Genomic DNA, 57,671 nt, shown 5'->3' with positions numbered 1-57,671 from the left:
CAGCGGCCAGCAGTTGTTTCGAGGCGATAGTCGCTGGTAGTTCCGGATAGCCAAGATGCTCTCGCCCGGCAGCAATAGCGCCGGATGTCACAATGACAATCCGATGACCTGCGCTATGCAGTTGCGCGCACTGGCGCACCAGTTCGACAATACGGGCACGATTCAGGCGGCGGGTGCCGCCGGTTAAAACACTGGTCCCCAGTTTTACCACCAGCGTCTGGTGATGATTCATAATTTTTTTGCCATTTATAAGAGTAGTAATATTAAATTAACGTTGTAACAGGACTCAGCCCACTTGCCAATGCGTTATTTTTCGCAACAGAGAATAAATTATTATCATTCATGCCGCATATCTTTTTCTGGCGCATGCGCCCTGTCGGCTGGAGATTATTGATCGTTAAATTTTTGCCGCCGTACAGTACCACGGCCAAATGTATATCATTGCCGAATACGGCGTAATCTGACTGATTATACCCACGCCAGAAAACCGGGAGAGCTGTTATTCTCAGAAAACACATCGATGATAAATCGAGGATAAATGACCAACAGGCGGCTTTTTTAGCTTATGGTAAGCAGGCACATAAAACCCACCTTATTCGTCAATCCGTCGCTGGCAGAATATTTTTACGGGGTATCCGGTGAGTTTGCTTTTTCTGTGGGCTCGGTCATCGCGAGACGATTTTCCAGTTGACTCATACGCTGTTCCAGTAAAGCCAGTTTTTCGCGGGTGCGCAGCAACACTTCAGTCTGCACATCAAACTCTTCACGGCTGACCAAATCCAGGCGGGTTAACTGGCTCTGAAGTATCTGACGGATCTTTTTCTCCATATCCTCACCAAAATCACGAAGACTTTTTGGGATAGATTCATGGATCTGGCGGGCGAGTTGCTCGATTTTTTTCGGGTCAATCATCATTACCTCTTACTTCAGCGCACAGTGATCAGTTAAGTGTAGTACCGATGATAATACCTTAATCAGAAATGTTTGTCGTTTTCTCATCCTGTGACGAAGAGATAAAATACACGCTGAAAGAGACATTGCCGGGTTTGTGCAATCGCGTTATAGTGACAACGTTTATTCTCAGGGCGGGGTGTAATTCCCCACCGGCGGTAAATCAATGAGATATCAATCGGCAATAATATTGCCGATATCGCGTTGAAAGCCCGCAAGCGCTTTTTGCGCCAGCAAAAAGGTCAGCAGATCCGGTGTGATCCCGGAGCCGACGGTAATAGTCCGGATGGGAGAGAGTAACAGCTCAGCCGGGTATTGATCCGCTCGCGTTAACTTCTGCCGCTTAACCGGCACTCCTAAGACTGCCCTGATTCTGGTAACCATAATTTTACTGAGGCTTTTTACCATGAATCAGTCGCTTTTTTCCACATTCGGTACTGCTTTTGAACGTGTACAACGTGCCTGCGATGCGCTGCGCGAAGGGCGTGGCGTGATAGTCCTTGATGATGAAAACCGCGAAAATGAAGGTGATATGGTTTTTGCGGCCGAAAATATGACCGTCGAACAGATGGCGCTGACCATTCGTCACGGCAGTGGCATTGTGTGTTTGTGCCTGACCGACCAGCGTCGTCAGCAGCTTGATCTGCCGATGATGGTCGAGCATAACACCAGCGCATATGGCACGGGATTTACGGTCACTATAGAAGCTGCAGCGGGTGTCACCACGGGTGTTTCAGCCTCTGATCGGGTGACCACAATACGTGCCGCGATTGCTGATGACGCCAGACCCAGCGATCTGAATCGCCCAGGTCATGTTTTCCCGTTACGTGCGCAGCCGGGCGGTGTGCTGGTGCGTGGCGGGCATACCGAAGCCACTATCGATCTGATGACACTGGCGGGACTGAAGCCAGCCGGGGTACTGTGCGAGCTGACGAACGATGATGGCTCTATGGCGCGGGCACCGCAATGTGTTGCATTTGCCCGTCAGCACAATATGCCGGTGGTAACCATTGCTGATCTGATTGCCTGGCGTCGTCAGCATGAACAGCAAGCCAGCTGATAAACGTCAATGCGCCCATATGATTAACCGTCCCCGGTGACAGGTGAACCATCACCGGGATCGGTGTTATTCGACAAAAATATGGGGATAGAAGCGCGAGAGATCCTGAGTAATCAATGCCCGATCTTCACGAATACCAATACCTGCCGGTTGATCGTCCACCAGCCAGCTACCGATTAGCGTATAACTATCACCAAACTGAGGTAACGGGTGGAATTGCTGCCGGATCATGCCCTCTTCACCATAGGGGCCTTCGACCGTTTCCACAACGTGACCTTTTTCGATGATCGAAACATTCGCCCCTTCACGGGAGAAAAGCGGCTTGACAACGTACTTATCCATATGAGGAGAGGTATCATCATAAAAATAGGCCGGCAGCAGATTCGGATGATGAGGAAACATTTCCCAGAGCAGGGGCAGCAGCGCCTTATTAGAAAGAATACACTTCCAGGCGGGTTCCAGCCAGCGAACACCAGCATCGTCCAGTTTGGTAGAAAATATATCGCGTAGCATATATTCCCACGGATAGAGCTTAAACAGATTGCTGATCACCTGATCCTGCAGATCGGTAAACTGACCTTTCTCGCCCAGGCCGATATCGTCTATATAGAGAAAATCTGTGCTGATCCCGGCTTCTGCCGCGCAATCCTGGAGATACTGAACCGTGCCGCGATCTTCTTCACTGTCACGACAACAGGCGACATGCAGTTGCGGGAAACCAAACTGCTCGCGTAATATCGTAAAACGGTCAATTAATTTTTCCTGCAGGCTGTTGAATTGATCGCTGCCTGGCGGTAATAAACCGGCATTGAGCTGATCTTCCAGCCAGATCCACTGAAAGAAAGCCGCTTCGTATAACGAGGTGGGCGTATCCGCATTGTTTTCCAGTAGTTTGGGCTCTCCTGTCCCATCCCAGGCAAGATCAAGGCGCGAATAGAGTGACGGTTGCCGGGTTTGCCAGGCATGGCGGACGAAATTCCAGCTATGCTCTGGAATACAAAATCGGGTCATCAGCGCATCGCTGGCAACGACTTTCTCCACCACCTGCAGGCACATCTGGTGAAGTTCAGCCGTGACCTCCTCCAGCTTTTCAACCTGTGGCAGGGTGAATTTATAATAGGCTTCTTCACTCCAGTAGGGTTCGCCATACAGAGTATGAAAGTTGAAGCCATATTCAGTTGCCTTTTCGCGCCAGTCCGGGCGTTCGGCAATAGTGATTCTTTCCATACTGATTTAGCCACCCGTAGAATGTCTTGATGATGATTTAGAACTCGCGGCGTGGCGCTGCATAGCCGCCTGTTGTGTTACGCTCTGACCAAAACCGCCACGGGTGATAGTACGGGTGGTTGTCGGTTTAGGCGCCATGGCGCTCTTGGGCACATTGATTGTCCGGCCTGGCTGCGCAGCGCCGTAGCTCCTCCCACTGGCATCCGTATACTGGCCATAGGCGGGACTCGTCGGGGTCTTTGAGGTGAACAACGGTTGTTGTGCACCAAAGCCACCGCCGGTCATCCGCGCCATCATATATCCTGCCATCAGTGGCATCCAGATACTGCCTCCGTGTCTCTGATATTCCTGACGACACTGGCCTTCACCAAATTCAGCAATGCAGTCTTCATGGGTGTCATATTTAGGTGCGGTACGGGCGGCTTCCTGTTCAGCGGCGTTGAATGCTGTCGTACATTCTGCGCGTTTATCCGGGTTAGCGGCCGAGCAGTCCTCTGCGTTTTGATACAGAGATACTGTTTCATCAGATTTTTCACATCCGGCGAGCGTGAAGGTCGCGGCTATGGCAAGGGCAACTGGGGTCAGATGGCGTGCTCCCCAATACTTGCGGAAAGCAGAATGGTTAATATTTTTTGTCCGTTTCATGCTCTTTTTTTCCATGTTCAGCAGGATACGATTCCGGCACATATTAATAAGTAGAGAATAGAGGATACAGGGTGAGAAATGAAGTAACGTATGATAAAACAACAGAATATTTTTTGACAACTGCGGTAGATAACCAAAAATATTGACCACGGCGATCCTCCTGGCGGTGACCGAAAGATGCCGCTGATGCGGCATCAATGGTATCAGTCAGTGGTTTTCTGGTGCGACAACATCCGGCGATGTAGAGACAGGTTGCCCCAGCGTCTTATTCATCGTCACCAGATCCTGCTCATTAAGTGTTCCGAGCGCGGATTTAATATTGAGCTGGTGAATCAGATAATTATAGCGCGCGCTGGAGAGCTGTTGTTTCGCGTCGTACAGCATGGTGGTGGCATTGAGCACATCAACAATAGTACGGGTTCCGACTGAATAGCCCGCTTCCATCGCGTCCAGCGAACTTTGCGCCGACACCACAGCCTGCTTATAAGCATTAATGCTACTGATGGAGGCATTGACATTGTTAAATGAGGAGTGAACCGTTTGCACGACTTTACGGTGCGTACTTTCCAGTTGCTCACTGGCGCTAACAAAGTTGAACTGAGCCTGTTTGACTTGTGAGTTGACCCGTCCGCCCTGATATAACGGTAACGAGAAACTCAGACCGACGGTATTTTGTCCCATATTATTATCAGAATATCGGCCATTGTTTGTCTGAGAACCGCTATAGCGGGTTCGGGTCACACCGGTTGACGCGCTGAGTCCCAGCACTGGCAGATGTCCATCCTGTGCCTGACGGATTTGCTCACGCGCCAGATCTTCACCCAGACGCGCCTGCAACAGGGACAGATTACGGCTTTCTGCTTCTTTCAGCAGGGTGTTCACCGCCTGCGGTTTACTGGTGGTAAAGGTCTGAATATTCAGTGACGCCAGCATCGGATAGCTATTACCGGTGATCTGACGTAACTCTTCCATCCTGTTATCAAGATTATTGCGCGCGGTGACTTCACTCGCCAGCACGGAATCATATTGTGAACGGGCATTTTGTACGTCAGTAATGGCCACGAGACCAACGTTAAAACGTTGTGTTGTCTGATCTAACTGGCGATAGATAGCCTGTTTTTGCGCCTCAACATAGGAAAGTGAATCAATCGCACTGAGGACATTAAAGTAAGCCGTCGCGGTATTGAGGATCAGCGTTTGCTGATCGGATTGATAGGCGACATCCTGGATACCGGCGGTTTTTTCCTGCAGTGTCAGAGCACGCCATTTCGATAAATCGAACAGGGTTTGTGTGAGCTGCAGTGAGCCCCCGGCTGCTCTGGAGTTGACGCCATTGGCATCACGATAACCATTGTTATAGTTATAATCAGCCCCCAGACCCAGCTGAGGCAACAACGGACTCCGTGATTCATTGATTTTTTCAAACGCAGCATCGCGGTCTGCAGCCGATTTACGCAGATCAGGATTGCTGACACGCGCTTGTTGATAAACCTGTATCAGGTCTTCTGCCTGGCTTAGCGTACTAAAACCAGTCAAACCCAAGCCGATAAGGATGGGGAAAAATTTCTTCATTTGCATTCCTTGTTGTGAAGCATAAAGGCAACCCAAATTGTCTATATTTGCGGATTGTAGCGATTCTTTCCAGGTAAAAGGTTAGCGTTACGTGCCATCTGGCGTTAGTTTACGTCAATCTAACATACAAACTGAAAAACGGTAGTCAAACCACTTATAAAATCCTGCTTTTGAATATACGAGGTAAAAATTATGCGTAATCTTAATCAGCCTGGCGTTACCTTTACGAAAGATGATGTAGAAATTATTGCACGCGAACCATTGTATCGTGGTTTTTTTTCACTGGATCGATACCGTTTTCGCCATCGTTTGTTTAATGGTGGCTGGAGCGGTGAAGTCAGGCGCGAAGTTTTTTACAGTGATAATGCGGCCGCTTTGCTCCCTTTTGACCCACGACGTGACGAAGTGGTCCTAATCGAACAGATTCGGATCGCCGCGTATGATGTCGCTGACACCCCCTGGCAACTGGAAATTATTGCCGGAAAAAAAGAAGCGGGCGAGACCCCTGAAGAGGTCGTGCGCCGTGAAGCGGAAGAGGAAGCTGGTATCAAAGTGGCGCGCGTCAAACCGGTTATCAGTTATCTTTCAAGCCCGGGTGGTCTTCATGAACGGTTATCTATCCTGGTGGGCGAAGTGGACGCAACAACCGCCAAAGGGGTTCACGGTCTCGCCGAAGAGCATGAAGATATCCGCGTTCATGTGGTGAGCCGGGCGTGTGCTTATCAGTGGCTCGAAGAGGGCAAAATTGACAATGCCGCCGCCGTCATCGCCTTGCAATGGCTACAATTGCACTATCATCAATTACAGGCTGAGTGGATGAAATGAAACGTTATACGCCTGATTTTCCGGCCATGATGCGCTTGTGTGAAACCAATTTTGCACAGTTGCACCGTTTATTACCCTCTACTGATACTATCGGTGCCAGGGCGACTTATCAGGTCAATCATGTACAATATCGCTTAACGCTTGTCGAATCGACCCGTTACACAAGCCTGGTGTCGATTGAGCAGGTCGTTCCGGTGATGAATGCGTGGGGTTTTCCGACCATGATGGTACGGCTTTATTACGACGCGAGAGTCGCGGAAGTGTGTTCAACCCGGCAGATTTCTCACTTTAAAGCAAAGTATGATTATCCTAATAAAAAGTTGCATCAGCGCGACGAAAAATATCAAATCAATCAGTTTCTGGCCGATTGGCTAAGGTATTGTTTAGCACATAGAGCGATGGCGATTCCGGTTTGTTAGCATCGTTAAACCTAAGGACACCATTTGGAAAGTCTGTTAAATCTGCCGCTGGCCGATGAGTCCAGCGTCAGGATATTACAAATTACTGATACTCATTTGTTTGCTGAAAAACATGAAACGCTATTAGGCATCAATACCTGGGATAGCTATCAGGCGGTGCTGGATGCCATCCGTGCTTCGCAACAAAAATACGATCTGATTGTCGCAACTGGCGATTTAGCGCAGGATCAATCCAGCGCCGCTTATCAACATTTTGCGACAGGAGTAGCCGATTTAACCGCACCTTGTGTCTGGCTACCGGGTAATCATGATTTTCAGCCTGCCATGCACAGCGCGCTGCAAGCCGCCGGTATCTCTGGCGCCAGGCAAGTTTTGCTGGGTCAGCACTGGCAAATCTTATTACTCGATAGCCAGCTTGTGGGTGTACCTCATGGTGAACTCAGCGAATTTCAGCTACAGTGGCTGGCAAGTAAGCTGGCAGAGACACCTGAGCGCTATACCTTATTGCTGTTACATCATCATCCCTTGCCCTCAGGCTGTCGCTGGCTTGATCAACACAGTTTGCGTAATGCCGGTGCGCTGGATCAGGTATTATCTGCTTTTCCTCGCGTGCAGCATCTGTTGTGTGGCCATATTCATCAGGCGATGGAAGCCAGCTGGCACGGGCGACAGGTGATGGCTACCCCATCGACTTGCGTACAATTTAAGCCCTATTGTGCCAGTTTTACCCTCGATACCCAGCCACCTGGCTGGCGCTGGTTAACGCTGCATCCTGACGGCACATTAACCACTGAAGTCTGTCGTCTTAATAGCACGCGGTTTTGCCCGGATATTGCTTCAGAAGGATACTGATGTCTACACTCCTCTATTTGCATGGTTTTAATAGCTCACCACGCTCAGTAAAAGCGACGGCGTTGAAAACATGGCTGGCACAGACCAGCCCTGAGATCACCATGATAGTACCGGAACTTCCGGTTTGCCCGGTCAGGGTGGCCGAGTTACTGGAAGCCATCGTGCTTGAGCAAGGCGGGGAACCCCTTGGCGTGGTAGGTTCGTCGTTGGGGGGCTATTACGCAACCTGGTTATCGCAGTGCTTTATGTTACCTGCGGTGGTGATTAATCCGGCAGTGCGCCCTTTTGAGTTACTCAGCCACTATCTTGGCGTTAATCAGAATCCATACACCGGGCAGCAATATGTGCTAGAGTCTCGCCATATTTACGATCTCAAAGTCATGCAGATAGATCCCCTTGAAGCGCCTGATTTAATCTGGCTACTCCAACAAACAGGCGATGAAGTCCTTGATTATCGCCAGGTGGTTGCTTACTACGCGGCCTGTCGGCAGACAGTGCAGGAGGGAGGAAATCATGCGTTTGTCAATTTTGCAGATCATTTCAGTCACATTATCCATTTTTTGGGTTTGCGTTAAGCAACCCGATACGATCAGTGAATAGATACACATCATGACACAATCTTCATATAACGCTGATGCCATCGAGGTTCTCACCGGGCTTGAGCCAGTTCGCCGTCGACCAGGCATGTATACCGATACCACACGCCCTAACCATCTTGCTCAGGAGGTGATTGATAATAGCGTTGATGAAGCTCTGGCGGGGTATGCAAAACGGATAGAAGTCACACTTTATGCCGATCAATCGCTGGAAGTCGTTGATGACGGGCGCGGAATGCCTGTGGATATCCACCCTGAAGAGGGGGTTCCGGCCGTGGAATTGATCCTCTGTCGGCTGCATGCCGGAGGAAAATTTTCCAGTAAGAATTATCAATTCTCCGGCGGGCTGCACGGGGTTGGGATCTCGGTGGTCAACGCCCTGTCGAAACGTGTTGAAGTGGGCGTCCGTCGTAGTGGTCAGATTTATACCATCGCCTTTGAAAATGGCGATAAAGTGGAAGATCTCCACGTCACCGGCACCTGTGGTAAACGAAATACTGGCACACAAGTCCGTTTCTGGCCCGATCACAGCTTTTTTGACAGCCCGCGTTTTTCTGTCTCGCGTCTGACCCATTTGTTAAAAGCCAAAGCCGTCCTCTGCCCCGGCGTCGAGATTATTTTTCGTGATCAGGTGAACAACAGTGAACAGCGCTGGTGCTACCAGGATGGCCTGAATGACTACCTGTGTGAAGCGGTGAATGGCCTGCCGTTACTGCCGGAAAAGCCCTTTGTCGGTAGTTTCAGCGGTGAAGTGGAAACCGTCGACTGGGCGTTACTGTGGCTGCCCGAGGGCGGAGAGCTGCTGACCGAGAGCTATGTAAACCTGATCCCGACGATGCAGGGAGGCACGCACGTCAATGGCCTGCGTCAGGGATTACTCGACGCCATGCGTGAATTTTGCGAATACCGCAATATTTTGCCGCGTGGTGTGAAGCTGTCGGCAGACGATATCTGGGAACGCTGCGCCTATGTTCTGTCAGTCAAAATGCAAGACCCACAATTTGCCGGACAGACAAAAGAGCGGCTTTCATCGCGCCAGTGCGCAGCATTTGTTTCCGGCGTGGTGAAAGATGCTTTCAGCTTGTGGCTAAATCAGAATGTACAGGCGGCAGAACTGCTGGCTGAGATGGTTATTTCCAGTGCTCAGCGGCGGATGCGAGCCGCCAAAAAGGTCGTGCGTAAAAAACTGACCAGCGGCCCGGCATTACCTGGCAAACTGGTGGACTGCACCGCTCAGGATTTACAGCGTACCGAACTTTTTCTGGTGGAAGGTGACTCCGCGGGCGGCTCCGCCAAGCAGGCGCGGGACCGTGAATACCAGGCCATCATGCCGCTGAAAGGGAAAATCCTCAATACCTGGGAGGTCTCTTCTGATGAAGTGCTGGCCTCGCAAGAGGTGCATGATATCTCGGTGGCCATCGGTATCGACCCGGACAGTGATGATTTGAGCCAGCTACGCTATGGCAAAATTTGTATTCTGGCCGATGCAGACTCCGATGGGCTGCATATCGCTACGCTGCTATGCGCTCTGTTTGTTAAGCATTTCCGCACACTGGTACGTCACGGCCATATCTACGTTGCGCTACCGCCGCTGTATCGTATTGACCTGGGGAAAGAGGTTTTCTATGCGCTGACCGAAGAGGAAAAAGCCGGGGTGCTGGAGCAACTGAAACGCAAAAAAGGTAAGCCTAATGTTCAGCGCTTTAAAGGTCTGGGGGAAATGAATCCTATGCAGTTGCGTGAAACAACCCTTGATCCCAATACCCGTCGCCTGGTGCAACTGGTTATCGATGAACAGGATGAGCAGCAAACCACGGCAATAATGGATATGTTATTAGCGCGTAAACGCTCGGAAGACAGACGCAACTGGTTGCAGGAAAAAGGCGACCTGGCCGATCTGGAAGCATAACTGACGGCCAGCAAAGCTGATCACGGGATTCTGTCTGTTTATCTTTCAGGCGGGCTCACTATCCCGTGATCCCTCACTGTCAGTGATAGTTGTCATCCCCTGTGAAAAATCAGTCTGAGGGCTATGGCGTGACAATCGAAACGCATTTCCCCTGAATGAAAATCGACTATATCCTGGCTAAGAGCCTATCCCATTCGGCTCTTAGTTGTAGGTGCATAATTTATTCCGGTAAATCGTACGCATCATAAGTACCATCCGCGCCAGGAAAAAATAAAGAATGTTTATCACCATATATAAATGTGATATCGCCAGACGCGCCAATATTAGAGGTCCCATAATAGGGTGATGGTTTGTATATTTCGTTTCCTTCTTTATCATAAAGAATAAAGAAATAATTTTTTGCTGCAAGATATTTATAGAGTGATACAGGAGAAATAATCCCTCCATAGAACACTCTTACTTTATAATTTTTATCGGGGCTATATTTCTCATATAACATATGGTATGTGCCAGGTATAATTGTTGCGAAAAAAAATCCATGCAACAAATAGCATAGCTATGGTTATTTTTTTGACAGTCCGTTTTTTCATAAAATTATCACCTTATCTTGGGGTCGTGGATCAAGCCATAACACATCAGAAAACACAATAAAGTCTCCACCTGAATTATGTTTAGACTGCCATCTCCTTCAATCAGAAGCTGAATTGTTAGCGGCTCATCGGGCGCTCGATTATCAGGGAAATAGTGCCCAAAATTTATCTCTGACGGCTCAATGCCAAATTTTTCTGCGAAACGCTCCAGCAGAGCGTAAGCATCTAATGGATCGATACGGAAATCATTATTCAAATCCGTTGCACGCATCAGCTTATAACGACGGAAGGTAAAAATATTTTTTCCATTATATTGCTCTATCAGCTGGAAAACTTCCTTTTCAATATCCTCATGCTTTATCCTCTTGTCATCTGTGTTATGGTACACATCTCATCATACACTGACGCTGCGACTATGTGCTGGTTTGTCTATCTGATACGTACTGCTGATAATCGTTTGTATACCGGAATTACGACGGATGTTGCGCGCCGTTTTTGCCAGCATCAAAATGGCAAAGGGGCAAAAGCTTTGCGCGGCAGAGGTGAGTTACAACTGGTATTCAGCCAGAAGGTAGGCAAACATTCACGGGCATTGCAACTGGAATATCGCATTAAGCGGCTGACAAAACGCCAGAAAGAGTGCCTCGTGACTGATGAAGGCGCTTTTGCATCCCTTCTGGCGAAGTTTACCGATAATTAAAAGGGGCGCTGTACTCTACCAGCCCTTGTACGCCATTCAGCGCATCGCCAGCCAGTGGGTAGATCTGCAATGGCGCCTCACGCTTTGGCTCGCGATAATGCAGATCAAAATCAGTCGCCAGCACAAAACCGAGATGCTGAAACAGTGCCGGATCACCCTGCGTGACTACCGCCGCATAGCCAAACTCATTCAAGGCATCCAGACCTTCATAAACTAACTGGCTGGCGATGCCCTGTTGCCGATACGGTTTATCGACTGCCAGCGGAGCCAGCGCTACCCATTGCCGTTCTTCACCGGCGACGCTAACCGGGGTAAACGCGACATAACCGATAATCTGCCCTTCATCATCGGTCGCCACCAGTCCGAGGGTGATCAGGCTATCCTGACGTAAGTGATGCACCCGCTTTGCCTGGCTGTCATCGGAAAAGGTACGCCGCAGTAACGCATCAATGCCTGGCGCATCAATACCAATTTCAACCCGAATCAGCATACTTCACCTGCTGACGTCGACGGTGATTTTTGCGTGCTATTCAGCCCAGCTTCGACAAAATCAGCCAGTTGTAGCAACATGATGCGGAGCACGGCGGGCATCTGATCCAGCTCAATTGCATCCAGCAGATTTTTCACATACAACCCCAGTTCGGTATCCCCTTCGATGATCAGCCGTCGCTGGAAGAACAGGGTATCCGGGTCCTGTTTACGGGCAATGACCATCAGGAGATCATTAACATCAGCGCTAAAACTGACATCGGCATTCGCCGCCGCACTCACCACCAGTTGTCCGTCGATGACCGAGGTGTACCACATCAGGCCAATATCACGCACATGAATGCTGAGCCAGCGATCCGTGAGAAAGTCCAGCTCGCCTTCCGCCAGCGCCTGGCGAAATTGCCAGCTTAATACCCGCTCCAGCACCTGCCGCTGGAGAGCAAAAGGGGTGAGCTTAACCGGCACACTCAATACAGAGGGGCCAAAACGAACCAGACGGGAACGTAATTTATCTAACACAAGTCTTATTCCATAATCATCATCGTTTTACTATTGTGACATAACATAAAAAGGATGCTGCGATGTCAATCAATAAAATCAGCGCAACAGATGCCGATTCTGGCGCTGGCCAATATACTTTTCACTGCCTCAAATCAAAACTTATCCGCCGAAGGTTAACTAAAATTCACCCCCTGGAGATCCGTTAGCGTTGCTGTCGGGCCGAATTTTTTCAGAGGAAATTATGGAACTACTCTGTCCAGCCGGTAACCTTCCGGCACTAAAAACCGCTATCGAAAATGGTGCCGATGCCGTCTATATCGGGCTGAAAGATGATACCAACGCCCGCCACTTTGCTGGTCTCAATTTCAGCGAAAAAAAACTGCAGGAAGCCGTCAGTTTTGTTCATCAGCATCGCCGTAAGCTGCATATTGCGATCAATACTTTCGCCCATCCGGACGGTTATGCCCGCTGGCAACGTGCGGTCGATATCGCCGCACAACTGGGTGCTGATGTGCTGATTCTGGCGGATATTGCGATGCTTGAGTATGCCACTGAACGCTATCCGCATATTGAGCGCCATGTCTCAGTTCAGGCATCGGCAACCCATGAACAGGCGATTCGTTTTTATCATCGCCATTTTGCCGTCAGCCGGGTGGTGCTGCCGCGCGTCCTCTCGATTCATCAGGTCAGACAACTGGCGCGCGTCACGCCGGTACCGCTGGAGGTCTTTGCATTTGGGAGTTTGTGCATTATGGCTGAAGGGCGATGCTACCTCTCTTCTTATCTGACCGGTGAATCACCCAATACGGTGGGGGCCTGTTCACCTGCGCGTTTCGTTCGCTGGCAGCAAACACCACAAGGGCTGGAGTCGCGGCTGAATAATGTCCTGATTGACCGCTATCAGGATGGTGAAAACGCCGGTTATCCGACGCTCTGCAAAGGGCGCTATCTGGTCGATGGCAAGCGTTATCACGCCCTGGAGGAGCCTGTCAGCCTGAATACGCTGGAATTATTGCCACAACTGATGGCCGCGCAGATCGCTTCAGTGAAAATCGAAGGCCGTCAGCGCAGCCCGGCCTATGTCAGTCAGGTGACAAAAGTCTGGCGTCAGGCGATCGATCGTTGTAAAGCCGATCCACAAAACTTTGTGCCATCTCTGGCCTGGGTGGAGACACTGGACGCGATGTCAGAAGGGACGCAAACCACTGCGGGGGCCTATCTCCGTCAATGGCAATGAGGTAGAGGATGAAATATTCATTAGGGCCGGTGCTTTTCTACTGGCCAAAAGAGAAGCTGGAGGACTTTTACCAGCAGGCCGCACACTCCAGCGCCGATACGATTTATCTGGGTGAAGCGGTATGCAGTAAACGTCGGACGACCCAATTTGGTGACTGGCTGGCGATGGCGAAAGCGCTGGCTGACAGCGGTAAACAAGTGGTGCTTTCTACGCTCGCGCTGGTGCAAGCGGAGTCAGAAGTCAGTGAGCTCAAACGCTACGTTGATAATGGCGAGTTTCTGATTGAAGCCAGTGACTTTGGGGTCGTCAATATGTGTGCCGAACGCCATCTACCGTTTATCGCCGGCCATGCCCTGAACTGCTATAACGCCGTCACCCTGCGCTTGTTACGCAAACAAGGCATGATCCGCTGGTGCATGCCGGTTGAGCTTTCACGCGACTGGCTGATCAATCTGCTTAATCAGTGTGAAGAACTCGGGATCCGTCATCAGTTTGAAGTCGAAGTATTAAGCTACGGCCATCTGCCCCTCGCCTATTCGGCGCGTTGCTTTACCGCACGATCGGAGAATCTGCCGAAAGATCACTGTCAGACCTGTTGTGTGAATTACCCTAACGGGCGTCATGTTTTTTCGCAGGAAAATCAGCAGGTTTTTGTGCTCAATGGGATTCAAACCATGAGTGGTTATGTTTACAACCTCGGCAATGAACTGCCCTCGATGCAGGGGCTGGTCGATATGGTACGTTTGTCACCGCTGGGAGATGAGACATTCGTGATGCTTGATGCTTTTCGCGCCAATGAAAATGGCCAGGCGCCTTTGCCACTGGCAGCCCGTCACGATTGTAATGGCTACTGGAAACAACTGGCCGGACTGGAATTGCTGAGTTGATCACAACCATGACCGTTGTCAGCCAATAAAAAAAGCAGCCCCGCCGGGGCTACTTTAACATGATAAATGTAGTCAGTTAGGCATCATCGTTAAAACGACGACGGCCTGTCGATTCATCACGGCGTGGCGTGCGGCGTTCGCTATTGTTGAAGCGACGTCCTTCACTACGGCGCTCACCGGCAAAGCTACGCCCTCCTTCACGACGCTCACCAGAAAAACCACGACCATTACCACGACGTTCAGAACGTGGCTGTGCGGCACCCAGCAACTGCATATTCATCGGCTTATTCAGAATACGAGTGCGGGTAAAGTGTTGCAGCACTTCATTCGGCATACCTTTTGGCAGCTCAATGGTCGAGTGCGATGCGAACATTTTGATATTACCGATGTAACGGCTACTGATATCGCCTTCATTGGCGATAGCGCCAACAATATGACGGACTTCAACACCATCATCACGACCGACTTCAATACGGTAGAGATCCATTTCACCCACATCACGACGCTCACGACGAGGACGATCTTCACGATCACCACGACGTTCGGAACGATCATCACGATCGCGAAATTCACGACGTGCACGCGCAGGCGCGTCAGGTGGGACGATGAGCGGACGTTCACCTTGTGCCATTTTTAACAGCGCGGCAGCCAGGGTGTCACTATCCAGCGCTTCCCCGTCGGTGGCTGGCTGAATTTTTGTCAGCAACGCACGGTATTGATCGAGATCGCTGCTTTCCAGTTGTTGCTGTACTTTTGCAGCAAATTTTTCCAGCCGACGCTGACCCAGTAACTCCGCATTTGGTAGATCCACTTCCGGGATCGTCAGCTTCATCGTGCGCTCAATGTTGCGCAGCAGACGACGTTCGCGATTCTCAACGAATAACAGCGCACGTCCTGCACGTCCGGCGCGTCCGGTACGACCGATACGGTGAACGTAAGATTCCGAATCCATCGGGATATCATAGTTCACGACCAGACTGATACGTTCGACATCCAGACCACGCGCAGCAACGTCCGTGGCAATCAGAATATCCAGGCGACCATTTTTCAGCCGTTCAAGGGTCTGCTCACGCAGCACCTGATTCATATCGCCATTCAGCGCGGCGCTATTATAACCGCTACGTTCAAGCGCCTCCGCCACTTCGAGGGTCGCATTTTTAGTGCGGACAAAAATAATCGCCGCATCAAAATCTTCTGCTTCGAGAAAACGCACCAGCGCTTCATTTTTCCGCATACCGTACACAGTCCAATAGCTCTGGCTGATATCCGGGCGTGTGGTGACACTCGATTTGATGCGGACTTCCTGCGGGTCCTGCATAAAGCGACGGGTAATACGGCGAATCGCTTCTGGCATGGTGGCGGAAAACAGCGCTGTCTGATGTCCTTTCGGGATCTCAGCCATAATGGTTTCGACATCTTCGATAAAGCCCATCCGCAACATTTCATCGGCTTCATCCAGTACCAGGCCGCTCAGCCGGGAGAGATCGAGAGTACCGCGTTTCAGATGGTCAAGCAGACGCCCAGGCGTACCGACCACAATCTGCGGCCCCTGGCGCAATGCGCGTAACTGCACGTCATAACGCTGACCACCATACAGCGCGACCACGTTGACACCGCGCATATGTTTAGAAAAATCAGCCATCGCATCAGCAACCTGCACCGCCAGCTCACGGGTTGGCGCCAGCACCAGAATTTGTGGTGCCTTAAGTTCAGGGTCGAGATTGTTTAACAGAGGTAAAGAAAATGCAGCCGTTTTACCGCTTCCTGTCTGAGCCATGCCCAGAACATCACGTCCTGCCAGCAGGTGTGGAATACACTCCGCCTGAATAGGCGAGGGTTTTTCATAACCTAAATCATTCAGTGCTTCTAGGAGAGGAGCCTTCAGGCCCAAATCTGTAAAATTAGTTTCTAAATCAGTCATGTAGTACGTATGCCTCAAAATTAATAGTGGCCAGTCTACATAACTCAATGTGAAAATTTGGTGTAATCTTCATTGAACGTGAGAACCGGCTCAAAGTAGGTGTATTAACGGACAACAATCCCCTCCCCCGTCAGGACGAAGGTTATCAAAAAATGATCCGATTGATCCGTCAGCTATTGCTGGTCCGATTCTGCCAGGTCATCTTGTTCCTGGCCCATGAGCGATAATTCCAACAATGCGTATCGATCTTCAACATAGCTATGTACGTTGTTAGCGACCGTCAGCTTGAACAGAGTCATAGCTCTGTCCCTGTCCCCCAGACTTAAGTAATATTTACCTAAATAGAAGTTAGTTTCACTGAGATGTTCAGCGAGCGAGGTGTTATCCGTTGCATCTGCCTTCAAACGTTCCATTAGCGTTTGTTCGCTAATGTCGCCAAGGTAGAACTCGACAATATTCCATCCCCATTGCCCTTTATTCGATACACCGAAGCGCTGTTTCAGCGCACCAGCCGCCTGTTGCTCATTGAGTTCACGCTCAGTGAGATAAAGCCACAGACTACGGAAAGGGTCATTGGGATCGTCTTTATAAAACGCCAGCAGATCATCTTGCGCCAACTTAGCCCGACCACCGTAATACAGCGCGATGCCCCGGTTTAAGTAAGCGTAGTTGTAAGTTGGATCAAGCTCAAGTACAGAATCAAACGCTTCATAGGCAGCATCATAATTGCCTGCCTGCGTTAAATAAATGCCGAGGTAATTGAATACTTCTGGCATATCCGGTCGAATCGCCAGCGCTTGTGAAAAATCGTTCCGCGCCAGCGCTCTCAGACCGAGACTATCATACAACACTCCGCGCTCATATAAAAGCTGCGCACGCTCATCATCGGTTAAAGCCCGACTGGCAATAATCTGTTCCATACGCGCCAGCATAACTTCCTGTTGCAAAGTCGGTTGCAATGGCACCGCAAGCACCAGATCCTCACGCCAGCCAGGATTATTGCATCCTGTCAGCATGAGCACTGTCGCCACGAAATACCAGCGCAAAAAAGGCTTCATTTCCTAACTCCCGAAGACAACGATTGGATGAACGTCCCGTTCCCCGGCTACAAACAAGGCATCCTGCCTTAGAACCTGGCCCATCAGGCTATTTTACTTGCTACTTTGACCCTCAGCAGTATCTGAAATCCCTGCGTACTATATCTGTACGCGGCGGTTTCTCCGCGCTATCGGTATCCAGACTGCCTGCGCCAGTGACGCCTGCCAGGCCAGGACTTTATCATACTCCCCCTTACTCATCCGGGGGAGTAGATCGTAGCGCTATTCGCCTTGTTCCGCTTCTGGCGCTACCGCATCTGGCGTCTGTTCAACCGCCTCTTTCATGCTTAAACGCACACGCCCCTGGCGGTCAACTTCCAGCACTTTCACCGCGACCTCTTGCCCTGCCTGCAGATAATCGGTCACTTTCTCTACACGCTTATCTGCAATCTGAGAAATATGTACCAGACCTTCTTTACCGCCACCGATAGCGACAAATGCGCCAAAGTCAGCAATCCGCGTGACTTTACCACTATAGATACGACCGACTTCGATATCAGCGGTAATTTCTTCAATCCGCTGAATCGCATGACGAGCTTTATCGCCATCGGTTGCCGCGATTTTGACAGTACCATCATCTTCGATTTCGATTGTGGTGCCTGTTTCTTCCGTCAGCGCACGGATCACCGAACCTCCTTTACCAATCACATCTTTAATCTTGTCCGGATTAATTTTGATGGTATGGATACGCGGGGCAAACTCAGAGATATCACCACGTGGCGCGTTAATCGCCTGTTCCATGATATTAAGAATATGCAAACGTGCCCCTTTGGCCTGATTCAGCGCAACCTGCATAATCTCCCGGGTGATGCCTTCGATTTTAATATCCATCTGCAAGGCGGAGATGCCATCACGGGAACCTGCGACTTTAAAGTCCATATCACCCAGATGATCTTCATCGCCGAGAATATCAGACAGGACGACATAGTTATCACCTTCTTTAACCAGCCCCATTGCAATACCGGCAACAGACGCCTTCACCGGAACACCAGCATCCATCAACGCCAGGGAAGCACCACAGACCGAAGCCATTGAAGAAGAACCATTAGATTCGGTAATTTCAGAAACGACACGCACAGTATAGGGGAACTCTTCCACGGTTGGCATCACAGCCAGTACCCCACGTTTTGCCAGGCGGCCGTGACCAATTTCACGCCGTTTCGGCGAGCCGACCATCCCGGTTTCGCCAACTGAATAGGGCGGGAAATTATAGTGGAATAAAAAGGAGTCTGTACGCTCACCCATCAGTTCATCGATGTTCTGCGCATCCCGTGCAGTACCCAGGGTGGCGGTGACCAGCGCCTGCGTTTCACCCCGCGTGAACAGGGCTGAACCGTGAGTACGTGGCAGCACACCGGTACGCACATCCAGTGCGCGGATCATATCTTTTTCACGGCCATCAATACGCGGTTCGCCAGCCAGTACGCGGCTACGCACCACTTTTTTCTCAATCGCGTGCAGGATTTCGGCCAGTTCATTGGCATCCAGCGTGTCATCTTCTGCCAGCAAGGCCTCGATAGTTTCAGATTTGATCGCATCGACCTGCGCATAGCGTTCCTGTTTATCGGTGATACGATAAGCATCACTCAGCCGGGCTTCAGCCAGTTCGACGACACGCGCGTTCAGCGCTTCATTAACCGCCTCTGGCTGCCACTCCCAGCGTGGTTTGCCCGCTTCTTTTACTAGTTGGTTGATGTTCTGGATCACAACCTGTTGCTGTTCGTGACCAAAGACAACCGCTCCAAGCATCTGATCTTCACTTAATAATGCCGCTTCAGACTCTACCATCAATACGGCGGCTTCTGTTCCGGCGACCACCAGATCCAGTTGACTGGATTTCAGTTCATCCTGTGTCGGGTTCAGGACATACTGGTTATTGATATAACCCACACGCGCCGCACCAATCGGGCCATTAAAGGGAATACCCGATAAAGCCAGTGCTGCGGAAGCCCCTATCATTGCGACGATATCTGGATTAACTTGTGGATTGACGGAAACCACTGTCGCAATGATCTGCACCTCGTTGACGAAACCTTCCGGAAACAGCGGGCGAATCGGGCGGTCAATCAGACGGGCAATTAATGTTTCGCCTTCACCGGGGCGACCTTCACGACGGAAAAATCCTCCCGGAATTTTACCCGCCGCATAAGTACGCTCCTGATAATTAACAGTGAGCGGGAAAAAATCCTGGCCTGGTTTGGCCTTTTTCTGTCCCACGACGGTAACGAATACGGCGGTATCATCCATGTTAACCATCACAGCGGCTGTCGCCTGGCGTGCCATCATACCTGTTTCCAGTGTGACGGTATGCTGGCCGTACTGGAATTTACGAACGATCGGATTAAGCAAAATTCTATCCTTTTATTAAGAAATAACACGATATCAGACGCTATCACGTCTGATGATCCGATCTTCTGCATCCTCGCGACTAATGACAACCTTTATCCGTATCTGTGGATCAAGCTTCTCATTAGCCGCGCGAACCTCTGCATTAAGATCGTTATTAGCAACAATACATGAGTTTTGTCTCAATTGCTGCCATCAGGTCGAAAAAAGGGGCCCTGAGGCCCCTTTTTCTGAAACTGACAGATTAGCGACGCAGACCCAGACGCTCGATCAAAGTCGTGTAACGTTCAACATTTTTACGTTTCAGGTAGTCGAGCAATTTACGGCGCTGAGAAACCATGCGCAGCAGACCACGACGGCTGTGGTGATCCTTTTTATGCTCAGCAAAGTGGCCCTGCAGATGGTTAATCTGCGCGGTCAGCAGTGCAACCTGAACTTCTGTTGAGCCGCTGTCGTTCTGATCACGACCAAACTCAGCAATAATTTTAGCTTTCGCTTCAACACTTAGAGACATTTTAAAACTCCGGGTTAAAAAAGAAAGAAAGGGTGCCGATCTCTAATTCAGCACCCCTTGATGCAACATCGGCAAAAAACATCACTCTGTTTTTACAGATGTTATTTATTAATATTCTACTCGCCACTGACTTTTAGCGCAAGATGAATACTTAATTAAGCGATTCCACGACCAGCCGACGAGGCGCAACACGGCCCTGATCGTCTATTTCCCCCATGCCAAGAAATTTCTGCGTATCACTTTCCATCACGCGCACAAATCCCTGCAAGGGGACACCTGTGGTACGAACGGGATGGCCATGTTTAAAGTACACCGCTGATATTTCAGGAATTTCGACGCGCGGATAAGCCGCCGCCGGGCTATCCATCGGCATCAGTAAAGGATCGAGCAATTGTGCCGCAGGGATATCCTGTTCCGCTGCCTGCTCAACCAGTGCCTGTAGCTGCGATAATGTCACCATTCGCGCCGTCGGATACTGGCTGACCGCCAGTCGACGCAGGGTCGTCACATGGGCACCACAGCCCAGTTTTTCTCCCAGATCATCAATAATGGTCCGGATATAGGTTCCTTTCGAACAATGGATCTCCAGCTCCAGCTCATCGCCCTGATAGCGGATGAATTGCAGTTGATAGACGGTAATCGGCCGGGCTTCTCGCGGAACCTCGATTCCCTGGCGGGCATATTCATACAGTTTTTTACCCTGATATTTCAGCGCTGAATACATGGAGGGTATCTGCTGCGTCTGACCACGAAAATTGTCAAGCGCCGCCGCCAGTTGTTGATCACTGAATGTCACTGGTCTTTCGGCTATCACTTGTCCATCGGCATCAGAAGTATCGGTACGCTGCCCCAGCTTTGCGATGACATGGTAACGTTTATCGGCATCCAGCAAATAACGGGAAAACTTTGTCGCTTCTCCCAGGCAAACCGGCAGCATACCGGTAGCCAGCGGGTCCAGCGCCCCGGTATGTCCTGCCCGATTGGCGTTATAAAGACGTTTGACTTTTTGCAGTACATCATTGCTCGACATCCCGTGGGGCTTATCGAGCAACAATACCCCATGCACATCGCGACCACGACGACGAGGACGGCTCATTACGCCTCCTCATCGTCCGGGTTAACCCGACGCGCATCGTCATGTTTCACCACGCGGGTCACCAGGTTAGACATCCTCATCCCCTCGACCAGAGAGTTATCATAGAAGAAAGTCAGTTCCGGGACGATACGCAAGCGCATCGCTTTACCCAGCAATGTACGGATAAAACCGGATGCGTCCTGCAAGGCTTTAAGACCCGCCTTGATCGCGTCTTCGTCACCATCATTGAGAAAAGTGACATACACTTTGGCATACGCCAGATCACGCGACATCTCAACCCCTGATACCGTCGTCATCATTCCCAGACGCGGGTCCTTAATTTCACGCTGCAGGATGATGGCAATCTCTTTTTGCATTTCCTGCGCTACGCGCTGTGGGCGACCAAATTCTTTCGCCATAATAACGTCTCCAGACAAAAAAGGGGCTATCAGCCCCTTTTCAGAATGATTGCCGGACAGTTATGCTCTTATCCGGCGTACCTGTACTACTCAATAGTACGTTTAATTTCGACGACTTCGAAGACTTCGATCATGTCACCGGCGCGAACATCATTATAGTTCTTCACGCCAATACCACACTCCATGCCGTTGCGCACCTCGTTAACGTCATCTTTGAAGCGACGCAGTGATTCCAGCTCACCTTCATAGATAACCACGTTGTCACGCAGAACACGGATAGGATTATGACGTTTCACCACCCCTTCAGTGACCATACAACCGGCAATGGCACCAAATTTCGGTGATTTGAACACATCGCGCACTTCCGCCAGGCCGATAATCTGTTGTTTCAGTTCCGGCGACAGTTTACCGCTCATGGCCGCTTTGACTTCGTCGATCAGATTATAGATGACCGAGTAGTAACGAAGATCCAGGTTTTCGGTATCAATGACTTTCCGGGCAGAGGCATCGGCACGAACGTTGAAACCGACCAGAATAGCCTCAGAAGCCGCTGCCAGCGTGGCGTCTGTTTCTGTAATGCCACCGACACCAGAACCAATAATTTTGACCTTCACTTCATCGGTTGACAGTTTCAGCAACGCATCAGAAATGGCCTCAACAGATCCCTGGACGTCTGCTTTCAGTACGATATTCACCTCGTGAACATCGCCTTCATTCATGTTCGCAAACATGTTCTCCAGTTTTGATTTCTGCTGACGTGCCAGTTTAACTTCACGGAATTTGCCCTGACGATACAGCGCAACTTCGCGTGCTTTTTTCTCGTCACGCACGACGGTCACTTCATCACCGGCAGCCGGAACACCGGATAAACCGAGAATTTCCACCGGAATAGAGGGGCCCGCTTCAGGCACTTCTCGTCCCATCTCGTCACGCATCGCCCGCACACGGCCATATTCGAAACCACACAGAACAATATCGCCTTTATGCAGTGTCCCTTCACGGATCAGAACCGTCGCCACCGGACCACGACCTTTATCAAGGAAGGATTCGATAACGGCACCACTGGCCATGCCTTTATGCACCGCTTTGAGTTCCAGCACTTCCGACTGTAGCAGGATAGCATCCAGTAATTCATCAATACCGGTTCCCGCCTTAGCGGAAACATGAACGAACTGGCTATCGCCCCCCCATTCCTCTGGCAGGATACCGTATTGCGAGAGCTCATTCTTCACGCGATCAGGATCAGCTTCCGGTTTATCGATTTTGTTTACCGCAACCACCACCGGGACATTGGCCGCTTTCGCGTGTTGGATCGCTTCTATGGTCTGCGGCATCACACCATCATCTGCGGCAACGACCAGTACCACGATATCCGTGGCCTGCGCTCCGCGTGCACGCATCGAAGTAAACGCGGCGTGACCTGGTGTATCGAGGAAAGTGATCATGCCGTTATCGGTTTCGACGTGATAAGCCCCGATGTGCTGGGTAATACCACCGGCTTCACCCGACGCAACTTTTGTTGAGCGAATATAGTCAAGCAGTGAGGTTTTACCGTGGTCAACGTGCCCCATAATCGTCACGACCGGTGCGCGAGGTTCAGCGGCAGCGCCCGTATCACGGTCGTTCATCACCGCCTCTTCCAGCTCATTTTCCCGCCGCAGGATCACTTTGTGTCCCATCTCTTCGGCCACTAACTGCGCCGTTTCCTGGTCAATGACCTGATTGATGGTCGCCATCGCCCCCAGTTTCATCATGACTTTAATGACCTGTGAACCTTTGACCGCCATCTTATTCGCTAGCTCACCAACGGAGATAGTTTCACCGATAACGACATCACGGTTAACAGCCTGACCCGGTTTCTGGAAGCTCTGTTGTAAGGCAGAGCCTTTACGATGTTTGCCACCTTTACCACCACGGATCGCAGCACGTGCTTCTTCACGATCCGCTTTCGATTCAGCATGTTTATTGCTTTTTTTCGCTGAACGCGCATTTTTACCATTACGACCACGACCGCGTCCGCTTTCCACTTCACGGTCGTTATCATCTTCCGCCTGGCGAGCATGCTGAGAAGTTGTTACGTGATAGTCGTTAACATCTTCTGCACTGTCGGTCGTTTCAGACCAGTTCTTTTCATGTTCCTCGGCCATACGACGCGCTTCTTCTGCTACCCGACGCGCTTCTTCTTCAAGTTTACGACGTGCTTCTTCTTCTGCTTTACGCTTCAGCGCTGCCGCTTCGTTTTCACGGCGGATCTTTTCAGCCTGGACGGTTTTTATCATATCGTCAGTTTGTTGATTAACCACTTTGTCTTTTTCTGCAACTTCACGTTTTGCTTGCTCAGCAGCTTGACGTTTTGCCTGTTCTGTGGCTTCACGTTCCGCTTTTAGCTGAGCCTCACGTTTCGTCGTTTGTTCAGCTTCACGCCGGGATTTCTCTTCCGCTTCCTGCTGCGCCTGCTGTTCCGCAGCAAGACGTTCTGCCTCTTGCGGATCACGTTTTACAAAGGTTCGCTTCTTGCGAACTTCGATTTGTACCGATTTACTTTTTCCCCCTATACCGGGAATATTCAATGTACTGCGTGTTTTACGCTGTAACGTTAATTTATCGGGAGCTGAACCGTGTTCACGATTCAGATGGGTTAATAAGGTTTGTTTTTCTTGCGCTGTCACAGAATCATCAGCCGATTTATGAACCCCTGCGTCAGCAAATTGCTGTATCAGGCGATCCACAGAGATCTTGAATTCTGCAGCCAGCGCTTTAATAGTCACATCGGTCATGCTGTTCCTTCCTGCCACAGTTTATTACGCTTCATCGCCATCGCCGAACCAACAAATATTACGCGCAGCCATAATCAGTTCTCCGGCTTTTGTGTCTGTCAGTCCGTCAATATCAGCCAGATCGTCAACGCCCTGTTCAGCGAGATCCTCCAGCGTACAAATGCCACGGGCCGCCAATTTAAATGCCAGGGCACGATCCATACCTTGCAGATTGAGTAAATCATCAGTAGGTTTGTTCTCTCCCAGGCTTTCTTCCTGCGCCAGCGCCAGTGTCGTTAATGCATTTTTCGCGCGTTCACGCAATGCTTCAACGGTCGGTTCATCCAGGCCATCAATTTCCAGCAACTCTTTGACCGGTACATAGGCCAGTTCTTCTAATGTCGCGAAACCTTCCTCCACCAGCAGCGAAGCAAACTCTTCATCGATATCCAGATATTTAGTAAAGGTATCGATAGCCGCATGTGCCTCTGCCTGGTGTTTCGCCTGCAGATCATTCACCGTCATAACGTTGAGATCCCAGCCACTCAACTGGGAAGCCAGACGAACATTTTGACCGTTACGACCAATCGCCTGTGCCAGATTACCGGCTTCCACGGCGATATCCATAGTATGCTTGTCTTCATCGACAACGATAGAGGCAACATCTGCCGGTGCCATCGCGTTAATGACAAACTGTGCCGGATTATCATCCCACAGAACGATATCGATACGCTCACCACCCAGCTCAGTAGAAACCGCCTGGACACGCGCACCGCGCATTCCCACGCAGGCACCGACAGGATCGATACGCTTATCATTGGTTTTTACGGCAATCTTGGCTCGTGATCCGGGATCGCGGGCAGCGGCTTTAATTTCGAGCACTTCTTCGCCAATTTCCGGCACTTCAATGCGGAAGAGTTCCACCAGCATTTCCGGTTTAGATCGCGTGACGAACAGCTGAGCGCCACGGGCTTCCGGGCGTACCGCGTACAAGACACCACGGACACGGTCGCCTGGACGAAAGTTTTCTCGTGGCAACATATCTTCACGCAGGATAACCGCTTCCGCGTTATTACCCAGATCCAAAGTGATGTTGTCGCGATTCACTTTTTTCACCATTCCGGTGATAATTTCGCCTTCATGCTCACGGAATTGATCAACAATCATCGCGCGTTCAGCTTCACGTACTTTCTGGACAATAACCTGCTTCGCTGTTTGCGTGGTGATGCGATCAAAAGTGACAGATTCAATCTGATCTTCGACGTAATCGCCCGCATTCAGACTTTCATCCTCGTAGCGTGCGGCTTCAAGGGTGATTTCACGAGTCGGTTGCGTGACATCTTCGACCACCAGCCAGCGACGAAATGTGTCGAAGTCACCATTTTTACGATCAATGGCAACACGCACATCAATCTCTTGTTCATATTTCTTTTTCGTCGCTGTTGCCAGCGCACTTTCCAGAGCTTCGAAAATCTTTTCGCGCGGTAGCGCCTTTTCATTGGAAACGGCTTCAACAACAGCCAAAATTTCTTTATTCATCGGGGCTTTTCACCTCAATTCAGACTGTTAAAAGTGGGGAACCAGATGTGCTTTCTGGATATTGCTTAACGCAAACACTTCGTCTTTATCGTCGACGGTTACGGTGATCATTTCACCTTCTACGGATTTAATGACGCCTTGCCATTTAGAGCGGTTCTGCACCGCCATACGTAATACCAGCGCCACTTCTTCGCCAGTAAACCGTGCATACTGTTCAGCGGTAAATAACGGGCGATCAAGGCCCGGTGAAGAGACCTCCAGGTTGTAGGCCGTGGGGATAGGATCTTCAACGTCCAGCACCGCACTCACTTGATGGCTCACATCAGCGCAATCATCAACATCAATGCCATCTTCACTATCGATATAGATACGTAGTGTCGAGGTACGGCCACGAATAAATTCAATGCCAACCAGCTCGAAGCCCAGGGCTTCAACCGGTGCGGTAAGCATTGCTGTCAATTTTTGCTCTAATGTGGACAAAGCCACCTCCAGGACATAAAAAAAGGGCGTAAAGCCCAGTTATTTTAAAGTCAGATAACAAAAAACCCCGATAAATCGGGGTGTTATATAACTGAACCCTGTGATCGCCGTAACGATCTGAAACACTTTTCAGAAGAATTCTTTCAAATCCGGATACACAGGACGTTAATATTTGAAAAAATACTCAGTGAGAAAGTGGTTGCGGGGGCCGGATTTGAACCAACGACCTTCGGGTTATGAGCCCGACGAGCTACCAGACTGCTCCACCCCGCGCCTGAAACGTGGCGTATCTTACTATTACTACGCAAAAGACGCAAACACTGTTGGAATTAGGTATCGGATACGTAATATGAGATTCGCCGGGATTCTATTGATAATCGTTATGTCTTGTCAAGGTATATTTTGACACTCTACGCTTGGGTCAGGTGGCTATCATGCTCTCTTTTGCAAAAAAAACACTGAGCTACTTCCGGTTATTCTCAAAAAATGATTAAATGAAAAATCAGAATTAATGCATAAAAATGCATTTAATAGCTAAAACAGATGTAGAGCCTGGCCCACCAGGTATTACTGGCCCACAGCGCGCAAAAACCATCGCGTACACATTGTACGTGAGGATTTCGGGCACTGCCCAGGGCCAAAATTAGCCTGATGGGCCAGGTTCTTACTCTCTCACTCTCGGACAGGGTTTATCTTATGACAACAATTCTCAAACATCTCCCGTCAAGCCAGCGCATTGGTATCGCTTTCTCTGGTGGCCTGGATACCAGCGCGGCCTTATTATGGATGCGTAAAAAAGGGGCGATTCCTTATGCCTACACCGCGAATCTCGGTCAACCGGACGAAGAAGACTATGATGCCATTCCTCGCCGGGCGAAAGAGTATGGTGCCGAAGGTGCGCGTCTGATCGATTGCCGTCAGCAACTGGTCGCTGAAGGGATTGCCGCTATTCAGTGTGGGGCTTTTCATAATACCACGGGCGGACTGACCTATTTTAACACCACTCCACTGGGGCGGGCGGTCACCGGCACCATGCTGGTGGCGGCGATGAAAGAAGATGGCGTCAATATCTGGGGCGATGGCAGCACCTATAAGGGCAACGATATTGAACGTTTCTATCGTTATGGCCTGCTGACCAATGCGGATCTCAAAATTTATAAACCGTGGCTGGACAGTGACTTTATTGATGAACTGGGCGGTCGTCAGGAAATGTCGGAATTTATGATCCGCTGCGGCTTTAATTATAAAATGTCAGTCGAAAAAGCCTATTCTACCGACTCTAATATGCTGGGAGCGACACACGAAGCGAAAGATCTGGAACAGCTTAACTCCAGCATCAAAATCGTCACCCCGATTATGGGCGTCAAATTCTGGGATGAAAAGGTGAAGATCCCTGCCGAAGAGGTCTCTGTCCGTTTTGTACAGGGTCAGCCTGTCGCCTTAAATGGTCAGACATTCAGTGATAAAGTCGCATTGATGCTGGAAGCGAACCGTATCGGTGGCCGCCACGGCCTCGGCATGAGCGATCAGATAGAAAATCGTATTATTGAAGCGAAAAGTCGCGGGATTTATGAAGCACCCGGCATGGCACTCCTGCATATTGCTTATGAACGTCTGCTGACAGGCATCCACAACGAAGATACTATCGAACAATACCATGCGCATGGTCGCCAGCTTGGCCGTCTGTTATATCAGGGGCGCTGGTTTGATTCACAGGCACTGATGCTGCGTGATGGACTGCAACGTTGGGTGGCAAGCGCGATCAGCGGTGAAGTCACCCTGGAACTGCGGCGTGGTAACGACTATTCGATTCTGAATACGGTCTCTGAGAATCTGACTTATCAACCTGAACGCTTAACAATGGAAAAAGGCGACTCGATGTTTTCTGCCGAAGATCGTATTGGTCAGCTGACAATGCGTAATCTCGATATCACCGATACACGTGATAAGTTATTGAATTACGCACAATCCGGCCTGTTGAGCACCTCTTCTGCCACCGGTGTACCACAGGTAGAAAAGCTGGAAAGCCAGGATAAATAAACGCCGATCTGTGATCGGGCAGGCTTATGTTATCAGCATCAGCCTGTCCGCTTTTTTGTGCAGGGGACGTGAGGATTTCTGGCACTGCCCAGGACCAGAATGGCAAGTAAAATAGCCTAATAAACCAGGCTCTTAATCAGTGCCGTGATCGGCCATTTCTACTCTATTCAGACAACGCTCGCTATAATTCATCGCTTTTATGACGCTCTGTTGTGTCTATCCACGGATATAATTCAATCAGACAGAACGACAATCAGGATCTCATATGATAAATACATGGCTTATATTGATAATAACTATTCTCTCAGAAACCTTTGCCACCACAATGATAAAGGCTTCCGATGGTTTTACCCGGCTGTGGCCATCGCTGGGCGTGATCATCGGTTACAGTATCTCTTTTTATGGTTTGTCGCAGGTGGTCAAAGTGATGAATCTTGGCGTGACTTACGCCATCTGGAGCGGTTTAGGTATCTGCCTTGTTTCTCTGCTTTCATGGCTGGTTTTTAAACAGAAACTCGATCTCCCGGCAATTCTTGGCATGCTGATGATTATCATCGGGGTGATGATTATTCAACTATTTTCGAAAGCCGCGAGCCATTGATGTGCTCCGTGATAAATAGATTATATGGACACCTGCCTGTATGGCCGTGATAGTGAGACGTTTTACTCTTTAATGTATCAAGCTATTAAACGTGGCAGCCCACATGCAATAGCTTCAGTGGGAAATATTATTGCCTGCAGAAATAAAATGGAGCATTTATATCCAACAGGTAAACAGTTACTGGCGTGTGCGGCAGGTCAGAATTTCGCTGACGCTTATAATGGTCAGCGATTAAAAGCCTGTCAGTATGGGAAACAGGGATGAATAAAGGTCATAAAAACTGTATCGGTGAGATGCAGGATCTGGCAAAAGTACGCAGGGGTTATGCACCCCATGTTATGCCTTTAGATTTAATGCCAGAACTGGAACTGGTAAAAAATTACCACAATTATAGTGACTTTTATCAGATAACCGAATTACCGGAATTGAAACACCGTGAAATCCCTGATGAAATAAAATTTCATGCCAAAAAATATGAGTTGTTTCTCCTGCTGCTGCGGGAACAGTTTTAAGATCTGAGTCGATAATAAAATATTTATAATTTATCTGATGAATAAATTATAAAAAGTATTATTCATGTGGGTAATAAGATCACGGGCGGTGGTCGGGTCTTAAATGGTTCCACGAAAATGACCAGATGGCACCTGAACCAGCATTCATTACAGATACCAGTAAAAATGAACTGCGAAACCGCTATAACGCCGTACTCAATGGTCAGACGGATAAGGAAGAAAAAGAATGAGAGACGATGATAAAAATAAAGATATTGTTACTCCCATTAAGCTGGATGAAACCCGGGAGGCAACCGGCACAATCCGCTGGTATGTAGACGGCGCAAAATACGAGCCCACCCTTGCCACCTGGAAACCACTGGTCAATGGCGAAGAGGGAGCCTGTAATTTAAATTGTGTATCTGCCTGTTTTTGATATCTTCACTGCAACAACAGAGGCAGGTAAATTATGGACGAAAAAAAACTCAGAACACTGGCAACTGAACTGGCCAAAAACCTGAAAACTGAAGCTGACCTCAGTCAGTTTACCCGGATGCTAACGAAGCTGACCGTCGAAACAGCGCTCAATGCAATGCGGAGTTAACTGAGCACCTCGGGTATGATAAAAACACCAGAAAATCAGGCACAAATACCCGCAATGGCTACTCGTCTAAAACCCTGCTTTGCGACGATGGCCAGATTGAAATCAGTACGCCACGTGACCGCGAAAATACCTTTGAACCTCAGCTTATTAAGAAGAACCAGACCCGTATCACACAGATGGACAGCCAGATTTTGTCCCTGTATGCCAGAGGCATGACCACACGTGAAATCGTTGATACATTTAAGGAAATGTATGACGCGGATGTGTCACCCACTCTGATATCTAAAGTCACTGATGCGGTGAAAGAACAGGTTATCGAATGGCAAAACTGCCCGCTGGATACCCTGTATCCCATTGTTTACCTTGACTGTATTTTCATAAAAGTCCGTCATAATGGCAGCGTGATTAACAAAGCTGTGTTCCTCGCGCTGGGTATTAGGGTGTGTCCCGTAACTATTTTTTGTACCATCTGGTATCTGTCTCACTTATAGAAAGTCCTTTAGATATGGCTCGCTACGATTTCCCGGATGAGGCGTGGGCACTGATCTCTCCCATGCTGCCACCTGAAAAAGCCTCTTCCAGAGGGGGACGCCCTTATTTTTCTCACAGACACGTCATGAATGGCATATTCTGGATCCTTTGTTCCGGTGCCCCATGGCGGGATTTACCTGAACGTTACGGCTGCTGGAAAACGATATATAACCGTTTTAACCGGTGGTCAAAAAGTGGCGTAATGAACAGTATTTTCAATAAATTACTTCAGATACTTGATGAAAAATCGTTGATTGACTGAGATGTCATCGCACTTGACGGAAGTAACATCAGGGCCCTGAAAGCGGCTGCGGGTGCAAAAAAAAATATCCCGATGACTCAGATGACCATGGGCTGGGTCGCTCACGCGGCGGCTTTGGCACCAAAATCCATCTGGCAACAGATGGTACAGGATTACCCTTAAGTTTCTGCCTGAGCGGTGGGCAGGCTCACGAAAGTCAGTACGCAAAACCCTTACTCAGACAAATCGGTGTTATTCGAAAAAGTGGTTGTCTGAAGTCGCGCCCCAAAGCTGTGCTGGCGGATAAAGGATACTCAGGCGGTAATCTTCGTATTTATTTAAAAACGAAGGGAATAAAGGCAGTTATTCCTTTCAAATCAAACGAAAAAGCAAGTCGTGATGGTCGTCGAACACTGGATCGTCAGTTATATAAAAAGCGCAATGTGGTGGAACGCTGCTTTGCAATACTGAAAGAAAACCGTCGAATAGCCACGCGCTCAGAAAAAACAGCCAGAAACTATCTGAGCATGCTAAAACTGGGGGCAATCAGGTTGTTTTTAAGGCGGTTGTTAGGTTAAGGGACACAGCCTAATACCTCAGGTCATAAGGAACTGCCGGGAATGTGGCTGGCTGAAAACGAAGGGGCAAAATTCTAGCTCAGTGTCCTGACAGAGCTGAAAAACCGGGGACTTCAGGATATCCTGATTGCCTGTGTGGACGGCCTGAAGGGCTTTCCGGATGCCATCAACAGTGTTTACCCGCAGACCCATGTCCAGTTGAGCATCATTCACATGGTACGCAACAGTCTGAAATATGTGTCGTGGAAGGACTACAAAGCTGTTACCGGTGGCCTGAAAGCGGTGTATCAGGCCGCCACAGAGGAAGCGGCACTGATGGCACTGGATAAGTTTGCCAGCGAATGGGATGAGAAATACCCACAAATAAATGGAGTATGCCGATCCAGAACTGGCGACTGGCAATGAGTCGTTTTATTATTGAGTTTGGTGATCGCCTGAGCGGGCACCTTTAATACGGTAATACGGTGGCAGTTACACAGAATGATTTACAGGGTCTGGTCTGGAAACAACGATTCGACTCGGCGATCGGGTTCAGCAAAAAGATGAAGAACGTTCCCGTCGCTATAAAGCCATTGGTGATGTGTTGTCAAGGTATTCCTACGTCCACCCCAAAGTCCCGGAAATCAATGAAATCGTCCCGCTGCCGCCCGCGCCGCTTCCGGCCTGGGATGGCAAACTGCAGTGGGTGGAGGAGTATAAAGCCAATGTCGAACCCCCAAAACCCAGCGACAGACTGATCTTCGACCTGGCCAAAGCCAGGCGACTGAATCCACAAACCGGCAGGCCGTTACCCAGCTCGCCAGACTTCGCCAGCAACAGCGCTCCCCGCATCCTGTGCCGCACCGGCGAACCCTGCCCGAAAAGTGGTTACTGGAAAATTGCCTGGATACCGAATGTGGGCGTCAGTAAAGAAGAAACGCGCTACTTTCGCGAAGGGCAAATCATGCCCACCGACCGGGTCGTCAAAGTCATCCATCGCCCGTGGCCGTTTAAAACCAAATGGCTGCTGGAAGACCAGCATGTGGACTGGAAGTTTATGGGCGAAGCATAAGCACATGAATCGTCTGACCCTGCTGCTGGTGGCCTGTGATGGCACCAGCACGCCGTTAGCGCCTGACACAAAAAAAGCGGTAGAGGTTCTCACCCGCTACCGCTTTTCGCCTTCACCGCGTATTATGCGCTTTCTTTACTTTCGCCATTTTCCGTGGTCTCGATCTCTTTATACCAGCGTGGATGGTGTTTCTTCGCCCAGCGACGGCTGACAATCCCTTCGACCATGCCTTTTATCGATCCCCTGACCCAGAAAGCCATATACATATGTACCAGGATGGCATGCATCAATACGATGGCCGCCGTGGCATGAATTAACAAGCACCAGCGAATAACCGGCACCGGGAAGTAATGGGCAAAGTAAGGCCGCCAGATGATAATCCCGGTCGCCAGTAATACCAGAATCAGGCTCATGATGCTCCAGAACATCATTTTCTGCCCGGCATTATATTTTCCGACATAGGCAACTTTATGCTCATTCCCTTTCAGTACTTCGATAATCCCTTTCACCCACGGAATATCCTGTTTATCCGGGATATTGTGATGGACGAAGCGCACAAACATAAACATCAGCACCACAAAAATCAGCACCCCAAAGAACGGATGTAAAATCCGCCCCATCTGCGGCGTACCAAAGGTTTCGGTCAGCCATTGTAAGGTGGGAAAGAACAGGGCGATGCCGGATAACGACACCAGAAAGAAGCAGATAACGACCGTCCAGTGACAGGCGCGATCAATAAATTTTGTTCGCAGGATCATTTTGCGCTTACTCATGAGAGTCCTCCTCTTCCTCATCGCTCGTTTCTTTATTTGGCCCTATACCCACATAATGGAAGAGAAGCCCGGCAAAGGTGGCAATAAATCCGGCGGCAGACAGCGGTTTAAGAATGCCCTTCCAGAGATTAACTGGCGTGGCAATGTGGGGCTCAGCCGGAAGGTTATGATATAACTCAGGCTGATCGGCATGGTGGAGCACATACATAACATGCGTCCCCCCCACTTCCTGAGGATTGTAAAGCCCGGCGTGGTCATAACCGCGTTTTTTAAGCTGTTCTACCCGTGTTTGTGCGATACCCAGCATCTCTTTTTTGGTGCCAAACTGAATCGCCCCGGTGGGGCAGGTTTTCACACAAGCGGGCTCCTGTCCAACGGTCACCCGGTCAACGCAAAGGGTACATTTATATACCCGATTGTCTTCCGGATTCAGGCGTGGAATATTAAACGGACAACCGGCAATACAGTAACCACAGCCAATGCAGTTCTCAGACTGAAAATCGACAATACCATTGGCATACTGAATGATCGCCCCGGCAGAGGGGCACGCTTTCAGACAGCCCGGGTCTGCGCAGTGCATACAGCCATCTTTACGAATCAGCCACTCAAATTTGTCATTTTGCGTGGTTTCGCTAAAACGCATGACCGTCCATGCTTTCGCGCTTAGATCGGTGGGATTGTCATAAACACCGTGACAAGTTCCCACTTCGTCACGGATATCATTCCATTCAGAGCAGGCTACCTGACATGCCTTACAACCGATACAGATTGTCACATCAATCAGTTTGGCTACTTCTTCCCGAAAATCCCGCGCATGTGGCGGGGGAGTCATCTTATTCGTCGCTGAACGTTTGATGATATCTTGTGATTGCATAGACATGAATTATTTCCCTTACGACACCCGCTCAATATTAACCAGAAATGCTTTATATTCTGGTGTTTGTGAATTGGCATCACCGACTGATGGCGTCAGCGTATTGGCCAGAAAGCCTTTTCGTGTTGCCCCTTCAAAACCCCAGTGGCAAGGGATCCCAACAGTTTCAATCTGCTTGCCATCGATTACCAACGTTTGTAAACGTTTTGTTACTACTGCTTTTGCTTTAATAAAGCCACGTTTTGATATCACTTTAACTATATCACCTGCGGCAATTCCTTTTTTGTTCGCAAGTGTTTCACCAATTTCAATAAATTGTTCCGGCTGAGCAATGGCATTCAGTCGCGCATGTTTTGTCCAGTGGCGGAATAATTCGGTAATCGAATAGGTGGTCGCGACATACGGAAAACCTTCTGCCGTTCCCATATTCGCTATATCGTCATGGTAAATCCGTGCCACGGGGCTGGAGACCACCTCCGGATGCAGTGGATTGGTGCCGATGGGCGATTCAACCGGTTCATAATGTTCCGGGAATGGTCCGTCATTCATTTTATCAATCGAGAACAGACGCGCGACGCCTTCCGGATTCATGATAAAAGGCCCCACATTGCTGTCCGGTGCCGCCTGGCTGTAATCGGCGATATCCACGCCCTGCCATTTGCTGCCATCCCAGTGTAATAACGCCCGCTTCATATCCCAGGGTTTACCGGCAGGATCCGCCGAGGCGCGATTATAAAGGATACGACGATTCGCCGGCCATGACCAGGCCCAGCCGGGGGTACAGCCGAGACCATAAGGATCGCTGTTATCACGGTTAGCCATCTGATTTCCCTGCTCCGTCCAGCATCCGCAATAGACCCAACAGAAACTGCTGGTGGTGCCGTCACTGCGTAATTGTGAGAAGCTACTCAGTTGCTGGCCTTTCTTCGCGATCAGTTGCCCTTTATCATCATAGAGATCGGCGAGCGCCTGACCGTTGGCTTCACGCGCTATCTCTTCGGGATGCGGATCATAAGGATTTTTATAATTCCAGGCGATATTCAGCAAAGGCGCAGGATTGGCGCCCCCCTCTTGCTGATACAGCTCGCGCAGGCGCATCAACAGGCGGCCAAGGATTTCCCCATCATGTAACGCTTCTCCCGGCGGCTCGGCTGCGGCCCAGTGCCATTGTAGCCAGCGTCCGGAATTGGCAATCGAGCCATCTTCTTCAGCAAAACAGGAGCAGGGCAGACGGAAAACCTCGGTCTGGATATCTTCCGGTTTCACGTCATTCATCTCGCCATGATGCTGCCAGAAGTTCGATGACTCGGTGAGCAGCGGATCAATGACCACCATGTATTTCAGTCGTGCCAGCGCACGGGAGGATTTATTTTTATCCGGGAAGGCGGCCAGTGGGTTGAAACCCTGAACAATATAGCCGTTCATCTTGCCTTCCAGCATCAATTGCGCCTGGGTCATCACATCGTACAGGCGATCCCATTTCGGTAGCCAGTCGTAACCCCAGTTATTGTCGGCTGTCGCGTGCTCACCCCAGAAGCTTTTCATCATACTGACGAAAAACGCGGGCGTATGCTGCCAGTAGTTGACTTCGCTCGCGCCCAGCGCAAGAGGGGTAATTTGCTTAATATAAGTCTGATAGTCCGGCTGTTTTTCTGACGGTAATGGCATATAGCCAGGCAGATTGGTGGAGAGCAGCCCGAGGTCGGTGTAGCCCTGAATATTCGAGTGACCGCGCAGCGCGTTAACGCCGCCACCGGCCATACCAATATTGCCCAGTAATAGCTGTAACATCGCGGCGGCACGGATGATCTGCGCACCAGCCGTATGGTGTGTCCAGCCCAGCGCATACAGAATCGTCGCGGTACGATCCGGCGCACTGGTGCCCGCGAGGATCTGGCAAATGCGGGTAAAATCAGCGACCTGGGTGCCACACAGACGGCTGACCATTTCCGGGGTATAGCGTGCGACATGGCTTTTCAGCAGATTCCAGACGCAGCGCGGATGGCTGAGGGTTTCATCGCGCAAGGCATGCCCTTGCTCATCTTTCTGATATAACCAGCTCGATTTATCATATTGCCGTTTTTCCGCATCATAGCCGCTAAATAAACCGTCATTAAACTGATAATCATCACGGATCAGTAAACTGGCATTGGTGTAGTGACGTACATAGTCATGCTGTATCTGGTCATGTTCGATCAGATAATGGATCACCCCCAGTAAAAACGCCGCGTCCGAGCCTGCCCGTATCGGCGCATACAGATCGGCGACGCTGGCGCTACGGTTAAAACGGGGATCGACCACAATCACTGTCGCGTTATTTTTGGTTTGCGCTTCCACCACCCACTTGAAACCAACCGGGTGCGCTTCGGCGGCATTACCGCCCATGATCAGAATGACATTGGCATTTTTAATATCGACCCAGTTATTGGTCATCGCCCCACGGCCAAAGGTGGGTGCCAGCGCGGCAACCGTCGGGCCGTGACACAACCGCGCCTGGCAGTCAATGGCAACCATGCCCAGCCCACGGCTAAATTTTCCATCCAGGATGCCGGTTTCATTACTGGCGGCAGAAGAACACAACATACCGGTGGTCGTCCAGCGGTTGACCGTCACGCCCTGAGCATTTTTTTCAATAAAATTGGCGTCACGGTCATCTTTCATTAACCGCGCAATACGATTAATCGCTTCGTCCCAGCTAATACGTATCCATTTATCTGATCCCGGTGCACGGTATTCCGGGTATTTTAACCGATTCTGGCTATGGATATAATCGAGAACACCTGCCCCTTTCGGGCATAAAGAACCACGGCTTACCGGATGATCAGGGTCACCTTCAATATGATAGATGTTTTCCCGGACATTCTTCGCCGCATCACCGAAGCTGTACATCAGAATACCGCAACCCACTGAACAATAGGTACAGTTGTTACGTGTTTCTTTGGCTTTCAGGAGTTTATATTGACGTATGCCTGCCTGAGCAGAAAAAGAGGTCAAAAACCCAAGAGATGCTGCTGTTGTGCCTGCCATACTTCCTGCGCAGATCCGAAAAAACTGCCTCCGGTTAAGATCCATGTGTTCTCCAGCTTAAACTTAAGACGTGAAAAGATATCAGGAGTATAAAAGTATTCGGCGTCAGAAACCATTACCCTTAGGAGGGAATATGTCTTACTATGTTGCTGTTCGGATAAAAGAAAAACAGCAGGTGAGTCATCGGTAAATTTTTACTGCAATCCCTTATTACACCCTTATGGATCACCGTTTTTTGTCCGTTATATGACACGCTGAACAGGAAATATGCTGATTGCTCACCGCTGCCGCAATATTATTACGCCAGTGATCACAAACCGTTTCTGTCATTTTTTTTACGCATTGACCTATCTTTTATTTTCGCGAATCAGGTTATTCTCTTAGCGATATATAAAATATAACCGATCGCTTAATATTTTAACTGCTGCCTGTCGGCAACAGGCAAAAACCACTGTCAGTCTGCAACCCCATCTGACAATACATGGCACAGGCGGCACCAATAATCGACATCGCCAGCGCCGCGCCACTGCCTTCGCCGAGGCGTAAATCAAGATACAGAAAAGGCTGGAGTCCCAGCGCCGCCAGGGCGCGTGTCGCCCCTTTTTCTGCCGAGAAATGGGATGGTATATAATAATCTTTCACCGCTGATGCTAACTGACAGGCGGCGATCGCCGCCGCGTAAGAAAGAAACCCATCCAGTACCACCGGTAAACCACAGGCTCCAGCACCGAGGATCACGCCGGTCATCCCCACCAGATCATAGCCACCAACTTTTGCCAGTACGTCAACCACATCCGTTTTATCGGGCTGGTTAACCGCAATCGCCTGCCTGACGATGGCTTCCTTATGCTGTAGACGTGCAACCGGCAGATTGGCACCGATGCCGACCACTTCATGGGGATCACAGCCGGTTAAGACGCTGATTAACGCCGAGGCTGGGGTGGTGTTAGCGATACCCAGCTCACCGACGCCAAATACAGAAATGCCTTCTGCGGCGCGTTTTTTTACCAGCGCGGCGCTGGCCAGCAGTAACTGTTGCGCCTGCTGACGTGTCATCGCCGGGCCGTGGGCAATATTGCCACTACCGCGCGCCAGTTTGAGGCTCAGCATCCCCGCTATCGGTTCACCATCAATACCGATATCGACCGGTAATACCGACGTCTGGCTATGACGGGCCAGCACACAGACCCCGGTCAGCCCTTTCAGCATATTCTCCGCCTGAATATGGGTGACTTTTTGCGGTGTCGCCGCCACCCCTTCAGCAAAGACACCGTGGTCGGCACACATCACGATAATCTCTTTTTGCAGATTATCGAGCTGATCGATACCCGGCATTCCCGATAACTGGACAGCCAGACGTTCAAGACGTCCGAGGCTGTTCAGTGGCTTTAATAAGCCATCAATATAACCAGCGGCAGCGTGCATTTTTTGCTGATCAAGGGGGCGGATAGCCGCTACCAGTGCCTCTAAACTCTCCATCACATCTCCTGACGGTGTTATTGATCACAGCCCTTAATTTTTACGCCAATCCCGGACACCACCAGCCATACCTCTTCCGCCGCCTGAGCCAGTTTTTGATTAGCGCGACCGGAAATATCGACAAAATGGCGTGCCAGGCGGTTCTCTGGCGTAATGCTCATCCCCAGTTCATTGGTCACAATATAGACAGGTGCAGTGGATTGCTGACAGGCGACAATCAGCTCATCCACCTGTTGCTGTAACTGCGCTTCGACAACCGGGAAATCAATCTCTTCTGGCGCTGCGCCGCCGCTGGCCTCATACAGCAGATTAGCCAGCATGGTGGTGATACACTCCAGCACCACGCCCTCTCCCGGCCGTAGCTGATGGCGGATCACCTGCGCGAGGTTGCGAAACCCCTCCCAGGTGCGCCAGTGTGCCGGGCGCTGAGCACGATGTTTCTCAACGCGCAACGCCATCTCTTGATCACTGATAACCGAGGTCGCAATATACAGCACATGCTGACAATGCTGTGCCGCCAGCCGTTCAACATGGCCACTTTTGCCACTGCGTGCGCCGCCAGTCACTAAAATCATCACGCACTCTCCCGATGCTCGCGCATAATGTGATAAATCTGGTCGATGTTAATATGTTCTCTCATCGCTGTGGCTAACAGATCAAACTGCTGCGAGCGATAGGTGGCGTAATCGGTGGTGACGACTAATGGCGCTAATCCCTTGCGTTGCCGCAGACTGTTCACCAGTGCGCGGGTAAAGGTATCATTATCAAACAGGCCATGCAGATAAGTGCCCATCACCAGGCCATCATCACTGACCGCACCATCGGCGATCGATTGCCCCTTTTTGTTTAACAACAGCGCCGGATGACCATCGGCTGCCCGCTGGGTTTTGCCCATATGAATCTCATAACCCTGCAGCTCAATCCCCGACATCGGCTGCAGCCAGCCCGGTAACGAGGACGCCATCTGCGCACCCACCTGAGTGGTGATTTTATGGCGGGCGAAATGGGTTATTGTATTGAGTAATCCCAGTCCTGGCTGGCAACCGAGGCCGGATTCGACTTCGTCAATAATGCGCTTTCCCAGCATCTGATAGCCACCACAAATACCGATGATCGGCACCTGCTGGCTGTGGGCAGCGAGCAGCGCCTCGGCCATACCGCTATCACGCAGCCAGCGGAGATCGCCCAGAGTATTTTTACTGCCCGGCAGGATCAGCAAATCACTGCCTGTCAGCTCCTGCGGGTGACGGATATAGCGCACCCCCACATCCGCTTGCGCCGCCAGGGCGTTGAAATCGGTAAAATTCGCGATATGCGGGAGCTGGATCACCGCAATATTAATATCGTGTGACTCGCCCGACGCATATTTGCCGTTTTGCAGCGCCACACCATCTTCATCTTCCAGATCGATCTCCAGCCACGGCATCACCCCCAGCACCGACACCCCGGTCAGCTTTTCAATCTGTTCGATACCCGGACGCAGGAGCGCGACATCACCGCGAAATTTATTGATGATCACTCCTTTGATCCGCGCCCGCTCATCAGGCTGGAGAAGCGCGAGGGTGCCGTAGATAGCGGCGAAGACGCCACCACGGTCAATATCGGCCACCAACAGCACCGGGCAGCGCGCCATCTCCGCCATGCCCATATTGACGATATCGCGATCACGCAGGTTGATCTCGGCCGGGCTGCCCGCCCCCTCCAGCACCAGCACATCATACTGCTGCGCGAGGCTGTTATAGACCTGCAAAACCTGTTCCCGTAGCTGCGGTTTATACTGATGATAACTGACCGCATCCATATCGCAGGCCACTTCGCCCATCAGCACCACCTGGGCTTTACGGTCGCTGGTCGGTTTTAACAGCACCGGGTTCATGCGCACATCCGGGGTGATCCCCGCCGCCTCGGCCTGGAAAATCTGCGCTCGCCCCATCTCTTTGCCATCGGCAGTGATCCCGGAGTTAAGCGCCATATTTTGCGACTTAAATGGCGCGGTGCGCAGGCCATCCTGATAAAAAATACGGCATAACCCGGCGACTAATACACTTTTCCCGACATCGGACGCGGTGCCCTGTAACATGATCGCCTGGGTCATGGACTCCTCCTGATGGGGTTCTGAATTTATCGCCGCCACTGCTTATTGACCAGAATGGTGGAGAAATAGGGCAATAGCTGCGTATCGCTGACTTCGCCGAGCTGTCGCCAGCACTGTTCGCCAGGGAGTGTCGCCTCTGACATCATCACTGCACAATCCAGCAATCCCGCCTGCGCCAGTAGCGCTTTGATACGGGCAAAGCGGCCATAGACTTTCATCAGCACCAGACTCTCATGGCGCTGAAGCGCGTCGGCGATGTCCGCTTCCGGCGCGGTACAGGAGAGCACCGCCAGGGATTGCTGATCCATCGCCAGGGGCATCTGTGTCCGTGCCGCAATCGCCGCAAAAGAAGTCACGCCCGGAACGATCTCCAGCCACTCCGGGTTGCCGAGACGTTGCAGTAAAAACACCCAGGTACTGAATAGCATCGCGTCACCGAGGGTGATAAACCCGACTTGCTTACCCGCCTGCACATCCTGACTCAACAGGGTAGCCACCTCATCCCAGACCGCCTCTTTTTCGGCACTATCGGCACTCATCGGGAAATGGTGGCAACGAATTTCGGCATGTTCACCCAGGTATTGCCGGACAATCGATAACGCGAGGCTATCGCCGCCTTTACGCCCGGCGGGCGCGTAGAGAATATCCAGCATTGACAGAATACGCGCCCCACGCACGGTGATCAGATCCGACGCACCCGGCCCGGTGCTCAACGCATATAATTTACCGCCGCTCATGCCGCCTCCTCTACCGCCGCGTTAAGCGCCTGCTGCAAATGAGCGACAAAAATAGCCCGCACCGCCGGATTTTCGCCAAGACCGACCAGCCACGGCGTCGCCGCAATACCGGAGGCATTAAACAACACTTTCCATGAGTCGTCGTTATCGGAGGCCATATCATTAATCGCATGATCACCGGCCACCATCATCAATGGCATCAGATGCACCGCGCTGACCCCCTCTTCACGCAGGCTGTCGATCAGAATATTGACCTCCGGATAACTCTCTACCGCGCCGACACGCGCCGCTAAGCCTTCTGCCATCATCATATGATCGAGGCAGGCGTAAGCGGCAAAGGCGTGATGGCTGGCACCATGCCCCATAAACACCACTTTTTCTTTCGCCGCCAGCGCGGGCATCTGCTGCTGCAATGCCTGTATCAGCTGGTTGTAATCATCACGCGCGCTTAGCAGTGGTGTGCCGATGGTCAGCCGACGAAACAACGGACGCAGGGTTTGCACCTGATCGACAATCTTTTCATATTCATCACCGTTAATCACGTGCAATGACTGAATCGCCACATCCTGATAGCCCTGATCGGCCAGTTTTTGTAGCGCCTGTAAAGGGGTATCGATAGTGATATTGTCACGCTGTTGCAGCTTGCGAATGATCATCCGTGAGGTAAAGGCACGAAACAGATCCCGATCGGGACAACTCGCTGCCAGATCACGCTCACAAGCCACAATATTTTTTTCACAGGTATCGTGATAACTGGTGCCAAAACTGACCACCAGAAGCGCCTTTTTCATTTTTTACCTCGCTCACTCTTTATTGGCCGCCAGCCAGCGTGTTAAACGCCGGGCAAAGTCCGCCTGACTTTCCAGTAACTCATCCCCTGTCACTAACGGTGCCGGACGGTTAATAACAATGCAGGGGATACCCGCTTCAAGACAGGGTTGTACCTTTTCCTGATAACCACCCTCCGCCCCCGAGGCTTTGGTGATCATCAGATCAGCCCGGCACTGGCGATAAAAGGCAGTATTAAATTCGGCACTGAATGGCCCACACATGGCAAAAATTTGCCCGACACCGAGACCGAGCTCCGCGCATTGCGTCATCACCTCGGCGACCGGCAGTACCCGCGCCAGTACCGTTTTCCCCGGCAGCCCGGCACACCAGCGCGCCAGCTCTTTGCTACCGGTGGTCAACAGCACCCGTTCACCAAACTGACGGGCCAGGATGCACGCTTCTTCAATGTCTTTCGCGTGATAGAGCAGCGGATGCTCCAGCCCGGCGAGCTGCTCCGGGCGCTGATAGCGGCTGAGGACAATCGCTAATGCGTCACAGGCCAGCTTGATGTTGTGGCTGACCACTTCCGCATAGGGGTGTGAAGCGTCTATCACCCAACGGGTTTGGTGCGCCTGCAACCAGGCTATCATCTGTTCGCGATCCATCCGGCCACAATGGAGCTGCCCTTTAATATCACTCGCCAGTTGCTGACCGGTGGCGGTGGCGACCGACAGGGTATAGGCGACACCGGCCGCCTCCAGTTGCTGACAGAGCGCACGGGCATCACTGGTGCCGCCTATCACCAGTACATCGCCATAATTCACAGCACGTATCCCCGTGGCGTGATCATCAGTCCGTTGTCGATATAGGTAGTTTTATTGCCGACGATCACCAGGCTGGTCATATCGACCGGTTCGAAATCCATCTCGCCCAGGGTGGTCAGCCATTTTTGCTGTTTTTTACGTCCTGCCGCTTTCACCACCCCGACCGGCGTCTGTGCCGCCTTACTGGTAGCGAGCAGCTCAAAAGCGCGCGCCAGATGGCCTTCACGGCCGTGACTGCGCGGGTTATAGAAACAGATCACAAAATCAGCTTCTCCGGCGGCGATGATCCGCTTTTCGATCACCGGCCACGGGGTCAGCAGATCACTCAGGCTGATATGGCAAAAGTCATGCATTAATGGTGCCCCGAGCAAAGCGGCGGCGGCAATGCTGGCGGTCATGCCAGGAATTAATCGCACTTCCACATCCCGCTGCTGTTTATTGACCAGCTCCAGCACCAGCCCGGCCATGCCATAGATACCGGCATCGCCACTGCTGATTAGCGCCACATTGTGCCCCTCCTGTGCCAGCTCAATCGCGGTCTGACAGCGGTCGATCTCTTTGCACATGCCGGTTTTTATCACCTGCTTATCGGCGGTAAACGCTTTGACCAGATGAGTATAAGTTTTATAACCAACGATAATTTCTGCCGCCTGTAACGCTTCTACGGCTTCCATCGTCATCATCGCCTGCGAGCCAGGGCCGATTCCAATTACGGTTAACATCAGTGTGAAACTCCTAAAGTAATAGTCACTCCCTGTTCACGCAGGGTTTCGCCTAATAGTTGTCCCTCGCTCAGCCGCCAGGCTGCCGGGCCAGAGACACTGCCTATCCCCACCGTCTGGCGGACAAACGATGAGGCAGGAAAATGGTGTTCGTACTCACGTAAAACATCGGCAGTAAAGGTTTCAAAGGGCACCTGCCAGTCAGCGGCCAGCTGAATCAGTCCAGCTTCATCCTGTTTCAGTGAAACACTACCGATGACTTTTAATGCCAGCGGATCTAAACGCTGCGCCGCAAACTGGCGGCTTAACAGGGCGTTGAGCAGTGAAAACGGGGTATCGCGCCGACAGCCGATCCCCGCCACCACGCGCTGGGGAACCAGCTTCCAGTGTGGAAGGGGCAAATCCGGTAGCTCGCTGGCGAGGGTGATGCACACCAGCGCATCCAGCGCGGGCAGTTGTTGCAGGTCGTGGACGATAATAAATCCGCGTGTCTCGCACTGGCTGACCACCTCTGTCAGCGCAGGTTCCCACCACAGCCCTACCCGTTGCTGACTGACCAGCATCTGATTGACTGTTTTTACCGTCGCCCGGAAATCTTTCATTCGCGCCTGTAACTGCAACGCCAGGGTATCCAGAGCCGCCATCTGGTTGACATCCGTCGCGGTGGTGATCACCGGATCAGCATCGAGGATCGTCGCCAGATGGCGGGTTAAGGCATTAGCACCGCCAACATGACCGGATAGCAGACTGATCACATGCTGACCGCGCTCGTCAATGACGATAACCGCCGGATCGGCAAATTTGTCATTCACCAGCGGTGCCAGAGTGCGTACCACAATCCCGGTGGCGGCAATAAAAATCAGCGCTGAATAGTGCGCAAAGGCAGCGCGGGCAGCCTGAGTAAAGCCGCCCTCAAACGGCCTGAAGCCATCCTCCAGCAATTTGGTGCTGGTAAAGCAGGTTACCGGTAGCGCTGCCGCCAGCCTTTTAGCCAGTTGCACGCCACCGGGGGTCAGGCAAAATAGCGCGATGGATTCAGGCTTTGCGGTATTCATGGCTGAATTCTGCCGCATAGAGCTTCGAGTAGTGATACTCCGTGCCAAGGAAATCGCCGACCAGAATCAGCGCGGTTTTACGAATACCCGCTGCGCGAACTTTATCGCTAATATCACTGAGCGTACCGCGTACCGTCTGGCTTTCCGGCCAGGTGGCTTTATAAATCACCGCCACCGGAGTCGTCGCAGGATAGCCACCGGCAATCAGCCGTTCCGCCACCCGATGGATCCGCTGTACCGACAGGTAAATCGCCATTGAGGTTTGATGACGGGCAAAAGATTCCAGTTGTTCGCGTTCGGGAACCGGGGTGCGCCCCTCCAGCCGGGTAATAATCAGGCTTTGTGATACTTCAGGCACCGTGTACTCTACCCCCAGTTCTGCCGCTGCGCCGAGGAACGCGCTGACACCGGGGACGACCTGCCAGCCGATACCCTGTTTCGTCAGTTCTTCTCCCTGTTCGCGTACCGAGCCATACAGCGAAACATCGCCGGTTTGCAGGCGTACCACCGTTTTTCCGGCTTTGACACCCGTCACCATCAAATCAATAATCTGTTGCAGATCGAGTTCCGCGCTGTCATGGCACTCGGCATCGGCTGGGCAATACTCCAGCAGTTCGGTATTAATCAGTGATCCGGCATAGATCACCACCTGCGCCTGTTGTAGCAGGTGATATCCTTTGAGGGTGATCAGCTCACGATCCCCCGGCCCGGCACCGACAAACCAGACCTGGCGTGGGTCAAAGGTCTCAGACATCGTGTGTTTCCTTCTGGCAGGCGATCATAAAGACCGGATTGTTGGGTTTGAAGTAGTGACCGTTACCGAGCGTGGCGAGTGTCGAGACATCTATTTGCTGGCAATCCACGTTCTGTATCCCAATCTGGTTCAGATATGCCAGCGCACTATGCAGGTTTTCGATCAGAATAAAGGTCATCACCAGGCGACCTGCGGGAAGTAACTGCTGCAAAGACCAGTCGATCAGTGCCGTCAGATGGCCACCGCTGCCGCCGATAAATATCGCATCGGCCTTTTCGGTGACCGTCACTGGCGCTTCTCCGGCGAGGATCTCAATATTACGACAGGCAAAGCGCTGACGGTTCTCTTCCAGCAGTTGCAACGCGGCGGGGTTGCGTTCAACGGCGGTGACATGCAATAAAGGGAACTGTAACGCCGCTTCTATCGAGACGCTTCCGGTACCCGCTCCGATATCAATCAGATGGTGCGCCCCCTGTAACTCCAGTCTGGATAGTGCCAGCGCACGCACCACCTCTTTGGTCATAGGCACTTTGCCGCCACGCAGAAAAAGACTATCTTTCATCAAGGATCACCACTGTGTTCATTTCATATTTTTCCCTGACCTCACTGACGGTGAGCCAGTGAAGTCGTTGTTGATCCATCGCCAGGTTTTCACCAATCACCATCCAGCGATAGCCTTTGCCGCGCGCAACCAGCTGAGCGGCGATTTCCCGTGGCCCGCATAAGCTATCCGTCACCATCGCCACTTTGTGATGGCGTGCCAGCTCATCAAAATCGACCTCTCGTCCGTGACAACTGGTCAGCCACATCTCATTCATATCGATGCCGGCCAGCGCACAGAGGTACTGTACGGCACTGATCCCAGGAATAATGGTGACGTTACCGATGCCAAAGTGGGCAATCATGCGGCTACCGATGCCGTAAAACAGCGGATCACCGGAAGCGATAATCACCACCTGTTTATCGCGCCGGGCTTCAATCCATGCCAGCAACTCTGGGATGTTGGCACCGAGCGGCCAGGTCTCGCCCTGAAAATCGGGAAATTGCTGGAGATGACGTTTGCCCCCGACAAGAACATCCGCCTGCGCGACTGCCGCATGCGCGGCGGGTGTCATCAGGTGCGTGCCAGCGGGGCCCATGCCTACCACGGTTAACATTGCAGATCCTTAACGATGTCGGCGATCGGTCGATTACTGCCCAATACCTGATTATCAAAAGAGAACATAATGGCGTCGCAAACCGGCGGGTTTTCACTGAAGCGCAACATCTGCCTGACCCGCAGACAGATGCGTTCCGCCAGATGGTTATAGATCCGCTGGAAGCCATAAGCATCGATATGTTCCATCGCGGCTTCGGTGGTATCGCAGTCACTGACCTGGGTCAGCAATTCCAGCGGCGCGCCAAGCAGGGCCAGATGGGCGACCAGGATCTCCATCCGTGCATCGGCAACATGGCTGTGGGTGTGGAAGATCCCGGCAGCCACTTTGATCAGCTTGCCTGGGTGGCCTACCAGCACGATCTGCTGGAATCCGAGACGTACCGCTTCGTCAATCATGTAGCCAATAAAGTTGCTCATGGTGACCACCTTCTCGCTGTCGATCCCCATCTTTTCACGCACAAAACGTTCGCCATGATTGCCCGGCACCAGCACCACACGCTGTAATCCGGCAGTACGCTTAATCTCCAGTTCCAGCGACAGTGAGCGTTTCCAGCTCTCTTCCGACATCGGGGTGACGATACCGGTGGTGCCAATAATCGAAATCCCCCCCACGATGCCAAGACGTGAGTTATAGGTTTTTTTCGCCCGTTCCTCGCCTTCGGGAGCAAAAATTTCAATCTCTGCGCCACGGGTCGGGCCGATGACCTCCCGCACCGCCGCTTCGATCGTCTGTCGGGGAGTGCGGTTAATCGCGGCACTACCGGTCGGCAGACCGATCCCTTTGCGGGTCACGGTGCCCACCCCTTCGCCCCCGCGCAACACGATCTCGCTACGGTCATTGAGCGTCACTCTGGCAAAAATCAACATGCCATGAGTGGCATCGACATCATCACCGCCATCTTTACGGATCGCGGCGATCGCCTGCTGTCCCTCAATATGCGGTGACTCGACATTCAGCCGCAGGGTGACACCAGATGGCGTGACAATCGACACCTGGTGGATAAGATGCTGACGCAATACCATCAGTGCCGCCACTTTCGCGGCGGCGGTCGCACAGGAGCCCGTGGTGTAGCCTTTACGCAACGCCTTGCCGTTATGCCATACCGGAGCCGCAAAAGAGGGATCACTCATAATGACCTCTGCAAGTGGTAGAGAATGGCGTTAACTATCGCGGCGGCAATATTACTGCCCCCTTTGCGACCAAGCGCAGCGATAGCCGGTAACGCACTGTGGGTGAGTGCTGTTTTCGATTCTGCCGCGCCGACAAAACCGACCGGAACGCCCACCACCCCACTGACCGTAATGTCATGTTCCAGCAAGCGGAAGAGCGCCGTCGGCGCATTACCAAAGACAAATATTTTCTCGCCCTCTTCCCTGACCGCAATATCGACTGCCGCCATCGACCGGGTGATCCCCTCCTCTTTAGCTTGCGCGACCACTCGCGGATCACTGATATAGCAGCGACACTCCCCACCAAAGCGGGCCAGTAAATTTTTGTTGATGCCGGACAATGCCATCGTGGTATCAGTGTAAATCACCGAGGGGCGACAGAGTGCCGCACACAGCCGGTCTAGTACATCATCGGAAAACCAGAGAATATCCAGCCAGTCAAAATCAGCGGTGGTGTGGATCACCCGCTTGATGATGGCTTCATGCAGCGGACTGGCAAACTGGTACTCAGGGCGCGTCTCACTAATGATGTCACCAATAATCGCGAAGCTCTTCGCCTCAATTTGCTGGGGCTGGCGAATGTATTGCATTATCTTTTATCCTCAGGCTACGCCCACCACCAGCCAGCGCATCATCAGAAACAGCGCCAGTGCCAGCAGGGAAGCAACCCACATTAATCGAATTGTTTGGGGGATATCGTCGATGGTAATGGCACGCTGTGCGTCACCCATCCACGGCTTTTGTACACATTCACCAAAGTAATAATTTGGCCCGCCAAGGCGAATCCCCAGAGCTCCGGCAACGGGCGCTTCTGCCCAGCCACAGTTAGGGCTACTGTGGTTATAGCGATCACGCCAGCCGATACGCAGTGCCTCGCGGCCCTGCTGACAACATAAAAAGGCGGCGATAACCAGCAGTAATCCACTCAGGCGGGCAGGGATATAATTGGCGACATCATCCATCCGGGCACTGACCATGCCGATCGCCCGGTACTTTTCGTATTTGTAGCCCACCATTGAATCAAGGGTATTCACCGCTTTATAGGCCATCGCCAGTGGCGCACCACCGAGCATCAGGAAAAATAACGGCGCGATAATGCCATCTACGGTATTTTCGGCGACCGTTTCCACTACCGCGCGGTTGATCTGATCGGCTTGCAGTTGCGAGGTATCCCGGCCCACAATCCACGACAGCTTTTGCCGACTGGCTGAGATGTCGCCAGCGCGCAGGGGCGTTGCCACATCCTGTGCAGCCTGCGCCAGACTGCGCCCGGCCAGCAGGGTAAAAATCATCCAGATTTCGACCACCCATGCCAGCCACGGATTAATCGCGCGTGCCAGCAGCAATACTCCCGACGCCACGGCCCAGCTGCCACCCACAACAATCAGCCACATCACACCACCACCGATGCGTAACGCGGTGTCACTGTGACAATAGCGGCGGACAATGCGCTGTAACAGCGTGATCAGATTTCCCATCCAGCGTACCGGATGCGGCCAGTTTTGCGGATCGCCAATAATAAAATCGAGTATCCAGCCGATGCACCAGGCGAGCAGTGTCATAATGCGTCCCTCGCCGCCGCCAGCCAGCGGTTTAGCATCAGCGGACGCTGTGCAAAATGAACATGCAGATAGCTGGCGAAGGTATTGCCCACCTGCCAGCCACCGCGCCATTGTTGCTGGATAACACCATCCCGTACCTTACGGCAGTCCATCACGGCCGGCAGATCGGGGGTAAAATCGGAGTAGTGAAATTCGTGTCCGCGCACCATCTCCCCGCTGTCTGCCAGTAGCGTCGGCTGACAGGCTTGCGCTTCACAATAACCAAATCGGGTCAGCCGTTTGTCCATTTTGCTGTGGCCGGGGATCAGACTGGCCATCGGATAGATATCGCCTTGTGCATCGGTCAGTGTGCTGCCGAGATACATCAGCCCGCCACATTCGGCATAGATGGCGACGCCACTTTGCTGCGCCGCGCGCAGACTGGCTAACATGGAAGTGTTGGCAGAAAGTGCCTGGGCATGCAGTTCAGGATAGCCACCGCCCAGCCAGACCATCTGACAGTCAGGCAATTGCCGGTCGTGCAGCGGACTGAAGCGAATAATCTCAACTCCGGTACGCGCCAGCAGGGCCAGGTTATCGGGATAATAGAAATTAAATGCTTCGTCATCGGCCAGCGCCAGACGCAAACCTTGTCCGGCCCCTTGCGCAGGCATTTCTGGCCATGCCCCTGCGGGCAGTTTTGCCAGTTGGCTGACTGCCAGCAACTGATCGATATTCAGTGTCTGCTCAAGGGTTGCGGCAAAATCATGCCAGGCTTGCCCGCTGATCAGCGATTCACGGGCAGTGACTAATCCGAGATGGCGCTCCGGCAGACTGATCCCGTCCATGCGCGGCACATAACCAAGCACCGGGATGGCGCAATAGTGTTCAATCGCGGTTTTCAGCAACTGGAAATGGGATTCACTGTTGACGCGATTAACAATCACGCCCGCAATCGATAACTGGCGATCAAAGTGCTGAAAACCCATCACGGTTGCAGCCACAGAGGTCGATACCGCTTTGCCATCCACCAGTAATATCACCGGACAGCCCAGTTGTTTTGCCATCGCCGCCGTGCTGCAGTAATTGGGATCGACACCGTAGCCGTCATACAGCCCCATTACCCCTTCGATAACAGCAATATCGGCCTGTTGCATCTGCTCGCAAAACAGCGCATTGAGTGTCGGGGTCGGGAGCATGAAACTGTCAAGATTACGCGAGGAGGTTCCACATATAGCGGTATGCCAGCCGGTGTCGAGATAATCCGGCCCCACTTTGTAAGGCTGAACACGTAATCCGCGTTGCTGCAATACACGTAGTAAACCCAGTGTCACTGTCGTTTTACCACATCCGCTGCCTGTGCCAGCCAGCACAAATGCGTACTGCTTTGCCGCCATTTCCCTGATCCTGTGTCAGGGTGGGTAAAGGTGAAAATGCGCATATCCCCACTCCAGTGAGGATATGCGCATGGACAACCCACTTCCCACCGAAGTTGTTGACTATCGACTAACAGGCAGGTCTTCTGGCTTAGCGTCTTCCTCGCCCATCCTTCCCAATCTTGCGATCAGTGGTTTTTACGGGGTTGTCAGCATCACAGCAGCGGGGGCTGCGGGGGATTTTTACCCCCTTCCCTGGCACAAATGTGTTGAACCTGTCAGCTTAAATTATGCGTGATTCGTTATCCTTGATAATCACTCCGCATTTTTACCACTATTAGCTAGGCTAATAAAAAAAACGCTTCATAACAATGTGGTATATCACAAAAACAACATGATAAACAAGCTGATGCTGATTATGGTGGTCGTCACCGGAAGAATAACAGTTATATCAGAGCCTGGCCCAGCAGGCGTTATTGACGCAGCCAGTCTGAACACGGATAGCGCGGAAAAAGCGCAACGGGCAGGGTTCGCCAGTGCGGCACAGGATGCGGGGGGCACTGTTACTGGCGAAGTCTGTATTGGCGCTATGATTGTCATCGCTCAGTCCGGTAGGTGATGTGGGATATTTGGCAATTGATCAGATCACAAAATCCGGGCTGAGTTCCCTCAAAGTGATCTACTATTTGGCGCTAATGAGGCCAGAGAGTACGGATTTTCATCAGGGCTCATGAAGCCGAATATATGTTTGTGACTACATTGTCAGAAAAGATCTGCCGGTGCTTGCATCGAAGATGGTGTCCATATAAGCTATTTAGAAAATTATTAGATAAATATCTATCAATAAAGACAATGTAAGAAAAATAGTCTAAACTGATTGTTATTATATGGTGCTATAAATTAATCAAATATCTAAAATTAAATCATAGATTAAAATATATATAATTGGGTAAAAATAAAACATGCGTAAATAATTAGATAAAATAAGCAAATTTTTAAGTTACATTCTAAGACATCAACCAGAAGCCATTAATCTAAAACTAGATTCTGATGGATGGGCTAATATTGATGATTTAATTATGCATGCCAGGCAATATGGTGAATCGTTAACAAAAGAACTTATTGAACAAGTAACAAAAACAAATGATAAAAAACGTTTTACGATTTCAGATGACGGATTAAAAATTCGAGCAGCACAAGGACATTCAACTAAACAAGTTAATATTAATTATATAGAGCAGATTCCGCCAGAATTTTTATATCATGGGACAGCAACGCGTTTTATAAATTCAATTAAAGAACAAGGATTAATTGCAGGTGATCGTCATTATGTACATTTATCTGTTGATGAACAGACCGCTATCTCTGTAGGGCAACGACATGGCAAACCTATTGTACTTAAAATCAAAGCCCTATCAATGTATCAACAAAGCTTCAGATTTTACCTGGCTGATAATGGCGTTTGGTTAACTCATCATGTTTCTACTGATTTTTTAATATTTGATTAAATCACTCAAAATCAGCCCGTTCCGCTTTATATTGGGCTGATTCTTCTTTTGCCAATTCAAGCCAAACAGAGAAATTACCTAAATAATATCGTTTATCCCAATCAGGAATTTTTCCATTATAACCATAATCATGAAAATAAATTTTAGGATATCCAGTTTTATCGTTTCCATCAAAACAAGCTAAAATAACATATCCATCATTAAAGAAACCTGACTGATCATTTGCTATAGCAAATGGTATTAAAGGATGATCCTTATATTTGATGAGTAATGATCCATAATAACTTAAAGACATCCCAATATCGTGACATAAAAAAACCCATGGTTCTATTTTAATAACATTATCAGCCTTTACTGTATCAATATAGCTTTGCGGAAAAGTAAAATCATTGGGTAGTATAGGAGTATCATATAAAAATATATTAGACATTATTTTTACCTTTTATTTTTGGAGATTGAGTAGAACCATTTGGATTTTGTTTAATAAAATTCCCGGGCTGATTATTTATTCGCCATTTAATTGTTTCTCCCCAGGTTTCATATTTTTCCCAGCCACGAGCTTATAGTAAAGTTCATCTGTTGGATCAGGACCATCAAATAGTCTATTCGTTACCCGTTGATCAGCATTTGTATGCTGAACCATCAGGATAACAACGGGCAAGAAACGAACCTGATTGCGGTCATCCAGTGATGTTGTAGCCACCATTTCTTTTGTGAAGCAACATCTTTTAATAATGATACCTTTATAGCCTGGCCCACCGGGTTATTGACGCAATCAGCCTGGATACGGATAGCGCGGAGAAAGCGCAGCGCACAGGCCAGCAGCAGGGTCAGACGATTCATATTCTTTCTTCCTTGTGCTTATGCTTCGCCCATAAACTTCCAGTCCACATGCTGGTCTTCCTGCAGCCATTTGGCCTTGAACGGCCACGGGCGATGGATGACTTTGACGACCCGGTCGGTGGGCATAATCTGCCCTTCGCGGAAGTAGCGCGTTTCTTCTTTACTGACACCCACATTCGGTATCCAGGCGATTTTCCAGTAACCGCTTTTCGGGCAGGGTTCGCCGGTACGGCACAGGATGCGGGGCGCACTGTTGCTGGCGAAGTCCGGCGAGCTGGGCAGTGGACGGCCAGTTTGTGGATTCAGTTGTTTTGCGTTGGCCAGGTCGACGATCAGTCTGTCGCTGGGTTTTGGAGGTTCGATATTGGCGTCGTACTCCTCTATCCATTTCAGTTTGCCATCCCAGGCCGGAAGCGGCGCAGGCGGCAGCGGGACGATTTCATTGATTTCCGGGACTTTGGGGTGGACGTAGGAGTACCTTGACAACACATCACCAATGGCTTTATAGCGACGGGAACGTTCTTCATCTTTTTGCTGACCTATATAATAAAGCTCATCGGTTGGTTCGACACCACTAAATCCATTTTCCAGAAAGCTGGCAGAACTCACATTCCCTGCGGCCACGCCCAGCTGAAAGGCTTCCAGCGACTCTTTGTAAATTTTATCTCCTTTTAAATCAATTCCAAGAGACAATGCAGCTGTACCATTACCCTGCTCTGCCGCACACCGGCGCATCTGCCGGGCAACATCCGGGGCTAAATCAATAGGGGCTAATTTCTTCCCGATATAAGCCTGTGCATCGGCACTGCCTTCATCCGCTGCCTTACGGTAGTAGCGCAGTGCCATTTCCTCATCCTGCTTCAGTCCGGCGACACCCTCCTGCAGAAAGATAGCGATAAAGTAATAACCGGTAGCCACTTTCGCATCAATTAACCGCTGGCTGAAACGCAGACGCTCCTCACGGTTCAGATGAAAATGACCGCGCAGCCCACCATTCTGTAAATTAATCATCGCTTTATAGTGACCATTCTCCGCTGCAATGCGATACAGCCGCCCTACCTCTGTATCTACAGCTTCATCCTGCTTCAGCAGATTATTTTTCTGCAGCCAGCGGGCGTATTTAAACAGTATATCGCTGTCGGCCGAGGGTTCCGGAATAGTCTCATGAACACAGGTAAATGCCAGACGGGCATTAATATCATTCAGCGGGTCCATCTGAGTCGCTCTTTTAGCACCAGGCGATAACGGTGTGCTGGCACCATCACAGGCTGCCAGCAACAGACACAGCAGCAGGGTCAGACGATTCATGTTTTTTCTTCCTTATGCTTCGCCCATAAACTTCCAGTCCACATGCTGGTCTTCCTGCAGCCATTTGGCCTTGAACGGCCACGGGCGATGGATGACTTTGACGACCCGGTCGGTGGGCATAATCTGCCCTTCGCGGAAGTAGCGCGTTTCTTCTTTACTGACACCCACATTCGGTATCCAGGCGATTTTCCAGTAACCGCTTTTCGGGCAGGGTTCGCCGGTGCGGCACAGGATGCGGGGGGCACTGTTGCTGGCGAAGTCCGGCGAGCTGGGTAGTGGCCGCCCGGTTTGTGGATTTAGTTGTTTTGCGTTGGCCAGGTCGACGATCAGTCTGTCGCTGGGTTTTTGGGGTTCGATATTGGCGTCGTACTCCTCTATCCATTTCAGTTTGCCATCCCAGGCCGGAAGCGGCGCAGGCGGCAGCGGGACGATTTCATTGATTTCCGGGACTTTGGGGTGGACGTAGGAGTAGTCTGATAAAATACTACTTATTACCTTATAGCGTCTGGCTCGTTCAGGATCTTTTTGTAATGCAAGGTAATACAATCTATCCGTAGGCTCAGGATCATCAAAACCATGATACAAAGCGATAGCAGAAGTAGTATCTCCAGCGGCTACACCTAATTGAAATGCCTTAACCGCTTCCTGGTACTTTTTATCAATTGACTGCATAATGCCTAATGAGGTTGCCGCTTGCCCTTCACCCTGTTCTGCCGCACAACGGAACATTTGCATGGCGACCTGCGGTGCCATTTTTGCAGGAGACAACTTTTCTCCAACATAGTCTTGCGCCTGTGGATTCCCCTCATCCGCCGCCTTACGGAAGTAACGCAGGGCCATTTCCGGGTCTTGTTTTAACCCGGCGGAACCCTGTTGCAGATAAATAGCAATAAAGTAGTAACCAGCGGCCACTTTCGCATCTATCATCCGCTGGCTGAAACGCAGGCGTTCTTCACTGGTCAGCGAAAAATGCCCCCTTAATGCGCCGTTTTGTAAATTGACCATCGCTTTATAATGGCCATTTTCGGCGGCAATGCGATACAGTCGCTCCACTTCTGTATCCACCTTTTTATCCTGCTTCAGCAGATTATTTTTCTGCAGCCAGCGGGCGTATTTAAACAGCACATCGCTGTCGGCCGAAGGTTCAGGAATAGTCTGGTGTTTGCAGGTAAACGTCAGCCGGACATTGATATCATTCAGCGGCTTCATCTGAGCCGCTTTTTTATCTGAAATAACAAAAGGCGTGCTGGCGCCATCACAGGTCACCAGCAACAGGCACAGCAGCAGGGTCAGACGATTCATGTTTTTCCTTCCTTATGCTTCGCCCATAAACTTCCAGTCCACATGCTGGTCTTCCTGCAGCCATTTGGCCTTGAACGGCCACGGGCGATGGATGACTTTGACGACCCGGTCGGTGGGCATAATCTGCCCTTCGCGGAAATAGCGCGTTTCTTCTTTACTGACACCCACATTCGGTATCCAGGCGATTTTCCAGTAGCCGCTTTTCGGGCAGGGTTCGCCGGTACGGCACAGGATGCGGGGGGCACTGTTGCTGGCGAAGTCCGGCGAGCTGGGTAACGGCCTGCCGGTTTGTGGATTCAGTTGTTTTGCGTTGGCCAGGTCGACGATCAATCTGTCGGTGGGTTTTGGGGGTTCGACATTGGCGTCGTACTCCTCTATCCATTTCAGTTTGCCATCCCAGGCAGGAAGCGGCGCAGGCGGCAGCGGGACGATTTCATTGATTTCAGGGACTTTGGGGTGGACGTAGGAGTACCTTGACAACACATCACCAATGGCTTTATAGCGACGGGAACGTTCTTCATCTTTTTGCTGACCTATATAATAAAGCTCATCGGTTGGTTCGACACCACTAAATCCATTTTCCAGAAAGCTGGCAGAACTCACATTCCCTGCGGCCACGCCCAGCTGAAAGGCTTCCAGCGATTCTTTATAGCGCTTTTGATCTTTTAAACCTATAGCCAGATAGTTAGCAGACTCTCCCGCTCCCTGTTCCGCTGCGCATCTGCGCATCTGTTCAGCCACATCATAGGCAGTGCCCGCCACAAAAAATTTTTCCGCAATATAAGCCTGTGCATCAGCGCTGCCCTCATCCGCTGCCTTACGGTAGTAGCGCAGTGCCATCTCTTCATCCTGCTTCAGCCCGGCGACACCGTTTTGCAGAAAGATAGCGATAAAGTAATAGCCGGTAGCCACCTTCGCATCAATTAACTGCTGGCTGAAGCGCAGACGCTCCTCACGGTTCAGATGAAAATGACCACGCAGCCCACCATTCTGTAAATTAATCATCGCTTTATAGTGACCATTCTCCGCTGCAATGCGATACAGCCGCCCTACCTCTGTATCTACAGCTTCATCCTGCTTCAGCAGATTATTTTTCTGTAACCAGCGGGCGTATTTAAATAGTATATCGCTGTCGGCAGAGGGTTCCGGGATAGTTTCATGAACACAGGTAAATGCCAGACGGGCATTGATATCATTCAGCGGGTCCATCCGGACCTCCTTTTTATCTGAAATAACAGAAGGGGCGCTGGCACCGTCACAGGCTGCCAGCCACAGGCACAATAACAAAAGTAAAGCGCGCATCAGTCCATGTCCGTAATGTTATATTTGATGTAATCAAATTTTATCAGCGGGGCCAGTGGGGGAGCCTTTACGGTTCCGTATTGCCTGCTGTAATTCTGATTAATAACATCATCCCATTTCTTAAATGCTATTTCTGCATCATCCTGATCCCCTATCCCGTTCGTATGCAGCTTCCATAACCTTCTCCGTAAGGCCTGCGTTACATCATTACGCGCATGAGCAATATTCATTTCACTGTCCACCTGCATACTCCGGGTGTTGATATTCGCCGAACCGTGGGTGGTAAAAACATCATCGATGATCATCA

General features: G+C 50.9%; 56 protein-coding genes, 1 tRNA gene, 6 pseudogenes and 2 riboswitches (2 of these 65 cut by a window edge). Of the genes and pseudogenes, 19 read left to right on the top strand and 44 right to left on the bottom strand.

The window, feature by feature from the left end; translation table 11 throughout:
* Together proB and PT300_15310 are read right to left on the bottom strand one after the other, a co-directional pair.
* Positions 1–232, bottom strand: partial view of a glutamate 5-kinase gene (gene proB, locus PT300_15315; protein ID MDF7681871.1) — the 5' end (the start) only. It extends 872 nt beyond the left edge of the window; the window shows 232 of its 1,104 coding nt (coding positions 1–232); it begins with the start codon at positions 230–232; its stop codon lies off the left edge, out of view.
* Between the two features lie 392 nt (positions 233–624).
* Positions 625–912: an accessory factor UbiK family protein gene (locus PT300_15310; GenBank protein MDF7681870.1), complete on the bottom strand. Its 288-nt coding sequence runs from the start codon at positions 910–912 to the stop codon at positions 625–627.
* A gap of 160 nt (positions 913–1,072) precedes the next feature.
* Positions 1,073–1,253, top strand: a riboswitch (FMN riboswitch).
* A gap of 104 nt (positions 1,254–1,357) precedes the next feature.
* On the opposite strand from PT300_15310, the gene ribB reads away from it, so the two are divergent.
* Positions 1,358–2,011 carry a 3,4-dihydroxy-2-butanone-4-phosphate synthase gene (ribB, locus tag PT300_15305; GenBank protein MDF7681869.1) on the top strand — a complete coding sequence of 218 codons (654 nt, stop codon included), beginning with the start codon at positions 1,358–1,360 and terminating at the stop codon, positions 2,009–2,011.
* Between the two features lie 66 nt (positions 2,012–2,077).
* On the opposite strand, the gene PT300_15300 is transcribed toward ribB, so the two are convergent.
* The 3 genes and pseudogenes from PT300_15300 to tolC form a co-directional block, all read right to left on the bottom strand.
* Complete coding sequence (locus PT300_15300; GenBank protein ID MDF7681868.1) at positions 2,078–3,238, bottom strand: glutathionylspermidine synthase family protein; 1,161 nt, start codon at positions 3,236–3,238, stop codon at positions 2,078–2,080.
* Positions 3,239–3,244: 6 nt separating this feature from the next.
* Positions 3,245–3,883, bottom strand: coding sequence for a DUF1190 family protein (locus PT300_15295; protein ID MDF7681867.1), 639 nt, complete (start codon positions 3,881–3,883; stop codon positions 3,245–3,247).
* Between the two features lie 213 nt (positions 3,884–4,096).
* Positions 4,097–5,455: pseudogene (gene tolC, locus PT300_15290) on the bottom strand (outer membrane channel protein TolC).
* A 192-nt stretch (positions 5,456–5,647) separates the two neighbouring features.
* Between tolC and nudF the strand changes: the two are divergent.
* The 5 genes from nudF to parE are packed head-to-tail and all read left to right on the top strand — an operon-like array spanning position 5,648 to position 10,056.
* Positions 5,648–6,280 (top strand): ADP-ribose diphosphatase, encoded by a 633-nt coding sequence (gene nudF / locus PT300_15285; GenBank protein MDF7681866.1) that lies wholly within the window; start codon positions 5,648–5,650, stop codon positions 6,278–6,280.
* Positions 6,277–6,699, top strand: coding sequence for a DUF1249 family protein (locus PT300_15280; protein ID MDF7681865.1), 423 nt, complete (start codon positions 6,277–6,279; stop codon positions 6,697–6,699). Before nudF ends, PT300_15280 begins: the two co-directional genes overlap by 4 nt.
* A gap of 24 nt (positions 6,700–6,723) precedes the next feature.
* Positions 6,724–7,551 (top strand): 3',5'-cyclic-AMP phosphodiesterase, encoded by an 828-nt coding sequence (gene cpdA / locus PT300_15275; GenBank protein MDF7681864.1) that lies wholly within the window; start codon positions 6,724–6,726, stop codon positions 7,549–7,551.
* Positions 7,551–8,126: an esterase YqiA gene (gene yqiA / locus PT300_15270; GenBank protein MDF7681863.1), complete on the top strand. Its 576-nt coding sequence runs from the start codon at positions 7,551–7,553 to the stop codon at positions 8,124–8,126. The genes cpdA and yqiA overlap by 1 nt, the downstream gene beginning before the upstream one ends.
* 34 nt (positions 8,127–8,160) lie before the next feature.
* Entirely contained in the window at positions 8,161–10,056 is a 1,896-nt protein-coding gene (parE, locus tag PT300_15265; GenBank protein MDF7681862.1) for a DNA topoisomerase IV subunit B, read from the top strand.
* A 220-nt stretch (positions 10,057–10,276) separates the two neighbouring features.
* Here parE and PT300_15260 read toward each other — a convergent pair whose 3' ends face one another.
* From PT300_15260 to PT300_15250, 3 genes and pseudogenes are all read right to left on the bottom strand, one after another.
* Positions 10,277–10,555, bottom strand: a complete 279-nt coding sequence (locus tag PT300_15260; protein ID MDF7681861.1) for a DUF6201 family protein — start codon at positions 10,553–10,555, stop codon at positions 10,277–10,279.
* An 87-nt stretch (positions 10,556–10,642) separates the two neighbouring features.
* Positions 10,643–10,702, bottom strand: coding sequence for a hypothetical protein (locus PT300_15255; protein ID MDF7681860.1), 60 nt, complete (start codon positions 10,700–10,702; stop codon positions 10,643–10,645).
* Between the two features lie 41 nt (positions 10,703–10,743).
* A pseudogene (locus tag PT300_15250) lies at positions 10,744–11,007 on the bottom strand (DUF1493 family protein).
* Positions 11,008–11,061: 54 nt separating this feature from the next.
* On the opposite strand from PT300_15250, the gene PT300_15245 reads away from it, so the two are divergent.
* On the top strand, positions 11,062–11,346 hold the full coding sequence (locus PT300_15245; protein ID MDF7681859.1) for a GIY-YIG nuclease family protein: 285 nt from the start codon (positions 11,062–11,064) through the stop codon (positions 11,344–11,346).
* Here PT300_15245 and PT300_15240 read toward each other — a convergent pair.
* Positions 11,333–11,836, bottom strand: a complete 504-nt coding sequence (locus PT300_15240; protein MDF7681858.1) for an N-acetyltransferase — start codon at positions 11,834–11,836, stop codon at positions 11,333–11,335. The genes PT300_15245 and PT300_15240 overlap by 14 nt on opposite strands.
* Positions 11,830–12,354 carry an SCP2 domain-containing protein gene (locus tag PT300_15235; GenBank protein ID MDF7681857.1) on the bottom strand — a complete coding sequence of 175 codons (525 nt, stop codon included), beginning with the start codon at positions 12,352–12,354 and terminating at the stop codon, positions 11,830–11,832. Before PT300_15235 ends, PT300_15240 begins: the two co-directional genes overlap by 7 nt.
* Before the next feature lie 223 nt (positions 12,355–12,577).
* Here PT300_15235 and PT300_15230 point away from each other — a divergent pair, with 223 nt between their 5' ends.
* Both PT300_15230 and PT300_15225 read left to right on the top strand, forming a co-directional pair.
* Positions 12,578–13,573 carry a U32 family peptidase gene (locus tag PT300_15230; GenBank protein ID MDF7681856.1) on the top strand — a complete coding sequence of 332 codons (996 nt, stop codon included), beginning with the start codon at positions 12,578–12,580 and terminating at the stop codon, positions 13,571–13,573.
* Between the two features lie 8 nt (positions 13,574–13,581).
* Positions 13,582–14,460 (top strand): U32 family peptidase, encoded by an 879-nt coding sequence (locus tag PT300_15225; protein MDF7681855.1) that lies wholly within the window; start codon positions 13,582–13,584, stop codon positions 14,458–14,460.
* 76 nt (positions 14,461–14,536) lie between these two features.
* On the opposite strand, the gene PT300_15220 is transcribed toward PT300_15225, so the two are convergent.
* From PT300_15220 to PT300_15175, 10 genes are all read right to left on the bottom strand, one after another.
* Entirely contained in the window at positions 14,537–16,381 is a 1,845-nt protein-coding gene (locus PT300_15220; GenBank protein MDF7681854.1) for a DEAD/DEAH family ATP-dependent RNA helicase, read from the bottom strand.
* A 173-nt stretch (positions 16,382–16,554) separates the two neighbouring features.
* Entirely contained in the window at positions 16,555–17,439 is an 885-nt protein-coding gene (gene nlpI / locus PT300_15215; GenBank protein ID MDF7681853.1) for a lipoprotein NlpI, read from the bottom strand.
* Between the two features lie 261 nt (positions 17,440–17,700).
* On the bottom strand, positions 17,701–19,827 hold the full coding sequence (gene pnp, locus PT300_15210) for a polyribonucleotide nucleotidyltransferase (protein MDF7681852.1): 2,127 nt from the start codon (positions 19,825–19,827) through the stop codon (positions 17,701–17,703).
* A gap of 241 nt (positions 19,828–20,068) precedes the next feature.
* Entirely contained in the window at positions 20,069–20,338 is a 270-nt protein-coding gene (gene rpsO, locus PT300_15205) for a 30S ribosomal protein S15 (protein ID MDF7681851.1), read from the bottom strand.
* Positions 20,339–20,489: 151 nt separating this feature from the next.
* Positions 20,490–21,434: a tRNA pseudouridine(55) synthase TruB gene (gene truB, locus PT300_15200; protein ID MDF7681850.1), complete on the bottom strand. Its 945-nt coding sequence runs from the start codon at positions 21,432–21,434 to the stop codon at positions 20,490–20,492.
* Positions 21,434–21,832, bottom strand: a complete 399-nt coding sequence (gene rbfA, locus PT300_15195; GenBank protein MDF7681849.1) for a 30S ribosome-binding factor RbfA — start codon at positions 21,830–21,832, stop codon at positions 21,434–21,436. Before rbfA ends, truB begins: the two co-directional genes overlap by 1 nt.
* 86 nt (positions 21,833–21,918) lie before the next feature.
* Entirely contained in the window at positions 21,919–24,609 is a 2,691-nt protein-coding gene (gene infB / locus PT300_15190) for a translation initiation factor IF-2 (GenBank protein ID MDF7681848.1), read from the bottom strand.
* A 24-nt stretch (positions 24,610–24,633) separates the two neighbouring features.
* Positions 24,634–26,127, bottom strand: coding sequence for a transcription termination factor NusA (gene nusA, locus PT300_15185; GenBank protein MDF7681847.1), 1,494 nt, complete (start codon positions 26,125–26,127; stop codon positions 24,634–24,636).
* A gap of 27 nt (positions 26,128–26,154) precedes the next feature.
* Positions 26,155–26,607 carry a ribosome maturation factor RimP gene (gene rimP / locus PT300_15180; protein MDF7681846.1) on the bottom strand — a complete coding sequence of 151 codons (453 nt, stop codon included), beginning with the start codon at positions 26,605–26,607 and terminating at the stop codon, positions 26,155–26,157.
* A 196-nt stretch (positions 26,608–26,803) separates the two neighbouring features.
* Positions 26,804–26,880 (bottom strand) — tRNA-Met (locus PT300_15175).
* 423 nt (positions 26,881–27,303) lie between these two features.
* On the opposite strand from PT300_15175, the gene argG reads away from it, so the two are divergent.
* The 8 genes and pseudogenes from argG to PT300_15135 all read left to right on the top strand — a co-directional run bounded on the left by argG (position 27,304) and on the right by PT300_15135 (position 32,744).
* On the top strand, positions 27,304–28,647 hold the full coding sequence (gene argG / locus PT300_15170; protein ID MDF7681845.1) for an argininosuccinate synthase: 1,344 nt from the start codon (positions 27,304–27,306) through the stop codon (positions 28,645–28,647).
* 265 nt (positions 28,648–28,912) lie between these two features.
* On the top strand, positions 28,913–29,248 hold the full coding sequence (locus tag PT300_15165) for an SMR family transporter (GenBank protein ID MDF7681844.1): 336 nt from the start codon (positions 28,913–28,915) through the stop codon (positions 29,246–29,248).
* Positions 29,249–29,508: 260 nt separating this feature from the next.
* Positions 29,509–29,760 carry a hypothetical protein gene (locus PT300_15160; GenBank protein MDF7681843.1) on the top strand — a complete coding sequence of 84 codons (252 nt, stop codon included), beginning with the start codon at positions 29,509–29,511 and terminating at the stop codon, positions 29,758–29,760.
* A gap of 226 nt (positions 29,761–29,986) precedes the next feature.
* On the top strand, positions 29,987–30,175 hold the full coding sequence (locus PT300_15155; protein MDF7681842.1) for a hypothetical protein: 189 nt from the start codon (positions 29,987–29,989) through the stop codon (positions 30,173–30,175).
* 33 nt (positions 30,176–30,208) lie between these two features.
* A pseudogene (locus PT300_15150) lies at positions 30,209–30,786 on the top strand (transposase).
* Positions 30,787–30,848: 62 nt separating this feature from the next.
* A pseudogene (locus PT300_15145) lies at positions 30,849–31,693 on the top strand (IS5 family transposase).
* Positions 31,694–31,714: 21 nt separating this feature from the next.
* Positions 31,715–32,145: pseudogene (locus tag PT300_15140) on the top strand (transposase).
* Between the two features lie 80 nt (positions 32,146–32,225).
* Positions 32,226–32,744, top strand: a pseudogene (locus PT300_15135) (DUF6396 domain-containing protein).
* 122 nt (positions 32,745–32,866) lie between these two features.
* Here the strand turns inward: PT300_15135 and fdnI are convergent.
* The 18 genes from fdnI to PT300_15045 all read right to left on the bottom strand — a co-directional run bounded on the left by fdnI (position 32,867) and on the right by PT300_15045 (position 51,122).
* Positions 32,867–33,517, bottom strand: coding sequence for a formate dehydrogenase-N subunit gamma (gene fdnI, locus PT300_15130; GenBank protein MDF7681841.1), 651 nt, complete (start codon positions 33,515–33,517; stop codon positions 32,867–32,869).
* The gene (gene fdxH, locus PT300_15125; protein ID MDF7681840.1) at positions 33,510–34,397 is read right to left on the bottom strand and encodes a formate dehydrogenase subunit beta; all 888 of its coding nucleotides are present in this window, start codon (positions 34,395–34,397) and stop codon (positions 33,510–33,512) included. The genes fdnI and fdxH overlap by 8 nt, the downstream gene beginning before the upstream one ends.
* Positions 34,398–34,409: 12 nt before the next feature.
* Positions 34,410–37,463 (bottom strand): formate dehydrogenase-N subunit alpha, encoded by a 3,054-nt coding sequence (fdnG, locus tag PT300_15120; GenBank protein ID MDF7681839.1) that lies wholly within the window; start codon positions 37,461–37,463, stop codon positions 34,410–34,412.
* A gap of 372 nt (positions 37,464–37,835) precedes the next feature.
* Positions 37,836–38,897, bottom strand: coding sequence for a nicotinate-nucleotide--dimethylbenzimidazole phosphoribosyltransferase (cobT, locus tag PT300_15115; protein MDF7681838.1), 1,062 nt, complete (start codon positions 38,895–38,897; stop codon positions 37,836–37,838).
* A gap of 17 nt (positions 38,898–38,914) precedes the next feature.
* Entirely contained in the window at positions 38,915–39,472 is a 558-nt protein-coding gene (gene cobU / locus PT300_15110) for a bifunctional adenosylcobinamide kinase/adenosylcobinamide-phosphate guanylyltransferase (protein ID MDF7681837.1), read from the bottom strand.
* Positions 39,472–40,992: a cobyric acid synthase gene (locus PT300_15105; protein MDF7681836.1), complete on the bottom strand. Its 1,521-nt coding sequence runs from the start codon at positions 40,990–40,992 to the stop codon at positions 39,472–39,474. The genes cobU and PT300_15105 overlap by 1 nt, the downstream gene beginning before the upstream one ends.
* A 26-nt stretch (positions 40,993–41,018) precedes the next feature.
* A complete protein-coding gene (locus PT300_15100; protein MDF7681835.1) occupies positions 41,019–41,729 on the bottom strand; it encodes a cobalt-factor II C(20)-methyltransferase in 711 nt (236 codons plus the stop codon).
* A complete protein-coding gene (locus tag PT300_15095) occupies positions 41,726–42,520 on the bottom strand; it encodes a sirohydrochlorin cobaltochelatase (protein MDF7681834.1) in 795 nt (264 codons plus the stop codon). The genes PT300_15100 and PT300_15095 overlap by 4 nt, the downstream gene beginning before the upstream one ends.
* A 12-nt stretch (positions 42,521–42,532) precedes the next feature.
* The gene (locus PT300_15090; protein ID MDF7681833.1) at positions 42,533–43,324 is read right to left on the bottom strand and encodes a cobalt-precorrin-6A reductase; all 792 of its coding nucleotides are present in this window, start codon (positions 43,322–43,324) and stop codon (positions 42,533–42,535) included.
* Entirely contained in the window at positions 43,321–44,046 is a 726-nt protein-coding gene (locus PT300_15085) for a precorrin-3B C(17)-methyltransferase (GenBank protein ID MDF7681832.1), read from the bottom strand. Before PT300_15085 ends, PT300_15090 begins: the two co-directional genes overlap by 4 nt.
* Positions 44,046–45,101, bottom strand: a complete 1,056-nt coding sequence (gene cbiG, locus PT300_15080; protein ID MDF7681831.1) for a cobalt-precorrin 5A hydrolase — start codon at positions 45,099–45,101, stop codon at positions 44,046–44,048. The genes PT300_15085 and cbiG overlap by 1 nt, the downstream gene beginning before the upstream one ends.
* Positions 45,082–45,855: a cobalt-precorrin-4 methyltransferase gene (locus tag PT300_15075; GenBank protein ID MDF7681830.1), complete on the bottom strand. Its 774-nt coding sequence runs from the start codon at positions 45,853–45,855 to the stop codon at positions 45,082–45,084. The genes cbiG and PT300_15075 overlap by 20 nt, the downstream gene beginning before the upstream one ends.
* Positions 45,848–46,417, bottom strand: a complete 570-nt coding sequence (locus PT300_15070; GenBank protein MDF7681829.1) for a decarboxylating cobalt-precorrin-6B (C(15))-methyltransferase — start codon at positions 46,415–46,417, stop codon at positions 45,848–45,850. The genes PT300_15075 and PT300_15070 overlap by 8 nt, the downstream gene beginning before the upstream one ends.
* Positions 46,407–47,012, bottom strand: a complete 606-nt coding sequence (locus PT300_15065) for a cobalt-precorrin-7 (C(5))-methyltransferase (GenBank protein MDF7681828.1) — start codon at positions 47,010–47,012, stop codon at positions 46,407–46,409. The genes PT300_15070 and PT300_15065 overlap by 11 nt, the downstream gene beginning before the upstream one ends.
* The gene (gene cbiD, locus PT300_15060) at positions 47,006–48,145 is read right to left on the bottom strand and encodes a cobalt-precorrin-5B (C(1))-methyltransferase CbiD (GenBank protein ID MDF7681827.1); all 1,140 of its coding nucleotides are present in this window, start codon (positions 48,143–48,145) and stop codon (positions 47,006–47,008) included. Before cbiD ends, PT300_15065 begins: the two co-directional genes overlap by 7 nt.
* Positions 48,142–48,774, bottom strand: a complete 633-nt coding sequence (locus PT300_15055; GenBank protein ID MDF7681826.1) for a cobalt-precorrin-8 methylmutase — start codon at positions 48,772–48,774, stop codon at positions 48,142–48,144. The genes cbiD and PT300_15055 overlap by 4 nt, the downstream gene beginning before the upstream one ends.
* 12 nt (positions 48,775–48,786) lie before the next feature.
* Complete coding sequence (cbiB, locus tag PT300_15050; protein MDF7681825.1) at positions 48,787–49,746, bottom strand: adenosylcobinamide-phosphate synthase CbiB; 960 nt, start codon at positions 49,744–49,746, stop codon at positions 48,787–48,789.
* Positions 49,743–51,122: a cobyrinate a,c-diamide synthase gene (locus tag PT300_15045; GenBank protein MDF7681824.1), complete on the bottom strand. Its 1,380-nt coding sequence runs from the start codon at positions 51,120–51,122 to the stop codon at positions 49,743–49,745. The genes cbiB and PT300_15045 overlap by 4 nt, the downstream gene beginning before the upstream one ends.
* Before the next feature lie 97 nt (positions 51,123–51,219).
* Positions 51,220–51,395, bottom strand: a riboswitch (cobalamin riboswitch).
* A 100-nt stretch (positions 51,396–51,495) separates the two neighbouring features.
* On the opposite strand from PT300_15045, the gene PT300_15040 reads away from it, so the two are divergent.
* Positions 51,496–51,720 carry a hypothetical protein gene (locus tag PT300_15040; protein ID MDF7681823.1) on the top strand — a complete coding sequence of 75 codons (225 nt, stop codon included), beginning with the start codon at positions 51,496–51,498 and terminating at the stop codon, positions 51,718–51,720.
* 364 nt (positions 51,721–52,084) lie between these two features.
* Positions 52,085–52,609: an RNA 2'-phosphotransferase gene (locus PT300_15035; GenBank protein MDF7681822.1), complete on the top strand. Its 525-nt coding sequence runs from the start codon at positions 52,085–52,087 to the stop codon at positions 52,607–52,609.
* Position 52,610: 1 nt separating this feature from the next.
* Here the strand turns inward: PT300_15035 and PT300_15030 are convergent, their stop codons facing one another.
* From PT300_15030 to PT300_15005, 6 genes are all read right to left on the bottom strand, one after another.
* Positions 52,611–53,039 (bottom strand): hypothetical protein, encoded by a 429-nt coding sequence (locus PT300_15030; GenBank protein ID MDF7681821.1) that lies wholly within the window; start codon positions 53,037–53,039, stop codon positions 52,611–52,613.
* A 212-nt stretch (positions 53,040–53,251) separates the two neighbouring features.
* Positions 53,252–53,452 (bottom strand): hypothetical protein, encoded by a 201-nt coding sequence (locus PT300_15025; protein MDF7681820.1) that lies wholly within the window; start codon positions 53,450–53,452, stop codon positions 53,252–53,254.
* A gap of 18 nt (positions 53,453–53,470) precedes the next feature.
* Positions 53,471–54,760 carry a DUF6396 domain-containing protein gene (locus PT300_15020; protein MDF7681819.1) on the bottom strand — a complete coding sequence of 430 codons (1,290 nt, stop codon included), beginning with the start codon at positions 54,758–54,760 and terminating at the stop codon, positions 53,471–53,473.
* Between the two features lie 12 nt (positions 54,761–54,772).
* The gene (locus PT300_15015; protein ID MDF7681818.1) at positions 54,773–56,062 is read right to left on the bottom strand and encodes a DUF6396 domain-containing protein; all 1,290 of its coding nucleotides are present in this window, start codon (positions 56,060–56,062) and stop codon (positions 54,773–54,775) included.
* Between the two features lie 12 nt (positions 56,063–56,074).
* Positions 56,075–57,364 carry a DUF6396 domain-containing protein gene (locus PT300_15010; protein ID MDF7681817.1) on the bottom strand — a complete coding sequence of 430 codons (1,290 nt, stop codon included), beginning with the start codon at positions 57,362–57,364 and terminating at the stop codon, positions 56,075–56,077.
* Positions 57,364–57,671, bottom strand: partial view of a phospholipase D-like domain-containing protein gene (locus PT300_15005; GenBank protein ID MDF7681816.1) — the final stretch only. 337 nt of this gene lie beyond the right edge of the window; the window shows 308 of its 645 coding nt (coding positions 338–645); its start codon lies beyond the right edge, outside the window — the gene reads right to left on this strand; the stop codon is at positions 57,364–57,366. The genes PT300_15010 and PT300_15005 overlap by 1 nt, the downstream gene beginning before the upstream one ends.

This window comes from Enterobacteriaceae bacterium ESL0689 (assembly GCA_029433525.1).
Taxonomy (GTDB): Bacteria; Pseudomonadota; Gammaproteobacteria; order Enterobacterales; family Enterobacteriaceae; genus JAQTIF01.
Note: the sequence above shows the minus strand (reverse complement) of the source record. Positions and strands in the feature narration are given on the sequence as shown.

Bases quoted from the DNA above. Each gene is read 5' to 3' on its own strand.
- fdnI (MDF7681841.1), bottom strand. From the start codon at position 33,517: ATGAGTAAGCGCAAAATGATCCTGCGAACAAAATTTATTGATCGCGCC.
- PT300_15155 (MDF7681842.1), top strand. From the start codon at position 29,987: ATGAGAGACGATGATAAAAATAAAGATATTGTTACTCCCATTAAGCTG.
- argG (MDF7681845.1), top strand. From the start codon at position 27,304: ATGACAACAATTCTCAAACATCTCCCGTCAAGCCAGCGCATTGGTATC.
- PT300_15165 (MDF7681844.1), top strand. From the start codon at position 28,913: ATGATAAATACATGGCTTATATTGATAATAACTATTCTCTCAGAAACC.
- PT300_15030 (MDF7681821.1), bottom strand. From the start codon at position 53,039: ATGTCTAATATATTTTTATATGATACTCCTATACTACCCAATGATTTT.
- cobU (MDF7681837.1), bottom strand. From the start codon at position 39,472: ATGATTTTAGTGACTGGCGGCGCACGCAGTGGCAAAAGTGGCCATGTT.
- PT300_15065 (MDF7681828.1), bottom strand. From the start codon at position 47,012: ATGTTAACCGTGGTAGGCATGGGCCCCGCTGGCACGCACCTGATGACA.
- cobT (MDF7681838.1), bottom strand. From the start codon at position 38,897: ATGGAGAGTTTAGAGGCACTGGTAGCGGCTATCCGCCCCCTTGATCAG.
- PT300_15310 (MDF7681870.1), bottom strand. From the start codon at position 912: ATGATTGACCCGAAAAAAATCGAGCAACTCGCCCGCCAGATCCATGAA.
- PT300_15085 (MDF7681832.1), bottom strand. From the start codon at position 44,046: ATGTTAACCGTAATTGGAATCGGCCCTGGCTCGCAGGCGATGATGACG.
- PT300_15020 (MDF7681819.1), bottom strand. From the start codon at position 54,760: ATGAATCGTCTGACCCTGCTGCTGTGTCTGTTGCTGGCAGCCTGTGAT.
- PT300_15075 (MDF7681830.1), bottom strand. From the start codon at position 45,855: ATGTCTGAGACCTTTGACCCACGCCAGGTCTGGTTTGTCGGTGCCGGG.
- rbfA (MDF7681849.1), bottom strand. From the start codon at position 21,832: ATGGCGAAAGAATTTGGTCGCCCACAGCGCGTAGCGCAGGAAATGCAA.
- cbiG (MDF7681831.1), bottom strand. From the start codon at position 45,101: ATGAATACCGCAAAGCCTGAATCCATCGCGCTATTTTGCCTGACCCCC.
- infB (MDF7681848.1), bottom strand. From the start codon at position 24,609: ATGACCGATGTGACTATTAAAGCGCTGGCTGCAGAATTCAAGATCTCT.
- yqiA (MDF7681863.1), top strand. From the start codon at position 7,551: ATGTCTACACTCCTCTATTTGCATGGTTTTAATAGCTCACCACGCTCA.
- PT300_15230 (MDF7681856.1), top strand. From the start codon at position 12,578: ATGGAACTACTCTGTCCAGCCGGTAACCTTCCGGCACTAAAAACCGCT.
- PT300_15225 (MDF7681855.1), top strand. From the start codon at position 13,582: ATGAAATATTCATTAGGGCCGGTGCTTTTCTACTGGCCAAAAGAGAAG.
- PT300_15100 (MDF7681835.1), bottom strand. From the start codon at position 41,729: ATGAGCGGCGGTAAATTATATGCGTTGAGCACCGGGCCGGGTGCGTCG.
- PT300_15045 (MDF7681824.1), bottom strand. From the start codon at position 51,122: ATGGCGGCAAAGCAGTACGCATTTGTGCTGGCTGGCACAGGCAGCGGA.
- PT300_15245 (MDF7681859.1), top strand. From the start codon at position 11,062: ATGTGCTGGTTTGTCTATCTGATACGTACTGCTGATAATCGTTTGTAT.
- PT300_15025 (MDF7681820.1), bottom strand. From the start codon at position 53,452: ATGAATCGTCTGACCCTGCTGCTGGCCTGTGCGCTGCGCTTTCTCCGC.
- PT300_15240 (MDF7681858.1), bottom strand. From the start codon at position 11,836: ATGCTGATTCGGGTTGAAATTGGTATTGATGCGCCAGGCATTGATGCG.
- cbiD (MDF7681827.1), bottom strand. From the start codon at position 48,145: ATGAGTGATCCCTCTTTTGCGGCTCCGGTATGGCATAACGGCAAGGCG.
- PT300_15095 (MDF7681834.1), bottom strand. From the start codon at position 42,520: ATGAAAAAGGCGCTTCTGGTGGTCAGTTTTGGCACCAGTTATCACGAT.
- PT300_15280 (MDF7681865.1), top strand. From the start codon at position 6,277: ATGAAACGTTATACGCCTGATTTTCCGGCCATGATGCGCTTGTGTGAA.
- nlpI (MDF7681853.1), bottom strand. From the start codon at position 17,439: ATGAAGCCTTTTTTGCGCTGGTATTTCGTGGCGACAGTGCTCATGCTG.
- nusA (MDF7681847.1), bottom strand. From the start codon at position 26,127: ATGAATAAAGAAATTTTGGCTGTTGTTGAAGCCGTTTCCAATGAAAAG.
- PT300_15160 (MDF7681843.1), top strand. From the start codon at position 29,509: ATGAATAAAGGTCATAAAAACTGTATCGGTGAGATGCAGGATCTGGCA.
- PT300_15010 (MDF7681817.1), bottom strand. From the start codon at position 57,364: ATGCGCGCTTTACTTTTGTTATTGTGCCTGTGGCTGGCAGCCTGTGAC.
- PT300_15055 (MDF7681826.1), bottom strand. From the start codon at position 48,774: ATGCAATACATTCGCCAGCCCCAGCAAATTGAGGCGAAGAGCTTCGCG.
- PT300_15070 (MDF7681829.1), bottom strand. From the start codon at position 46,417: ATGAAAGATAGTCTTTTTCTGCGTGGCGGCAAAGTGCCTATGACCAAA.
- cbiB (MDF7681825.1), bottom strand. From the start codon at position 49,746: ATGACACTGCTCGCCTGGTGCATCGGCTGGATACTCGATTTTATTATT.
- fdnG (MDF7681839.1), bottom strand. From the start codon at position 37,463: ATGGATCTTAACCGGAGGCAGTTTTTTCGGATCTGCGCAGGAAGTATG.
- PT300_15015 (MDF7681818.1), bottom strand. From the start codon at position 56,062: ATGAATCGTCTGACCCTGCTGCTGTGCCTGTTGCTGGTGACCTGTGAT.
- fdxH (MDF7681840.1), bottom strand. From the start codon at position 34,397: ATGTCTATGCAATCACAAGATATCATCAAACGTTCAGCGACGAATAAG.
- PT300_15300 (MDF7681868.1), bottom strand. From the start codon at position 3,238: ATGGAAAGAATCACTATTGCCGAACGCCCGGACTGGCGCGAAAAGGCA.
- nudF (MDF7681866.1), top strand. From the start codon at position 5,648: ATGCGTAATCTTAATCAGCCTGGCGTTACCTTTACGAAAGATGATGTA.
- PT300_15220 (MDF7681854.1), bottom strand. From the start codon at position 16,381: ATGACTGATTTAGAAACTAATTTTACAGATTTGGGCCTGAAGGCTCCT.
- PT300_15040 (MDF7681823.1), top strand. From the start codon at position 51,496: ATGATAAACAAGCTGATGCTGATTATGGTGGTCGTCACCGGAAGAATA.
- PT300_15260 (MDF7681861.1), bottom strand. From the start codon at position 10,555: ATGTTATATGAGAAATATAGCCCCGATAAAAATTATAAAGTAAGAGTG.
- parE (MDF7681862.1), top strand. From the start codon at position 8,161: ATGACACAATCTTCATATAACGCTGATGCCATCGAGGTTCTCACCGGG.
- PT300_15105 (MDF7681836.1), bottom strand. From the start codon at position 40,992: ATGACCCAGGCGATCATGTTACAGGGCACCGCGTCCGATGTCGGGAAA.
- truB (MDF7681850.1), bottom strand. From the start codon at position 21,434: ATGAGCCGTCCTCGTCGTCGTGGTCGCGATGTGCATGGGGTATTGTTG.
- ribB (MDF7681869.1), top strand. From the start codon at position 1,358: ATGAATCAGTCGCTTTTTTCCACATTCGGTACTGCTTTTGAACGTGTA.
- PT300_15295 (MDF7681867.1), bottom strand. From the start codon at position 3,883: ATGAAACGGACAAAAAATATTAACCATTCTGCTTTCCGCAAGTATTGG.
- rpsO (MDF7681851.1), bottom strand. From the start codon at position 20,338: ATGTCTCTAAGTGTTGAAGCGAAAGCTAAAATTATTGCTGAGTTTGGT.